At 74.4% G+C, this 57,671-nt stretch carries 24 protein-coding genes and 3 pseudogenes (1 of these 27 running past the window's edge); 14 read left to right on the top strand and 13 right to left on the bottom strand.

The genetic code is table 11. The annotated features are described in order from the left end of the window. The 4 genes and pseudogenes from ACZ4K2_RS34070 to ACZ4K2_RS34055 form a co-directional block, all read left to right on the top strand. The coding region annotated (locus ACZ4K2_RS34070; protein ID WP_467769997.1) for a type I polyketide synthase crosses the window boundary (this coding region is incomplete at its 5' end): on the top strand, positions 1-389 show 389 of its 12,696 nt. Its footprint begins 12,307 nt before the window's first position. Between the two features lie 102 nt (positions 390-491). Then, positions 492-7,067: pseudogene (locus ACZ4K2_RS34065) on the top strand (type I polyketide synthase); the annotation flags it as partial. Between the two features lie 41 nt (positions 7,068-7,108). Continuing rightward, entirely contained in the window at positions 7,109-17,149 is a 10,041-nt protein-coding gene (locus ACZ4K2_RS34060) for an SDR family NAD(P)-dependent oxidoreductase (protein WP_467769996.1), read from the top strand. A 58-nt stretch (positions 17,150-17,207) separates the two neighbouring features. Continuing rightward, positions 17,208-27,866: pseudogene (locus ACZ4K2_RS34055) on the top strand (SDR family NAD(P)-dependent oxidoreductase); the annotation flags it as partial. Between the two features lie 191 nt (positions 27,867-28,057). On the opposite strand, the gene ACZ4K2_RS34050 reads toward ACZ4K2_RS34055, so the two are convergent. The 4 genes from ACZ4K2_RS34050 to ACZ4K2_RS34035 all read right to left on the bottom strand — a co-directional run bounded on the left by ACZ4K2_RS34050 (position 28,058) and on the right by ACZ4K2_RS34035 (position 39,698). Continuing rightward, a complete protein-coding gene (locus ACZ4K2_RS34050) occupies positions 28,058-29,473 on the bottom strand; it encodes an NAD(P)/FAD-dependent oxidoreductase (protein ID WP_467479995.1) in 1,416 nt (471 codons plus the stop codon). After that, on the bottom strand, positions 29,470-29,973 hold the full coding sequence (locus ACZ4K2_RS34045) for a nuclear transport factor 2 family protein (protein ID WP_467479993.1): 504 nt from the start codon (positions 29,971-29,973) through the stop codon (positions 29,470-29,472). The genes ACZ4K2_RS34050 and ACZ4K2_RS34045 overlap by 4 nt, the downstream gene beginning before the upstream one ends. Positions 29,974-29,979: 6 nt before the next feature. After that, the gene (locus ACZ4K2_RS34040; RefSeq protein WP_467479991.1) at positions 29,980-37,908 is read right to left on the bottom strand and encodes an SDR family NAD(P)-dependent oxidoreductase; all 7,929 of its coding nucleotides are present in this window, start codon (positions 37,906-37,908) and stop codon (positions 29,980-29,982) included. 266 nt (positions 37,909-38,174) lie between these two features. After that, positions 38,175-39,698, bottom strand: a complete 1,524-nt coding sequence (locus tag ACZ4K2_RS34035) for a class I adenylate-forming enzyme family protein (RefSeq protein WP_467479989.1) — start codon at positions 39,696-39,698, stop codon at positions 38,175-38,177. 235 nt (positions 39,699-39,933) lie between these two features. Here ACZ4K2_RS34035 and ACZ4K2_RS34030 point away from each other — a divergent pair, with 235 nt between their 5' ends. Beyond that, a complete protein-coding gene (locus ACZ4K2_RS34030) occupies positions 39,934-40,176 on the top strand; it encodes a DUF6411 family protein (RefSeq protein ID WP_467479988.1) in 243 nt (80 codons plus the stop codon). Between the two features lie 233 nt (positions 40,177-40,409). On the opposite strand, the gene ACZ4K2_RS34025 is transcribed toward ACZ4K2_RS34030, so the two are convergent. Together ACZ4K2_RS34025 and ACZ4K2_RS34020 are read right to left on the bottom strand one after the other, a co-directional pair. Beyond that, positions 40,410-41,207, bottom strand: a complete 798-nt coding sequence (locus tag ACZ4K2_RS34025) for an SDR family NAD(P)-dependent oxidoreductase (RefSeq protein ID WP_467479987.1) — start codon at positions 41,205-41,207, stop codon at positions 40,410-40,412. Positions 41,208-41,249: 42 nt separating this feature from the next. Continuing rightward, entirely contained in the window at positions 41,250-42,725 is a 1,476-nt protein-coding gene (locus ACZ4K2_RS34020) for an MFS transporter (protein ID WP_467479985.1), read from the bottom strand. A gap of 214 nt (positions 42,726-42,939) precedes the next feature. Here ACZ4K2_RS34020 and ACZ4K2_RS34015 point away from each other — a divergent pair, with 214 nt between their 5' ends. Continuing rightward, a complete protein-coding gene (locus ACZ4K2_RS34015) occupies positions 42,940-43,434 on the top strand; it encodes a MarR family winged helix-turn-helix transcriptional regulator (RefSeq protein WP_467479983.1) in 495 nt (164 codons plus the stop codon). 119 nt (positions 43,435-43,553) lie between these two features. Here the strand turns inward: ACZ4K2_RS34015 and ACZ4K2_RS34010 are convergent, their stop codons facing one another. Beyond that, the gene (locus ACZ4K2_RS34010; protein ID WP_467480002.1) at positions 43,554-44,027 is read right to left on the bottom strand and encodes a rhodanese-like domain-containing protein; all 474 of its coding nucleotides are present in this window, start codon (positions 44,025-44,027) and stop codon (positions 43,554-43,556) included. A 103-nt stretch (positions 44,028-44,130) separates the two neighbouring features. On the opposite strand from ACZ4K2_RS34010, the pseudogene ACZ4K2_RS34005 reads away from it, so the two are divergent. Then, positions 44,131-44,603 (top strand): annotated as a pseudogene (locus ACZ4K2_RS34005) (Lrp/AsnC family transcriptional regulator). A gap of 60 nt (positions 44,604-44,663) precedes the next feature. Here the strand turns inward: ACZ4K2_RS34005 and ACZ4K2_RS34000 are convergent. The 3 genes from ACZ4K2_RS34000 to ACZ4K2_RS33990 form a co-directional block, all read right to left on the bottom strand. Further along, complete coding sequence (locus tag ACZ4K2_RS34000; RefSeq protein WP_467479981.1) at positions 44,664-45,713, bottom strand: FAD-binding oxidoreductase; 1,050 nt, start codon at positions 45,711-45,713, stop codon at positions 44,664-44,666. A 279-nt stretch (positions 45,714-45,992) separates the two neighbouring features. After that, positions 45,993-46,517, bottom strand: a complete 525-nt coding sequence (locus ACZ4K2_RS33995; protein WP_467479979.1) for a peptidoglycan DD-metalloendopeptidase family protein — start codon at positions 46,515-46,517, stop codon at positions 45,993-45,995. Between the two features lie 41 nt (positions 46,518-46,558). After that, positions 46,559-47,443, bottom strand: a complete 885-nt coding sequence (locus tag ACZ4K2_RS33990) for a peptidoglycan-binding protein (protein WP_467479977.1) — start codon at positions 47,441-47,443, stop codon at positions 46,559-46,561. 680 nt (positions 47,444-48,123) lie between these two features. Here ACZ4K2_RS33990 and ACZ4K2_RS33985 point away from each other — a divergent pair. Together ACZ4K2_RS33985 and ACZ4K2_RS33980 are read left to right on the top strand one after the other, a co-directional pair. Then, entirely contained in the window at positions 48,124-48,720 is a 597-nt protein-coding gene (locus ACZ4K2_RS33985) for a hypothetical protein (protein ID WP_467479975.1), read from the top strand. A 59-nt stretch (positions 48,721-48,779) separates the two neighbouring features. Beyond that, complete coding sequence (locus ACZ4K2_RS33980; protein WP_467479973.1) at positions 48,780-49,643, top strand: nuclease; 864 nt, start codon at positions 48,780-48,782, stop codon at positions 49,641-49,643. Positions 49,644-49,730: 87 nt separating this feature from the next. On the opposite strand, the gene ACZ4K2_RS33975 is transcribed toward ACZ4K2_RS33980, so the two are convergent. Beyond that, on the bottom strand, positions 49,731-50,294 hold the full coding sequence (locus tag ACZ4K2_RS33975; RefSeq protein WP_467479971.1) for a PASTA domain-containing protein: 564 nt from the start codon (positions 50,292-50,294) through the stop codon (positions 49,731-49,733). Between the two features lie 329 nt (positions 50,295-50,623). Between ACZ4K2_RS33975 and ACZ4K2_RS33970 the strand changes: the two genes are divergently transcribed. The 4 genes from ACZ4K2_RS33970 (at position 50,624) to ACZ4K2_RS33955 (ending at position 54,252) form a co-directional block, all read left to right on the top strand. After that, the gene (locus ACZ4K2_RS33970; protein ID WP_467479969.1) at positions 50,624-51,370 is read left to right on the top strand and encodes an AfsR/SARP family transcriptional regulator; all 747 of its coding nucleotides are present in this window, start codon (positions 50,624-50,626) and stop codon (positions 51,368-51,370) included. Between the two features lie 134 nt (positions 51,371-51,504). Next, on the top strand, positions 51,505-53,043 hold the full coding sequence (locus ACZ4K2_RS33965) for an esterase/lipase family protein (protein ID WP_467479967.1): 1,539 nt from the start codon (positions 51,505-51,507) through the stop codon (positions 53,041-53,043). Between the two features lie 230 nt (positions 53,044-53,273). Further along, complete coding sequence (locus tag ACZ4K2_RS33960) at positions 53,274-53,753, top strand: hypothetical protein (protein WP_467479966.1); 480 nt, start codon at positions 53,274-53,276, stop codon at positions 53,751-53,753. Positions 53,754-53,826: 73 nt separating this feature from the next. Beyond that, positions 53,827-54,252: a hypothetical protein gene (locus ACZ4K2_RS33955; protein ID WP_467479964.1), complete on the top strand. Its 426-nt coding sequence runs from the start codon at positions 53,827-53,829 to the stop codon at positions 54,250-54,252. Here the strand turns inward: ACZ4K2_RS33955 and ACZ4K2_RS33950 are convergent. Together ACZ4K2_RS33950 and ACZ4K2_RS33945 are read right to left on the bottom strand one after the other, a co-directional pair. Beyond that, positions 54,236-56,059: an asparagine synthase-related protein gene (locus tag ACZ4K2_RS33950; protein ID WP_467479963.1), complete on the bottom strand. Its 1,824-nt coding sequence runs from the start codon at positions 56,057-56,059 to the stop codon at positions 54,236-54,238. The two genes, ACZ4K2_RS33955 and ACZ4K2_RS33950, sit on opposite strands and share 17 nt — an antisense overlap. Before the next feature lies 1 nt (position 56,060). After that, the gene (locus ACZ4K2_RS33945; protein WP_467479961.1) at positions 56,061-56,684 is read right to left on the bottom strand and encodes a lasso peptide biosynthesis B2 protein; all 624 of its coding nucleotides are present in this window, start codon (positions 56,682-56,684) and stop codon (positions 56,061-56,063) included. Positions 56,685-57,014: 330 nt separating this feature from the next. Here ACZ4K2_RS33945 and ACZ4K2_RS33940 point away from each other — a divergent pair, with 330 nt between their 5' ends. After that, positions 57,015-57,581, top strand: a complete 567-nt coding sequence (locus ACZ4K2_RS33940; protein WP_467479959.1) for a GNAT family N-acetyltransferase — start codon at positions 57,015-57,017, stop codon at positions 57,579-57,581. Positions 57,582-57,671: the final 90 nt, after the last annotated feature.

The following is a 57,671-nucleotide window of genomic DNA, read 5'->3' as shown; positions in this document are numbered from 1 at the left end:
AGCTGGGCCTCGACTCGATGGCCGCCGTCGAACTGCGCGGCCGCCTCGGCACCGCTCTCGGGCTGCGCCTCCCGGTGACGCTCGTGTTCAGCCACCCCACCCCGACCGCGCTCGCCGCGCACCTGGCCACCGAACTCGCGCTGGACCGCACACCGGCGGCCGCCCCCGCCGAGGGCGCGTTCGGCCGCTTGGAGAACGCCCTGAACCGGCTCCCGTCCGACCAGGAGACGCAGGCCGCGGTCACCCGCCGCCTGGAGGCCCTGCTGTGGAAGTGGCGCGACCAGGCGGAGGCCGACGCACCGGCCCCCGCCCTGAGCGGAGAGGCGCTCGCCGCCTCCTCCGCCGACGAGATCTTCGACCTGCTCGATCGGGAACTGGGCACCACCTGACCCCGACGTGGACGTACTCCTACCGGCCTCGCTCCAGGCACCCGGCGAAAGAGGGCTCGCGTGTCGACCAACGAAGACAAACTCCTCGACTACCTCAAGAGGGCCACGGCCGACCTGGGCCGGACCCGGCAGCGGCTGCGCGAGATGGAAGCAGCCGCCACCGAGCCGGTCGCGGTGGTCGCCATGGCCTGCCGCTACCCCGGCGGCGTCCGCTCCCCGGACGACCTGTGGCGGATCGTCGCCGACGGCACCGACACGCTCGGCGACTTCCCCGGCGACCGGGGCTGGGACGTGGACGGCCTGTACGACCCGGACCCCGACCAGCCCGGCCGCAGCTACGTGCGGCGTGGCGGGTTCCTGGACGGCGCCGCCGACTTCGACGCCGAACTCTTCGGCATCAACGCGCGCGAGGCCCTCGCCATGGACCCGCAGCAGCGGCTCCTGCTGGAGACGGCCTGGGAGGCGTTCGAGAACGCGGGCGTCGACCCGTCCTCGCTGCGCGGCAGCCGGACCGGGGTGTTCGCCGGAGTCGTCTCCTCGGGCTACGCCGAGCGCCTCACCAGCGTCCCGGACGGCGTCGAGGGCTACCTCGGCACCGGCAGCATGACGAGCGTCGCCTCCGGACGGATCGCCTACACCCTCGGCCTGGAGGGGCCGGCCGTCACCCTCGACACCGCCTGCTCCTCCTCGCTGGTCGCGATCCACCTCGCCGCCCAGGCGCTGCGGCAGGGCGAGTGCACGATGGCGCTCGCCGCCGGCGTGACCGTGATGGTGACGCCGGGCATCTTCATCGAGTTCAGCCGTCAGCGCGGCCTCGCCCCCGACGGGCGCTGCAAGGCGTTCGCCGCGGCGGCCGACGGCACCGGCTGGGCCGAGGGCGCGGGCGTCCTGCTGCTGGAGCGGCTCAGCGACGCCCGCAGGCTCGGACACCCGGTGCTCGCCGTCGTCCGCGGCAGCGCCGTCAACCAGGACGGCGCCAGCAACGGGCTCACCGCGCCCAACGACAAGGCGCAGGAGCGGGTGATCCGCCAGGCGCTCGACTCCGCCCGGCTCACCCCCGAGGACGTCGACGCCGTCGAGGCGCACGGCACGGGGACGACACTCGGCGATCCCATCGAGGCCCAGGCCCTCCTGGCCACCTACGGCCGTGAACGTCCCGCCGGACGACCGCTGCGGCTCGGCGCCGTCAAATCCAACATCGGCCACACGGGCGCGGCGGCCGGTGTCGCCGGCGTGATCAAGATGATCGAGGCCATGCGGCACGAACTGCTGCCCCGGACCCTCCACGTGGACGCGCCCACCCCGCACGTCGACTGGTCGTCGGGCGGCGTCGAACTCCTCACCGACCCCACCCCCTGGCCCCGGACCGGCCGCCCGCGCCGCGCCGGCGTCTCCTCGTTCGGCGTGAGCGGCACCAACGCCCACGTGATCATCGAGGAACCTCCGGCCGCCCCCCAGGACACCGACGTCGCCGCCCCCGAGGCCGACCCGGCCGAGGACGCCGCCGCCCCCGGGACCGCCTCGCCCCGCCGCGCCCTCCCCTGGGTCCTGGGCGCCCGCACCGAGGACGCCCTGCGCGCCCAGGCCGCCCGGCTCGCCGCGCACCTGCGCGAGGAGCCGGGCCTGCGCCCCGCCCACGTCGGCTACACCCTGGCCACCGCGCGCGCCGCCCTCGACGCCCGCGCCGTCGTCGTCGGCAGCGACCCCGAGGAGTTCCTCGCGGGCCTCGACGCCCTCGCACGCGGCGAGGACACGCCGAACACCGCACACGGCAGGGCCCGCCCCGGTGGCCGCACGGCGTTCCTGTTCACCGGACAGGGCAGCCAGCGCCCGGGCATGGGCCGCCACCTGCACGCCGCGTGGCCCGCCTTCGCCGACGCCTTCGACGAGACCGCCGCAGCCCTCGACACCCACCTCGCCGCGCACGTCGACCGCCCGCTGGCCGAGGTCGTCCTCACTCCCGACGACCCCGCCACCGCCGACCTGCTCGGACGGACCGTCTACGCGCAGACCGGCCTGTTCGCCCTCCAGGTCGCCCTCTTCAGGCTGTACGAGTCGTGGGGCGTACGCCCCGACCTGCTGCTCGGCCACTCCCTCGGCGAACTCGCCGCCGCGCACCTCGCCGGGGTGTGGTCCCTGCCCGACGCGGCGCGCCTCATCGCGGCCCGCGCCACCCTGATGGAGAGCCTGCCCGCCGGGGGCGAGATGATCGCGATCGCCGCCGCCGAGGAGGAGATACGCGCCGCTCTCGCCGATCACGGCACCGGCGTCGACCTCGCCTCGGTCAACGGGCCCGCGGCCGTGGTGGTCTCCGGAGACACCGAAGCCGTGCGGGCCCTCGCCGAGCAGTTCGCCGTACAGGGCCGCAGGACCAAGCGCCTGCGCACCAGCCACGCCTTCCACAGCGCCCACATGGACGGGATGCTCGACCGCTTCCGCGAAATCGCGGCCGGCATCCCGTCCGCGCCCGCCCGGATCCCGGTGATCTCCAACGTCACCGGCCGTCCCGCCACCGACGACGAGCTGGCGAGCGCCGACCACTGGACCCGCCAGCTGCGCGGAACGGTCCGCTTCGCCGACGGCGTCGCGGCCCTCGCCGACGCGGGCGCCACCACCCTCGTCGAGCTGGGCCCCGACGGGGTGCTCACCGCGCTCGCCCAGGACTGCCTGGCCGCCGTCCGCCCGGCCCCCGTGTGCGTGGCCGCCCTGCGCGGCGCCGAGCCCGAGACGGACGCCGCCGTCCGCGCCCTGGGCGCGATCCACCTCGGCGGCGCCCGGATCGACGGCGAGCGGTTCTTCGCCGGCACCGGCGCCCGCCGCGTCACCCTGCCCACCTACGCCTTCCAGCGCAAGCGCTACTGGCTCGACGCCGGCCAGGCCGCACCCGACGCGGCCGGACTCGGCCTCGCCCCCACCGGTCACCCGCTCCTCGGCGCCGCGCTGAGCCTCGCGGACGACGGACGCCTGGTGCTCACCGGACGGCTGTCCGCCACCACCCACCCCTGGCTGACCGACCACGCCGTGCAGGGCGTCGCCCTCCTGCCGGGCACCGCGTTCGTGGAGCTGGCCGTCCAGGCCGGCGACCGGGCGGGCTGCCCGCACCTGGCCGAACTCATGCTGGAGGCCCCCCTGCCGGTGCCCGCCGACGCGGCGGTCCTCCTCCAGGTCACCGTCGGCCCGGCCGAGGACGGCTCCAGGCGCCGCGTGGAGATCCACGCCCGCCCGGCCGGCGACGCCACCGAAGAAACCCCCTGGACCCGGCACGCGAGCGGCACCCTCACGACCGCCGCCGACACGCCCACCGAGCCCGCCGGGCCCGCCTCCTGGCCGCCGCCCGGCGCCGAACCCGTCGACGTGAGCGACTTCTACACCGACCTCGCCGCCGGAGGCTTCGGCTACGGACCCGCCTTCCAGGGCCTGCGCGCCGCCTGGCTGCTCGACGGGGCCGTGTACGCGGACATCGCGCTGCCCGACGAGCACACCGCCGCCGCATCCGACTTCCTCCTGCACCCCGCGCTCTTCGACGCCGCCCTGCACGCCAGCGGACTCACCGGACTGGGCCAGGACACCGGAGAAGCCCGGCTGGTGTTCTCCTTCAGCGGCGTCACCGTGCACGCCGACGCGGCCACCACGCTCCGCGTCCGCCTGGCGGCCACCGGCCCCGACACCGTCGAACTGACCGCCACCGACGGCGCGGGACAACCGGTGGTGTCGGTCGCCGAACTCGTGATGCGCCCCGCCTCCGCCGCCCCGCCCGCCCGACCGGGCGGCGACGGCGTCCTGCTGCGCCCCGGCTGGACCCCGCGGACCCCCGCCGAGCAGCCGTACGAGGCCCCCACCTCGTGGGCGGTCCTCGGCCCCGACCCCTTCGGCCTGTGCGACGCGCTGGAAAGGGCCGGCCGCACGGCCCGCGAGTACCCCGACGTCGCCTCCCTCGCCGAAGAAGCCGTAGAAGCCGAAGAAGCCGCAGAACGGACGGCGCCCTCCGTCGTCCTCCTGCCCCTCGCCCCCGTGGCCGCCGCGGCCCTGCCGAGCGCCGCCGACCGGGCCGTCGACCGCATGCTGCACACCGTGCAGGGCTGGCTGTCGCTCGCGGCGGGGCAGAGCGCCCCGCTGGCCGTGGTGACCTCGGGCGCGGTCGCGGCCCGCCCCGGCGAGGACGTCACCGACCTCGCCCACGCCCCGGTGTGGGGCCTGCTGCGCTCCGTGCAGGCCGAGCACCCCGGCCGGATCCTCCTCGTCGACCTCGGACCCGGCCCCGCGTCCCTGGCCGCACTGCCCGACGCGATCGGGGCCGCGCTGGCCGACGGCGCCCCGCAGACCGCCGTCCGCGAAGGCACCGTCCTCACCCCGCAGATCGTCCCCGCCGAGCCCGGCATGGTCCTGCCCGACGAGCCCTGGCTCCTCGACACCACCTCGGCGGGCGACCTCGGCCGGCTCGCGCCGCTGCCCTACCCGCCCGCCGCCCGCCCGCTCGCCCCGCACGAGATACGCGTCGCGGTGCGCGCCTCCGGGCTCAACTTCCGTGACGTGCTCGTGGGCCTCGGCATGGTCCCCGGCCAGAGCGGCATGGGCACCGAGGGCGCGGGCGTGGTCACCGAGGTCGGCACGGACGCGGGGGAGTGGCGGCCCGGCGACCGCGTGATGGGCGTGGTGCCCGCCTCGCTCGGCCCGGTCGCCGTCGTCGACCACCGGGCCGTCGTCCGCATCCCGCGGACCTGGACCTTCGCCGAGGCCGCAGGGGTGCCGATCGCCTTCCTCACCGCCTACCGCGCCCTGTTCGACCTCGCCGGGCTCAAACCCGGCGAATCGGTGCTCGTCCACGCGGCGGCCGGCGGTGTCGGCATGGCCGCCGTCCAACTGGCCCGCCACTTCGGCGCGGAGGTCTACGGCACGGCGAGCCCCGGCAAGTGGGACACGCTAGGGGCGATGGGCGTCGACGACGAGCACCTCGCGACCTCCCGGTCGCTCGCCTTCGAGGAGACCTTCACCGAGGCGACCGGCGGACGCGGCGTGGACGTCGTCCTCAACTCCCTGGCCCGCGAGTACGTCGACGCCTCACTGAGGCTGCTCGCTCCCGGGGGCCGGCTGATCGAGATCGGCAAGACCGACCTGCGCGACCCCGCCGCCACGGCCGCCGCCCACCCCGGCACCACCTACCAGCCGTTCGTCGACGCCGACCCCGAGCGCATCGGCCGCATCCTCACCGACATCGTCGAACTGATCGAGTCCGGCGCCCTCGAGCGGCTGCCGGTGCGCACCTGGGACATCCGCGACGCCGCCCACGCCTACCGGTACATGAGCCAGGCCAAGCACACCGGCAAGATCGTGCTGACCGTGCCCGCCGCCCCCGACCCCGAGGGCACCTTCCTGATCACCGGCGGCACCGGAGCACTCGGCGTCCTGCTCGCCAGGCACCTGGTGACGCGGCACGGCGCCCGCCACCTCCTGCTCACCAGCCGCACCGGCGAGGACGCCCCCGGCGCCCGGCACCTGCGCGAGGAGCTGACCGCGCTCGGCGCCGCCCGCGTGGAGATCGCCGCCTGCGACGTCGCCGACCGCGCCCGCCTCGCCGGCCTGCTCGCGGGCATCCCCTCCGCCCACCCGCTGACCGCCGTCGTGCACGCGGCCGGCGTCGTCGAGGACGGCGTCGTCACCTCCCTGACATCGGAGCGGCTGCGCCGCGTCCTGCGCCCCAAGACGGACGGCGCGACGCACCTGCACCGGCTGACCGCCGACGCGGACCTCGCCCTGTTCGTCCTGTACTCCTCGGCGGCGGGCGTCCTCGGCGGCGCGGGACAAAGCGGCTACGCGGCCGCGAACACCTACCTCGACGCCCTCGCCCACCACCGCCGCGCCGCCGGCCTGCCCGCCGTCTCCCTCGCGTGGGGACTGTGGGACGAGGCCAGCGCGATCAGCGCCTCCGTCGACCGGGCCAAGGCCGCCCGCGCCGGCATGCCGGCGCTGACCGCGACCGAGGGCCTGGCTCTCTTCGACGCCGCCACCGCCCTCCCCGCCCCGGTCCTGATGCCCGTACGCGTCGACGCCACCACCACCGCACCCCCGGCCCCGCGCGGCCCGGCCCCCGCCCCCGGCCGCCGCAGCGCCCAGCCCGCCGCCACCCCGGAGCAACCCGCCGACGACCTCGTACGCCGGCTGTCCGCGCTGCCCGAGGACGACCAGCGGCGCCTGCTCACCGACCTCGTGCGCGCCCACGCCGCGACCGTCCTCGCCCTCGGCGGCCCGGACGCCGTCGACCCCCTGCGGGGCTTCACCGAGATGGGCTTCGACTCCCTCACCGCCGTCGAACTGCGCAACCGGCTCGACGCCGCCACCGACCTGCGGCTGCCCGCCACCCTCGTCTTCGACCACCCCACCCCGGCCGACCTCGCCGACCACCTCTTCGAGGAACTCGTCCCCGACGCCGCCGCGGCCGAGATCCCCGCCCTCCTCGACGCCCTCGACCGCTTGGAGGAGCGGCTCACCCGGCTGCGCGTCGACGCCTACGACCACTCCGCGATCGGCACCCGCATCGACCGGCTCCTCACGGCCTGGCGCGCCGGGCAAGAGCCCCGGGAACCGTCCGCGAACCCCGGTGAGACCGCCGCCGCACAGCTCCAGGAGGCGAGTACCGACGAGGTCCTCGACTTCATCGACCGCGAACTCGGCCTCGCGTGAGCGCCCCCGCCTCGCCCTCCCCAGGAAGGACAGACACCACGATGCCGGAGGACGAGAAGCTCGTCGGCTACCTCAAGCGGGTCGCCGCCGAACTCCACGACACGCGGGCCGAACTGCGCCGCGCCGAGCAGCGGGAGACGGAGCCGATCGCGATCGTCGCCATGGCCTGCCGCTACCCGGCCGCCATCACCTCGCCCGAGGACCTCTGGCGCCTGGTCGCCGAGGGCGGCGACGCCATCTCCCCGCTGCCCGACGACCGGGGCTGGGACCTCGAAGGGGTCTACGACCCCGACCCCGACGCCCCCGGCAAGAGCTACGCCCGCGAGGGCGGCTTCCTCGACGGCGCCGCCGACTTCGACCCCGAGTTCTTCGGCATCAGCCCCCGCGAGGCCCTCGCGATGGACCCCCAGCAGCGGGTCCTGCTGGAGGTCGGCTGGGAGCTGTTCGAGCGCGCCGGCATCGACCCGGGCACCCTGCGCGGCAGCGCCACCGGCGTGTTCGTCGGCGCCGGCTCCTCCGGCTACGGCACCGGCTTCCGCGAAGTGCCCGAGAGCGTAGGCGGCTACCTCGGAACCGGCACCATCATCAGCGTCCTGTCCGGCCGCCTCGCCTTCGTGTACGGACTCGAAGGCCCCGCCGTCACGGTCGACACGGCCTGCTCGTCCTCCCTGGTCGCCATCCACCTCGCCATGCAGTCCCTGCGCGGCGGCGAGTGCACCAGGGCGCTCGCGGGTGGTGTCACCGTCATGTCCAACACCGGCATGTTCACCGAGTTCAGCCGCCAGCGCGGCATGGCCCCCGACGGCCGCTGCAAGGCGTTCGCCGCCGCCGCCGACGGCACCGGCTGGTCCGAGGGCGCCGGGCTGCTCATGCTGCGCCGCCTGAGCGACGCCCAGCGCGACGGCGACCGGGTGCTCGCCGTGATCCGAGGCAGCGCCGTCAACCAGGACGGCGCCAGCAGCGGCCTGACCACCCCCAACGGCCCCTCCCAGCGCCGGGTGATCCGCCAGGCCCTCGCCGGCGCCCGGCTCACCACGCACGACATCGACGCGGTCGAGGCCCACGGCACCGGCACCTCCCTCGGCGACCCCGTCGAGGCCCAGGCCCTCATCGCCACCTACGGCCAGGGCCGCGACCCCGGGCGGCCCCTGCTGCTCGGCGCCGTGAAGTCCAACCTCGGCCACACCCAGGCCGCCGCGGGTGTCGCTGGGGTGATCAAGACGGTGATGGCGCTGCGGCACGCCACCCTGCCCAAGACCCTGCACGTCGACGCGCCCTCACCACACGTCGACTGGTCGGCGGGCACCGTACGCCTGCTCACCGAGACCCAGCCCTGGCCCGACACCGGGGAGCCCCGCCGCGCCGCCGTGTCCTCCTTCGGCATCAGCGGCACCAACGCCCACCTCGTCCTCGAACAAGCCCCCGAGGCCGAGGAACACCGGCGAACCGAGGCCGGGGCCCCGGTGTCCGACCTGCCGCCCGCGCCCTGGCTGCTGTCGGCCCGCGACGGCGAAGGACTGCGCGCCCAGGCGGACCGCCTCGCCGACTTCCTCACCGCACACCCTCACCTGGCCCCCGACGACGTCGCCCACGCCCTCGCCACCGCCCGGCCCGCCCTCACCCACCGCACGGCGCTGACCGCCCCGCACCTGGACGGATTCGCCGAACGACTGCGCGCCCTGGCACGCGGCGAAGGCGAGGGCACCGACGCGGTACAGGACCGCGGGCCCGTCTTCGTCTTCCCGGGACAGGGCTCCCAGTGGGCCGGCATGGCCCGTGAACTCCTCGACCGGTCGCCGGAGTTCACCACCACGTTCACCGACTGCGACCAGGCCCTCGCCCGGCACGTCGAGTGGTCCGCCACCGCCGTGCTGCGCTCCCCGGACGAGGACTGGCTGAACCGCGTCGACGTCGTCCAGCCCGTCCTGTGGGCCGTGATGGTCTCCCTCGCCGCCCTCTGGCGCGGCCACGGCGTGCACCCCGCCGCCGTCGTGGGCCACTCGCAGGGCGAGATCGCGGCGGCCTGCGTCGCGGGCGGCCTCAGCCTCGCCGACGGCGCGCAAGTGGTGGCCCTGCGCAGCCGCGCCCTCCTCGACCTCGCCGGCACCGGCGGCATGGCCTCCGTCGCCCTGTCCGAGGCCCGCGCCCACGCCATGATCGGCCCCCTGGACGGGGAGCTGACCGTCGCCGCCGTCAACGGCCCGAACTCGGTGACCGTCGCCGGCGACCAGGCCGCCCTCGACGAACTCCTCGCCGTGTGCGAAGGCCACGACGTGTGGGCCCGGCGCGTCCCCGTCGACTACGCCTCGCACTCCGCGCACGTCGAAGCCGTCCACGACCGGCTGGCCGAGGAACTCGCCGGGCTCTCCCCGGCGACGTCCACCGTGCCGTTCTACTCCGCGACCACCGGCGCCCGGCTCGACACCGCCGGACTCGGCACCGACTACTGGTACGACAACCTGCGCCGCCAGGTCCGGTTCGAGGCCGCGGTGCGCGCCCTGATCGCCGCGGGCCACACCGCGTTCGTCGAGGTCAGCGCCCACCCCGTGCTCACCGTCGCCCTGGAGGACACCGCCGCGGCGGCCGACGCGCCCGCGGTCGTGCTCGACACCCTGCGGCGCGGCGCGGGCGGCCCCGCCCGGTTCGCCGAGGCGCTGGCCGCCGCCCACAACCACGGCCTCACCGTCGACTGGCGGCACCTGTTCGCCGGGCGCGGTGCCCCGCCGCACCCCGTCGACCTGCCCACCTACCCCTTCCGCCGCCGCCGCTTCTGGCTGGCCGCGGACCAGGACACCGCCCAGGACGCCGCCGGACTCGGCCTGCACGCCGTCGGCCACCCGCTGCTCGGCGCCGCCGCCGCCCTCGCCGACGGCGGCGGCCTCCTGCTCACCGGTCTGCTGAGCGCCCGCACCCCGGCCTGGACGGCCCAGCACACCACGGACGGCACCGCCCGCCTGCCCGCCGCCGCCCTCGTCGAACTCGCGATCCGCGCCGCCGACGAAGCGGGCTGCGACCGCGTCGACGAACTCACCCTCGACACCCCCCCGGACCTCGGCCCCGACACGGTCCGCCTCCAGGTCGCCGTCGGCGCCCCCGCACAGGACGGCAGCCGCTCCCTGGCCCTCTACTCCCGCCCCGCCTCGGCCGGCACCGAAGCCCCCTGGACCCGGCACGCCCACGGCCTGCTGCGCCCGGGCCGCCCCGCCCCGCCCACCGACGAGGGCACCTGGCCGCCCCCCGGCAGCCACCCCCTGGACCTCGAAGCCCTCGACGAGCGGGCGGCGGACACCGGCCTCACCCTCGGACCGGCCTTCCGGGGCCTGCGCGCGCTGTGGCGGCACGGGGACGACCTCCTCGCCGAGATCACCCTCCCCGAGGAGCACACCGACGAAGCGGGCACCTACGGCCTGCACCCCGCCCTCCTCGACACCGCCCTGCGCCTGCGCCTGTACGACACCCCCACCGCACCCCTCGCCGCCCTCGGCGGCATCACCCTGTACGCGTCCGGCGCCACCACCCTGCGCGCCCGCCTCAGCCCCCGCACCCACGCCGACGGCACGCTCCGCCACGCCCTCGCGCTCACCGACCCCGACGGCGGCCCGGTCGCCCGCATCGACACCCTCACCACCGGCGACGCCACCGCGCCCACCGCGCCGGCCCCGGACCGCCCCGCCGACGCGCTGTACCGCCTCGACTGGGTGTCCGTCGCCTCCACCACCGGCACCACCGACGACACGGCCACCGGTAGCTGGGCCGTCCTCGGGACCGACCCGCACGGCGACGCGGACGCCCTGCGCGACACGGACGCCGACGTCCGCGCCTTCCCCGGCCTCACCGAACTGATCGCGGCCCTGGACGGCGGAGCCGCCGCCCCCGACACGGTCGTCCACGCCGTGGCAGGAACTCCGGACGGCGCCTCCCTCACCGAGGCCGCCCACCGCACCGCCGCCGGCCTGCTGGACGTCCTGCGCGCCTGGACCGCCGAGCCCCGCCTCGCCGCGTCCCGGCTGATCGTGACGACCGCCGGCGCGGTGGCCGCCGTCCCCGGCGAGGACGTCCCCGACCTGCCGGCCGCCACCGCCTGGGGTCTGCTGCGCTCCGCCCAGACCGAGTACCCCGACCAGTTCCTCCTGGCCGACCTCCCGGAGACCGACCCCGCCATCAGGGCCCGGGCCCTGGCCGCCGTCCCCGGCTGCGGCGAACCGGTCGTCGCCCTGCGCCACGGCGACCTCCTCGCCCCCCGCCTCGACACCCACCACGAGGCAACCGCCCCGGCGAGCGCACCGTGCGCCCCCGACCGCACCGTCCTGATCACCGGCGGCACCGGCACCCTCGGCCGCCTGATCGCCGTCCACCTCGCCGCCCGCCACGGCGTACGGCACCTGCTGCTCACCAGCCGCAGCGGCCCCGGCGCCGCAGGCTGCGCCGAGCTGCTCGACGACCTCGCCGCGCACGGGGCCGAGGCCGAGATCGCCGCCTGCGACACCGCCGACCGCGACGCGCTGGCCCACCTGCTCGCCTCGATCCCCGCCGACCGGCCGCTCGGCGCCGTCGTGCACGCGGCGGGTGTTTTGGACGACGGCGTCATCGACTCCCTCACCCCCGAGCGGCTCGCCGCCGTCCTGCGGCCCAAGACCGACACCGCCGTCCACCTGCACGAACTGACCCTTGACCTGCCCCTGACCGCGTTCGTGCTGTTCTCCTCCGCCGCGAGCGTTCTCGGCAGCGCGGGCCAGGGCAACTACGTCGCCGCCAACGCCTTCCTCAACGCCCTCGCCCAGCACCGCCGTGCCAAGGCCCTGCCCGCCGTGTCGCTCGCCTGGGGCTTCTGGGAACGGGCCAGCGGCATGACCGGCAACCTCGCCGAGGCCGACCTGCGGCGCATGGCCCGCTCCGGAGTCGTCCCCCTCTCCACCGACCTCGCCCTCGACCTGTTCGACCGGGCGAGCGCCTGCGACGAACCCCTCGCCGTGCCGCTGCGCCTCGACCCCGCCGCACTGCGCGCCCAGGCCGACGCCGGGGTCCTGCCCGGACTGCTGCGCCGCCAGGTCCGCGGACCCGTGCGCCGCACCGCCCGCCCCGGCGAGCGCGGCCGGGCCGCCGACACCTTCGTCCGCGACCTGCTCGCCCTCGAACCCGAGGAACAGCAGCGCCTCCTGACCGACCTCGTCCGCTCCCAGGTCGCCGCCGTCCTCGGCCACGAGAACCCCGCCGCCGTCGACGTCAGGACGGCCTTCAAGAGCCTCGGCTTCGACTCCCTCATCGCGGTCGACCTGCGCAACCGGCTGGCCACCCTCACCGGCCGCCGCCTCCCGGCCACCCTCGTCTTCGACCACCCCACCACCACCGCCCTCGCCACCCACCTGCGCACCGAACTCCTCGGCACCCGGGCCGCACCACCCGCCGCCGCGACGCCGACGAGCAGCGCCACCGACAGCGAACCCATCGCGATCGTCGCCATGGCCTGCCGCTTCGCCGGCGGCGTCACCTCCCCCGAGGACCTGTGGCGGATGCTCGCCGACGGCCGCGATGGGCTGAGCGGCTTCCCCCTCGACCGGGGCTGGGACGTCGAGCACCTCTACCACCCCGACCCCGACCACCCCGGCACCAGCTACGTCCGCGAGGGCGGCTTCATCGAGCACGCGGCCGACTTCGACGCCGCCTTCTTCGGGATCTCCCCCCGCGAGGCCCTCGCGATGGACCCCCAGCAGCGGCTGCTCCTGGAGACCTCCTGGGAGCTCTTCGAACGCGCGGGCCTCGACCCGGCCGCCCTGCGCGGCTCCTCCACCGGCGTGTTCGTCGGCGCCGCCAACATCGGCTACCTGAGCGGCATGGAGGTGCCCGACGAACTCGGCGGCTATCTCGGCACCGGCAACGCCGCGAGCGTCGCCTCCGGCCGCCTCGCCTACACCTTCGGCCTGGAGGGGCCGGCCGTCACCGTCGACACCGCCTGCTCCTCCTCCCTGGTCGCCCTCCACCTCGCCGTCCAGGCACTGCGCCACGGCGAGTGCACGATGGCACTGGCGGGCGGGGTCACCGTCATGGCCAACCCCGGCCTGTTCGTCGACTTCAGCCGGCAGCGCGTCCTGTCGGCCGACGGCCGCTGCAAGCCGTTCGCCGCCGCCGCCGACGGCACCGGCTGGGCCGAGGGCATCGGCCTCCTCCTCGTCGAACGCCTCGGCGACGCCCGCCGCAACGGCCACCGCGTCCTCGCCACCGTCCGCGGCTCGGCCGTCAACCAGGACGGCGCCAGCAACGGCCTCACCGCCCCCAACGGCCCCTCCCAGCAGCGCGTCATCCGCGCCGCCCTCGCCAACGCCCGCCTCGACGCCCGCGACGTCGACGCCGTCGAGGCGCACGGCACCGGGACCGCCCTCGGCGACCCCATCGAGGCCCAGGCCCTCATCGCCACCTACGGGCACGACCGGCCCGAGGGCGCCCCCCTGCTGCTCGGCGCCCTCAAGTCCAACATCGGCCACACCACCGCGGCCGCGGGCGTCGCCGGGGTGATCAAAACGGTCCTGGCGATGCGGCACGGCGTGCTGCCGAAGACCCTGCACGTGGACGAACCCACCCCGCACGTGGACTGGTCCGACGGCACGGTCGAGCTGCTGACCGAGGCCCGCCCCTGGCCGCGGACCGGCCGCCCCCGCCGCGCCGCCGTCTCGGCGTTCGGCATCAGCGGCACCAACGCCCACACCGTCCTGGAACACGTCCCCGACCCCGCACCCACCACCGCACAGGACGACACCCCCGCAGCCCGGCCCCACCTGCTCTCCGCCAAGACCCCCGAGGCCCTCGCCGACCAGGCACGCCGGCTGCACGCCCGCCTCGCCGCCGCCGGCACCGCCCCGGCCGGCCTCGCCGCGGCGCTCGCCACCACGCGCGCCACGTTCGACCACCGAGCCGTCGTGACGGCCACCGGCCATGCCGAACTCCTCACCGCCCTCGCCTCGCTCGCCGACGGCACACCCGGCCCCGAGGTCCGGACGGGCGCCGTGCGCGCCGACGCCCGAGTGGCGTTCCTGTTCAGCGGCCAGGGCAGCCAACGCGTCGGCATGGGACGCGAACTGCACGCCACCCGACCGGTGTTCGCGCAGGCCTTCGACGCGGCGGCCACCGCACTGGACCGGCACCTCGCCGGACACGTGGAACACGGAGTGCGGGACGTCGTGTGGGGGGAGCCGGGCACGGAGGGCCTCCTCGACGACACCGTGTACACCCAGGCGGGACTGTTCGCCGTCGAGGTCGCCCTGCTGCGGCTCGTGGAGTCCTTCGGCGTACGGCCCGACATCCTGCTGGGCCACTCCATCGGCGAGCTGGCCGCGGCGCACGCGGCGGGAGTGTGGTCCCTGGAGGACGCGGCGACCGTCGTCGCCGCCCGGGGCAGGCTGATGCAGGCGCTGCCCACCGGGGGCGCGATGGTGTCCGTACGCGCCTCCGAGGACGAGGTACGGGCCGTCCTGGAAGGCGTCGAAGGCGTGGAGATCGCCGCTGTCAACGGACCCGGCTCCGTGGTCGTCTCCGGCGAGGAGACCACCGTCCTCGCGACGGCCGCCCGCTTCACCAGACAACGCCGCGACGTCCGCAGGCTCACCGTCAGCCACGCCTTCCACTCGGCCCGCATGGAACCCATGCTGCAGGAGTTCCGCGCCGTGCTGGAGAGCGTGTCGTACACGGCCCCCCGCATCCCCGTCGTCTCCAACCTCACCGGAGTCCCCGCCGCACCCGGCGAACTGGAGGAACCGGACTACTGGGTACGCCAGGTACGCGGCGCCGTCCGATTCGCCGACGGCGTCACCGCCCTGGAGTCCGCGGGCGGCACCCCGCTGCTGCTGGAGATCGGCCCCGACGGCGTCCTCAGCGCGATGGCACGCCACAGCCTCGACCCGGCCTCCGGCATCCGCGCCGTACCGTCCCTGCGCCGCGACCGTCCCGAAACCGCCACCTTCGCCTCCGCACTGGGCGCGCTGCACGTCCACGGCGCCGAGGTGGACTGGTCCGCGTACTTCACGGCCCCCCGGGCCCACCTCGACCTCCCCACCTACCCCTTCCAGCGCGAACGCTACTGGCTGCGCCCCCTGGCCGCCCCCCGCCCCTCCACCGGCCGGCGCTACCGGATCGAGTGGACCCCCTGGACCGGCACCTCCGACGCCGGACTCGACGGCACGTGGGCCGTCGTGGGCCACCCGGAAAGTCCCCTCACCGCCGCCTGCGCGCAGGCCCTGGAGCGACACGGCGCACAGGTGCCCCGGCTCCTCGCCCGCCCCGACGCCTGCGACCGCGCCACCCTCGCCGCCCGACTGCGCGAACTCGGTCCCCTGGACGGCGTCGTCTCCCTCCTCGCCGACCAGCCGGACGACCCCGGGGTCCCGGCCGCGCCCGCCCTCACGGCCACCCTCGCGCTGATCCAGGCGCTCACCGACGTCCAGCCCGGCGGCAAGCTCTGGAGCGTGACCTCCGGCGCCGTCGCCCGCGAGGCGGGGGAGCCGGTCCCGCATCCACAGCAGGCCCAGATCTGGGGGCTCGGCCGCAGCGCCGCCCTCGAACTGCCCGGCCTGTGGGGCGGCCTGGTGGACGTGGCGGGAACGGACGCCACCCCCGCCACCGACCTCCTCGACCACCTCGCCGCCGTCCTCACCCACCCCACCGAGGACCAGGTCACGATCCGCCCCGACGGCCTCCACGCCCGGCGCCTGACCCACGCCCCGACCTGCGACGACGACACCACCTGGCAACCCACCGGCACCGTCCTGATCACCGGCGGCACCGGAGGACTCGGCGCCCACGTCGCCCGCTGGGCCGCCGCGGCGGGAGCCACCCGCCTGGTCCTCGCCGGCCGCCGGGGCATGCGGGCCCCGGGCGCCGCCGACCTCGCGGCCGAACTCACCGCCACCGGCACCGACGTCCTGATCGAGACCTGCGACACCGCCGACCGCGACGCCGTCGAGAACCTGATCACACGGATCGACGCCGGCGGACCGCCCCTGAGCGCCGTCGTGCACGCCGCCGGCATCACCCGATCCGCTCCGATCACCGACACCCTCCCCGCCGACACCGACGCGATCAGCGCGGGCAAGGCCCGGGGCGCGACCCACCTCGACGCCGTACTCGGCGACCGCCCGCTCGACGCGTTCGTCCTGTTCTCCTCGATCGCCGCAGCCTGGGGCAGCGGCGCCCAGGCCGTCTACGCCGCGGCCAACGCCCACCTCGACGCACTCGCCCAGAACCGCAGGGCCCGAGGCCTTGCCGCCACGTCCGTCGCCTGGGGCCCCTGGGCCGGTGGCGGCATGGCCGAGTCGGTCGAAGCCGACCAGCTCACCCGGCGCGGACTGCTCGCCATGGACCCGCGGACCGCACTCGCCGCCCTGGCACGCGCGGTGGGCCTGGGCGACGCCGACGTGATCGTCGCGGACGTCGACTGGGGCACCTTCGCCCCCCGCTTCACCGCCCTGCGCCCCAGCGCCCTGCTCACCACCCTCCCCGAGGCCGGCGCGGCCCTCGCCGCCAGGACCGGCCCGGACGAACCCGCCCCCGCCCTCGCCGGACGGCTGGCGGCGGCGTCGGGCGCCGAACGCGACACGCTGCTCATGGAACTGGTGCGCGGCGAGGTCGCCGCGGTCCTCGGCCACGCCTCCGCCGAACAGGTACGTGCCGACCAGGCCTTCAGCGAGCTCGGCTTCGACTCGCTGACCGCCGTGGAACTGCGCGACCGGCTCAGCCGCGCGGCCGGCGTCGACCTGCCCGCCACCGTCGTCTTCGACTTCCCCACCCCCGCCGAACTCGCCGCCCGGCTGCGCGCCGACCTGACCGGCGACGAGTCCGTCCTCACCCCCGTCCTCGCCGAACTCGACGGCCTGGAAGCGGCGTTCGCCCGCCTGGCCGACGAGGACCCGCAGACCCGGGCCCGCGTCACCCAGCGCATGCGGCGCTTCCTCGAACGCCTCGCCTCCCTGGAACGGGACGACACCGCACCACCGGACGCGACCGGCGTCGAGAGCGCCTCGGACGACGAACTCTTCGCCCTCCTCGACGACCACCTCGAAGCCCCAGGGCAGGCCCCGAAAGGTGACCAGGCATGAGCCTCCCGAACCGACCCCCATGCCTCGCACAGGCCCACCCCATGAGGACGGTCGAGCGATGAGCCAAGCGGACGACAAACTGCGGGACTACCTCAAGCGCGCCACCGTCGAACTCCAGCGCGCCCGCGCCCGCATCGCCGAACTCGAACGCCCCGAACCCGTCGCCGTCGTCGGCATGTCCTGCCGCTACCCCGGAGGTGTCCGCTCGCCGGAGGACCTGTGGCGGCTGGTCGACGACGGCGTCGACGCCATCGGAGGCTTCCCCGCCGACCGGGGCTGGCCCCTGGCCGACCTGTACCACCCCGACCCCGACCACCTGGGCACCAGCTACGCCCGCGAGGGCGGCTTCCTCGACGGCGCGGGCGACTTCGACGCCGGTTTCTTCGGGATCAGCCCGCGCGAGGCGCTCGCCATGGACCCGCAGCAGCGGCTCCTGCTGGAGACCGCCTGGGAAGCGTTCGAGCACGCCGGGGTCGACGGGCGCGCCCTCAGGGGCAGTCGCACCGGCGTCTTCGTCGGCGGCACCCCCACCGGCTACGGCGCCGGCGTCGAGCGCATGCCCGAGGGCGTCGAGGGGTACGCCCTCACCGGCAGCGTCGGCAGTGTGATGTCGGGCCGGGTCTCCTACGCCCTCGGCCTCGAAGGCCCCGCGGTCACCGTGGACACCGCGTGCTCGTCCTCCCTCGTCGCCCTGCATCTCGCCGTCCAGGCGCTGCGTCAGGGCGAATGCGGGCTGGCACTGGCCGGGGGAGTGACCGTGATGGCCACCCCCGCCGCCTTCATCGAGTTCAGCCGCCAGCGCGGCCTGTCCGCCGACGGCCGCTGCAAGCCGTTCGCCGCCGCCGCCGACGGCACGGGCTGGGCCGAGGGCGTCGGCCTCCTCCTGGTCGAGCGGCTCTCCGACGCCCGCCGCAACGGGCACCCCGTCCTCGCGGTCGTCCGCGGCACCGCCGTCAACCAGGACGGCGCGAGCAACGGCCTGACCGCCCCCAACGGGCCCTCGCAGCGCCGGGTCATCGAGCAGGCGCTCGCCGCCGCCGGGCTCTCCCCGGCCGACATCGACGCCGTCGAGGCCCACGGCACCGGCACCCGGCTCGGCGACCCCATCGAGGCGCAGGCACTCATCGCCACCTACGGACCGGGCCGCGCCCCCGGCCGACCGCTGCGGATCGGTGCGGTCAAGTCCAACATCGGACACACCCAGGCCGCCGCGGGCGTCGCCGGCGTCATCAAGATGATCATGGCGATGCGGCACGGCACCCTGCCCCGCACGCTCCACCTCGATGAACCGACCCCGCGCGTGGACTGGTCCGCGGGACCGGTCGAACTCCTCACCGACCCCGTAGCGTGGCAGCCGGCCGCGGCGGGCGAACCGCGCCGGGCGGGCATCTCCGCGTTCGGGGCCAGCGGCACCAACGCCCACGTGATCCTCGAAGAACCCACCCCGCCCACCACCCCGGCGGCCCCCCGCACCACCCCGCCCCCGCACGGCGCCCTGCCGTTCGTCGTCTCCGCCCGGGGAGAGGCCGCCCTGCGCGCCCAAGCCGCACGACTGGCCCGCTTCACCCGCACCGCGCCCGACACCAGCCTGCCGGACATCGCGCTCACCCTCGCCGCCCACCGCGCCGCCCTCGACGACCGCGCGGTCGTCCTGGCCGCCGACCGCGCCCGGCTCCTCGCGGGCCTGGAAGCCCTGGCCGCGGGGGAACCCGCGCCCGGCGTCGCCTGGAACACGGGACGCCGGATCACCCACCCCGTACTGGTCTTCCCCGGACCCGACGCGCCCCGGCCGCGGGCCGCCGCCGAACTGCTGGACAGCTCACCGGTGTTCGCCGCGCGGATCGCCGACTGCGAGGCGGCCCTCACCCCGTACGTCGACCGGTCCCTGACCTCCGTGCTGCGCTCGCCCGCCCCGGCACGCGCCGACCTGCGGCTGCCGGTGCAGTGGGCCGTCATGGTGTCCCTGGCCGCCGTGTGGAACTCCTTCGGCATACGGCCCGCCGCGGTCCTGGGCCACGCCCACGGCGAGATCGCCGCCGCCTGCGTGGCCGGCGCCCTCTCCCTGGAGGACGGCGCGCGGATCGCCGTCCACCACGGCCGGATCCTCGCCGGCCTGACCCCGAGCACCGGCCTCGGCGAGATCCGGCCGGCCGATCCCGCGGTGCCGTTCCACTCGGCCGCCGCAGCGGGGCCGCCGCAGCCCGGCACCCGCCTCGACGCGGCGTACTGGAGCACCGCCCTCGACGCCCCCGCCCGCTTCGAGGGGGCCGTGCGGCTCCTGCTGCGCCAGGGCCACGACGCGTTCGTCGGGGCGGGCACCGACCCCGCCCTCACGCAGACCCTCCACGCCACCGCGCGGGAGGCGGCCGTGCTGCCCGGCACGGACCTCCTCGGCACCCTCACCGAGGCGTTCACCAGCGGGTTCGACGTGGACTTGCGTCCCCTCCTCGCACCTCTCGGCGCAACCCGCGCCGACCTGCCCACCTACGCCTTCCACCGCGAGCGGTTCTGGCTGGAGAACACCCCGGCCCCGGACGCGGGACCCGCCCCGGTTGGCGCCCACCCCGACGAGGCCCGCTTCTGGGAGGCCGTCCAGGACCGGGACGTCGACGCCTTCACCGCGCTCCTCGACCCGTCCGGCGCCACGGGCCGCGACGCCCTGGCCACCGCACTGGGCCCCCTCGCCGCCTGGCGCGACAACCGCCTGCTCACCGCGGGCGTGGACGCCGCCCGCTACGGCATCGCCTGGCACCCCCTGACCGCCGCCCCCGAACCGACCCTCGCGGGAACCTGGCTCGTCGTCTCGGCGGAAGACGAGGCCGACGACGAGGCCGACGACGAGGCCGACGCCGAGGATCTCGCCGCCCGGTGCGCCGCCGCCCTGGCCGCGCACGGCGCCCACCCCCTCCGCCTGACCGTCACGGCCCGCACCGCCGACCGCGCGTCGCTCGCCGCACGCATCACAGAACTGCGCGAGGAACGACCCGACGGATTCGCCGGAGTGGTCAGCCTCCTCGGCCTGCGCGAGGACGCCCACCCGAGCCACCCCGCCCTCTCCCAGGGCACGGCCGCCACCCTCGCCCTCGCCCAGGCCCTCGCTGACACCGAACCGGGCGGCGCCGTGTGGTGCCTGACCCGCGGCGCCGTCCGCGCCACCGCCACCGACCCGGCCACCCGCCCCGCCCAGGCCGGAATCTGGGGCCTCGGCCGCGTCGTGGCCCTGGAACACCCCCGCCTGTGGGGCGGCCTCGTGGACCTGCCCGACCAGTGCGACACCCACGCCTGGACCCGCGTCGTCGCCGTCCTCTCCGGTATCGGCACCGGCTCCGGCACCGAGGACCAGGCCGCCGTCCGCGCCGACGGCATCCTCGTACGACGCCTGGTCCGCGCCCCCGCGGGCGACCGGACGCCCGTGCGCGCCGTCCGGCTCACCGGAACCGTTCTCGTCACCGGAGGCACCGGTGGCCTCGGCGCGCGCGTCGCGCTGTGGGCCGCCGAGAACGGCGCCGAACGCCTCGTCCTGACCAGCAGGTCGGGGCCCGACGCACCCGGCGCCCGCGACCTCGCCGACCACCTCGGCGCACTCGGCCCCCAGGTCACCGTCGCCGCCTGCGACATGGCCGACCGCGAGGCCGTGGCCCGGCTGATCGCCGGGATCGACGCCGAAGGACCCCCGCTGCGGAGCGTCGTCCACGCGGCCGGCGTCGGCCAGGCCGGCGCGCTCCTCGACATTGATCCGGCCGAGGCCGCCCGCGTGGCCTCGGGCAAGGCCGCCGGCGCCCGGAACCTGGACGCCGTGCTCGGCGACCGCCCGCTCGACGCGTTCGTGCTGTTCTCCTCGATCGCCGGCGTGTGGGGCAGCGGCCGGCAGGCCGTCTACGCCTACGCCAACGCCTGCCTCGACGCCCTCGCCGAACACCGCAGGTCCCGCGGACTGACGGCGACCGCCCTGGCCTGGGGCCCCTGGGCCGGCGCGGGCATGACCGACGACGACGGCGCCCGCGCCGCCCTGACCGGCCGCGGCCTCCGCCTCCTCGACCCGGACACCGCCGTCGCCGCACTCCGCCGAGCCCTGGAACTCGACGAGACGACCGTCACCGTCGCCGACATCGACTGGGAACGGTTCCTCACCGGCTTCACCGCCCTGCGCCCGAGCGCCCTCTTCGACGAACTCCCCGACGCGCGGCGCACCCCGGACACCCAGGCCCCCGACCCCGCCGCCCCCGCCACCAGCGCCCTCGCCCGCCGCCTCACCGCGGCCCCCCCGGCCCAGCGCGAGCGGATCGCCCTGGACGCCGTACGAGCCCGCATCGCCGAGGTCCTCGGCTACGCCGACCCGTCGGCCGTCCCCGCCGACCGCACCTTCCGCGACCTCGGCTTCGACTCCCTCACCGCCGTGGACCTGCGCAACCGGCTCAACGCCGAGACCGGCCTCGCCCTGCCCGCCACCCTCGTCTTCGACCACCCCACCGCCCAGGCCCTCGCCCGGCACATCCTCACCACGCTCGACGGACACCAGGAACCCACCACCCGCCCCACCGCACCGCCGGCCGTCCGCGAGGACGAACCCGTCGCGATCGTCTCCATGGCCTGCCGCTTCCCCGGCGGCGTCACCAGCCCCGAGGACCTCTGGAACCTGACGACCGCAGGCACCGACGCGATCGGCGGCTTCCCCGCCGACCGGGGCTGGGACGTCGGCGGCCTCTACGACCCCGACCCCGACCGCCCCGGCACCTTCTACACCACCGAAGCCGGATTCCTGGACGCGGCCGGCGACTTCGACGCCGACTTCTTCGGCGTCAGCCCCCGCGAGGCCCTCGCCATGGACCCGCAGCAGCGCCTCCTGCTGGAGACCGGCTGGGAGGTCTTCGAACGCGCGGGCATCGACCCGCAGACCCTGCGCGGCTCCTCCACCGGCGTCTTCGTCGGCGGCACCCCCACCGGCTACGGCTCCGACGTGGCCCGCATGCCCGAAGGCGTCGAGGGCTATGTCCTCACCGGCACGGCGGGCAGTGTCATCTCCGGCCGACTGGCCTACCTGTTCGGCCTCGAAGGGCCCGCCGTCACCGTCGACACCGCCTGCTCCTCCGCCCTCGTCGCCCTCCACCTCGCCGTCCAGGCCCTGCGCCGCGGCGAATGCTCCCTGGCTGTGGCAGGCGGGGTGTCGGTGGCCTCCACCCCCGGCGGATTCATCGAGTTCAGTCGCCAGCGCACCCTCGCCGGGGACGGCCGCTGCAAGGCGTTCGCGGCCGCCGCCGACGGCATGGGCTACGCCGAGGGCGTCGGCGTGCTGCTCGTGGAACGACTCGACGAGGCCCGCCGCAACGGCCACCCCGTCCTCGCCGTCATCCGGGGCAGCGCCGTCAACCAGGACGGCGCCAGCAACGGCCTCACCGCCCCCAACGGACCCTCCCAGCAGCGCGTCATCCGCGCCGCCCTCACCGACGCCCGGCTCACCGCCGACCAGGTCGACGCCGTCGAGGCCCACGGCACCGGCACCAGCCTCGGCGACCCCATCGAGGCCCAGGCCCTCATCGCCACCTACGGCCAAGGCCGCGACCCCGAGCAGCCCCTGTGGATCGGCTCGGTCAAATCCAACATCGGCCACACCATGGCCGCCGCGGGCGCCGCCGGAACCATCAAGACCGTCATGGCTCTGCGCCACGGCATCCTCCCCAAGACCCTCCACATCGACGAACCCACTCCGCACGTCGACTGGGGCGCGGGCGCCGTCGCCCTCCTGACCGAGGAACGCGACTGGCCCGGCACCGGGGAACACCCCCGCCGCGTCGGCGTGTCGTCCTTCGGCATCAGTGGCACCAACGCCCACCTGATCGTCGAACAGGCCCCCGAGGACACCGGCCCCGACGAGGAACCCGCACCCGGCGCCCTCACCCCGACCACCACCCTCCCCTTCCCGGTGTCCGCCGCCGTCCCCGAAGGACTCCGCTCCCAGGCCGCCCGCCTCGCCGCCCACCTGCGCACCGGCACCGGCCGCGACACCGCCCTCACCGATCTCGCCCACTCCCTGCACTCCACCCGCTGCGCCCTGCGCCACCGCGCCGTCGTCCGCGCGGGCGACCGCACCACCCTCCTGGACGCACTCGACCACCTCGCCGCGGGCACCCAGTCCGCCGACGTCGTCCAAGGCCAGACCCGCCACGGCGAACGCGTCGTCTGGGTCTTCCCCGGCCAGGGCTCGCAGTGGGAACGCATGGCGGTCGAACTCCTGGATCACGCCCCCGTGTTCGCCGCCCGCATCACCGCCTGCCAAGAGGCCCTCGCCCCTTACGTCGACTGGTCCCTGGAAGAGGTGCTGCGCGCCGAAGGCGACACCGCGCGGAAGTGGTTCGCCCGCGTCGACGTCCTCCAGCCCGTCCTGTGGGCCGTGATGATCGCCCTGGCCGAACTGTGGCGCTCCTGCGGCGTCGAACCCGCCGCCGTCGTCGGACACTCCCAGGGCGAGATCGCCGCCGCCCACATCGCCGGCGCCCTCAGCCTGGAGGACTCCGCCCAGATCGTCGCCCTGCGCAGCCGCGCCGTCACCGCCCTGTCCGGACGCGGCGGCATGCTCTCCGTCGGCGAACCCGCCGAGCAGGTCGCCGCCCGGCTCCAGCCGTGGCAGGGACGCCTGTCGGTCGCCGCCGTCAACGGCCCCACCTCCACCGTGGTCGCCGGAGACACGGACGCCCTCGGCGAACTCACCGCCCTGTGCGCGGCCGAGAACGTCCGCCATCGCCGCGTCCCCGTCGACTACGCCTCCCACAGCGCCCACGTCGAGGAGATCGAGGACCGCCTCGCCCTCCTCCTCGACGGGATCGAACCCCTCCCCGCGCGCATCCCCTTCCACTCCACGGTCACCGCCGCCGAACACGACACCACCGGCCTCGACGCCGGCTACTGGTACCGCAACCTCCGCCGGACCGTCCGCTTCGAGGAAACCGTCCGCGGCCTCCTCGACACCGGCCACACCGCGTTCGTCGAGATCAGCGCCCACCCCGTCCTCCTCGGCGGCATCGAGGAGACCCTCGACGACACCGACCGGCAGGCCGTGGCGCTCGGCACCCTGCGCCGCGACGAACCCGACGTCGACCGCTTCCTCGGCTCCCTCGCCGAAGCCCACACCCACGGACTGCCGGTCGACTGGAGCGCGGTCCTCGGCGCGGGCTTCGGCCACCGCGTCCCCCTGCCCACCTACGCCTTCCAGCACCGCCGCTACTGGCTGGAATCCGGCACCGGCCGCACCACCGCGGGCGACGCCCACGGGCTCGGCCTCACCCCTGTCGACCACCCTTTCCTGATGGCCGGCACGACCCTGCCCGAACCCGGCCACCTCGTCCTCACCGGCCTCGTCTCCTTACGCACCCACCCCTGGCTCGCCGACCACACCGTCGCCGGCACCACCCTGCTGCCCGGCACCGCCTTCGTGGACCTCGCGATCCGCGCCGCCGACGAGGCAGGCTGCGCCCGCATCGACGAACTCACCCTCGAAACCCCCCTGATCCTGCCCCCGGCCGCCACGACCCGCATCCAGCTCACCGTCGGCCCCCCCGACACCACAGGACAGCGCACCCTCACCATTCACTCACGCCCCACTCCCGACGACGACACCGACTGGCAGCGCCACGCGAGCGCCGTGCTCTCCCCGGCCGAGGAGCCCGCCGGCTTCATCCTCACCACCTGGCCTCCCGCCGACGCCACCCCCCTCGACACCACCACCTTCTACGAGCAGGCCGAAGCCTCCGGCTACGCCTACGGGCCCGCCTTCCGAGGACTGCGCCAGGCCTGGCGCTCGGGCGACGAGATCTACGCGGAGGTCGAACTCGCCGACCGCGAACGCGAGGACGCCGCCCACCACGGACTGCACCCCGCACTCCTCGACGCCGCCCTCCAGGCGTACGGCCTCACCGGCACCGGGCAGCGCGACGGCCGCATCCTGCTGCCCTTCTCCTGGAACGGCGTCACCCTGCACGCCTCGGGAGCCCAGCGACTGCGGGTGCAGCTGACCCCCGCCGGAGCCGACACCGTCACCGTCCTGGCCGCCGACCACGAAGGCAACCCCGTCCTGCGCGCCGACTCCCTCGTCCTGCGCCCCGTCTCCGCCGACCAGCTCACCGACCACCGCGACACCACCCGCGACGCGCTGTTCATCGTCGACTGGAAGACCGTGACCGCACCCCCCGGCGACGACACCGAGGACACCTGGGCGGTCCTCGGCGAGCCCGACCCCGACCTCGCCACGGCCACCGTGCACAAGGACCCGGCGGCCCTCGCCACCGCCCTCGAAGCGGGCGCGCCGACACCGGACTTCGCCCTCCTGACCATCGCGCCGGAACCCACCGAGGACGTACACGGCCTGACCGTGCGGGCCCTGGCCGTCCTCCAGGCGTGGATCACCGACCCGCGCCTGGCCGGCACCCGCCTCGTCGTCCTCACCCACGGCGCGCTCGCCACCTCCCACGGCGAACCCGTCCCCGAGCTCGCCGCCTCCGCGATCGTCGGCCTCGTCCGCACCTTCCAGAGCGAGCACCCCGGCCGGTGCATCCTCATCGACCGGGACACCACCCCCGCCTCCCGCGCCCTGACCCCGGTGGCCGGCCGCGTGTCCCTCGCCCTCGGCGAACCCCAACTCGCCCTGCGCGACGGACAGGTGCACATCCCGCGCCTGACCCGCGTGCACGAGTCCCGCGCCCTGACACCGCCTCCCGGAGCCTGGCGTCTCGACACCCACCGGGCCGGAACGCTCGACAACCTCGCCCTCCTGCCCGCGCCCCCGCTCCCGGAGGCCGACGAACTGGGACCGGGCCAGGTCCTGATCGGCGTCCGGGCGGCCGGCCTCAACTTCCGTGACGTGCTCGTCGCGCTGGGGATGTACCCGGACGCCGGTGCGACGATGGGCGGGGAAGGCGCGGGCGTCGTGACCGCAGTCGGCCCCGGTACGCCGGAACTCACGGTCGGTGACCGGGTCCTGGGCATGTTCCAGGGCGGCTTCGGCCCGCACGCCGTCGCCGACCACCGGATGCTCACCCGGATGCCCGAGAGCTGGTCGTTCGAGCAGGGCGGCTCCGTGCCGGTGGCCTTCGTGACCGCCTGGTACGGGCTCGTGGAGCTGGGTGGACTCCAGCCCGGCGAGCGGGTGTTGGTGCACGCCGGTGCGGGTGGAGTGGGCATGGCGGCGATCCAGGTCGCGCGTCATGTCGGTGCGGAGGTTCTCGCGACGGCGAGCGAGGGCAAGTGGGACACGCTGCGCGCGATGGGCCTGGACGACGCCCACATCGCGAGCTCCCGGACCCTCGACTTCGAGCAGAAGTTCGCCGGTGGCGTCGACGTGGTGCTCAACTCCCTCGCGGGCGAGTTCACCGATGCCTCGCTGCGGCTGCTGCGCGACGGCGGCCGGTTCGTGGAGATGGGCAAGACGGACCTCCGAGACCCCGACGAGGTGGCCGCCCGGTACACAGGCGTGACGTACCAGGCGTTCGATGTGATCCACGCGGCGGGCCCCGACGGGATCGCACGGATACTCGCCGTGCTGATGCCGCTGTTCGAAGCGGGCGAGCTGGCACCGCTCGCCGTGCGGTCGTTCGATGTGCGGCGGGCGCCGGAGGCGTTCCGGTTCATGTCGCAGGCCAGGCACACGGGCAAGCTGGTGCTGCGGATGCCCAGGCGGCTCGATCCGGACGGCACGGTCCTGATCACGGGCGGTACCGGCACGCTGGGGCGTCTGGTGGCGCGGCATCTGGTCGCCGAGCACGGGGTGCGCAACCTCGTGCTGCTGAGCCGTAGCGGCGGTGAGGTCCCTGAGGGGCTGGACGCCCAGGTCGTCGTCGAGGCGTGCGACGTGTCCGACCGGGAGGCGCTCGCCGCCGTCCTGGCCCGCATTCCGGCCCCGTTGACCGGCGTCGTCCACGCGGCGGGTGTACTGGACGACGGTCTGATCGAGTCGCTCACCCCCGAGCGCCTCGAACGCGTCCTGCGCGCCAAGGTCGACGGCGCGCTCAACCTGCACGAACTCACCGCGGGCCACGACCTTGCCGCCTTCGTCCTCTTCTCCTCCCTCGCCGGAATCCTCGGCAGCGCGGGGCAGGCCAACTACGCCGCCGCCAACTCCTTCCTCGACGCGCTCGCCCAGGACCGGCACGCGCGAGGGCTGAGCGCCACCTCGCTGGCGTGGGGGCTGTGGGCCGAGGCCAGCGGGCTTACGGGCGGACTCACCGAGGCGGACCGGGCCCGCATGGAGCGCGGTGGGACGGTGCCGCTCTCCACCGAACTGGCCCTGACCCTCTTCGACACCGGCCGTGCCACCGACGAGGCCCTGCTGGCCGCGGTGCGCATCGACACCGCCGCCCTGCGCGCCGACCTGACGGCGCCGATCCTGCGGGGGCTCACCCGGGGCAGGGCCCGGCGTGCCGCCTCCGCCTCCGCCGGCATGCCGCTCGAGGGGCCCGCAATCGGCGAGCGGCTCGCCGGGCTGACGTCGGCCGAGCAGGACGAGCTGCTGCTCGACCTGGTCCTCGGGAGCGTCGCCGCGGTCCTCGGGCACGGCTCGCCGGGCGCGCTGGACCCGGACCTGACCTTCCGGGACCTCGGCTTCGACTCGCTCACGGCGGTCGAGCTGCGCAACCGCCTCACGGCGGCGACCGGCCTGCGCCTGCCGGCCACCCTGATCTTCGACCACCCGAGCCCGGTCGACCTCGCCCGCAGGATCCGCGAGGAGATCGCCCCGCGGCCCGACCCGGCCGGCCTCGGCGCACGGGACGTCCCTGCCGCGGATGCCGGCGCCGACATCGCCTCCATGACCGCCGACGACCTCATCCGTATGGCGCTGGGAGGTGCCTCCGAGTCCTGACGGACGGGAGCACGGGGAAGGGGGCGGCCGGATCGGCCGCCCCCTTCCCCGTGCGCGTGCCGTCAGATCGTCAGCAACGCCGACTCGGCGGACCGCAGGGGTGGTTCGGCCGACGCCGGCGCGCCGGCGGGACGTGCGGCGAGGCGCTGCACGGCCGCGACCACCTCGGGAGACCGCAGCCGGGTCAGCGGCGCGGACAGCGTGGTCACCTCCATCGTCGCGGCGGCCACGGCGGGTTCGAAGAGCGCCGCGGTGGACACCAGGTCCGCGAACCGGCGGCCCGCGTCGGAGGGGTCGGCCAGCCGGGCGTCGGTGACCTCGGCACGGCAGCCCGGGTAGCCGAGGTCCTGGGTGGTGGCCAGGATCCACGGGTCGTCGACGACCGCGCTCACCGCACGCTGGACACGCTTGGCGAGCTGAGGGCGGAGGCCGCCGAGACGGCGCAGCTCGCCCTCCAGGGCCTGCGCGGCCTGCGCGGCACAGCTCATGCCGTGCCCGTACACCGGGTTGAAGGCCGCCAGCGCGTCACCCATGACGGCGAAGCCCTCCGGCCACCCGGCGACCTGCTCGTAGTGCAGCCGCCGGTTGTGCGTACTGCGGGAGCCCTGCACCTCCGTGACCGGCTCGGCGCCCGCGATGAGGCGGCCGACGATCGGATGCCGTACCGCCTGCGCGAACGCGGCGAACCCTGCCTCGCCGTTCGGAGGCTCGGCTCCCCGGGTCCCCGAGACGGTGACGATCCACCGGCCGTCCTCGATCGGGACGAGCACCGCGCTCTGCCCCGGCCGTCCCGAGCGGTGGTCCGGGTAGACGCTCACCACGGGAAAGTCCCGCTCGGCCCCGGCCGGGGCACGGAAGACGCGGCTGGAGTAGCGCAGCCCCGAGTCGACGGTCTCCTCCCGCACGGGCGGCAGTCCCAGCTCCGCCAGCCACTTCTTCGCCGGCGAGCCGCGTCCGGTGCAGTCCACGACGAAGTCCGCCGCCAGCTCCACCGGCCCTCCCGAGCCGTCGCGCGGCCGCACCACGACCCCGGTGACCCGGCCGCCCGCCGCCCGGGGCCCCACCACCTCGACGCCGTCGCGCACGGTGATGCGGCTGTCGCGCAGCACCGCGTCACGCACCGTCCAGTCGAGGAGCTCCCGACTGCACGTGATCATGAACTGGGCGCCCTGGAAGCGCTGCTGCCAGCCGTACGCCGTCAGCGACACCACGTCCGCCGGCAGCCCGATCCGGTGCCCGCCGGCGGCGAGGAGCCGGTCGGTGGTGCCAGGCAGCAGCGCGTCGATCGTCCGCGCGCCGCCGGACATCAGCAGATGGGCGTGGCGCGCCTGGGGCAGCCCCTTGCGCAGGTACGGCCCGTCGGGCATCGTGTCGCGGTCCACGACGGTCACGGAGTCCACGTGAGCGGCCAGGACACGGGCCGCCAGCATCCCGGCCAGCCCCGCCCCCATCACCACCGCATGCTTCGAGTCGGTCATCGGGAGACCAATTCCTCCTCTTCGGGCTCCTCGGGCTCCTCGGGCTCGGCGGGGCCCAGGTACACCACGTCGGACTTGCCCCAGTAGCCACGCATGTCGTTGATCAGCCCGTCCGCCCCGACCTTCACGGCCATCACGTAGTCGAACCGGATCCGCAGAGCGGAGCCGTCCTCCTCCTCGGGCGGTGCGGGGATGTAACCCAGGCGGACCAGATTCGGTCCCCAGGGCAGGTAGTTCATGGTGGTGACGACGGGGACGGCGGCACTGGCACCGTCCTGCGCCGCGACCGGCGCGCCGAAGTCCTCGAAGGCCTGGCACTCGATGGCCGCGCCCGCGTGCGCGCGCAGCGCCTCGATACCGGACCGGGGCCCGGTGCCGACCGGGTCCTCGTACGTCACCGCGGGCGAGTACAGGGCGAGCAGCCCTTCCAGGTCACCGGCGTTGATGCGGCGGCAGTGTTCCACCACCAGGTGCTTGCAGAGCGTCTCCGTCTCGGACACGGCCGCTCACATGCTCACGTCGGTCGCACCCCAGAAACTGCGGACTTCCTCGATCAGCCCCTCCTCGCCGACCGCGAACGTCATCACCGCCTCGACGGTGAGCCGTTTGCGCTCCGGGTCGGTGATGTTGACCAGGTCCGCGGTGAGCGACGCGGCGACATACCGGTCGTCCTGGGCGCAGACGATCGACCTGACGGTGTCCTTGATGTCGGCCTCGACCATGGTGACCTGGAAGAAGTGGCGCAGCGCCTCGTGGCCGCGCGCGACGGACACACCTATCGGGTCCTCGATGAAGCCGTCGGGGGCGAACATGGCGACCACCCCGTCCACGTCACCGGAGTTCAGCCTGCGGTAGTACTCCGTGATGATCTTCTTGCGGGTGGGCTCGTCGGTCATGGTGCTCCCTGAATCGGTGGTGCTCGGCCGGAACGCGCCGAGCCAGTAGGGCTCGCGCTGGAACGGGTACGTCGGCAGGTCGACCCTGAGGGCGGCCGCGTCTGCCAGCAGCGCGGTGAGGTCCAGGCTGGCCCCGGCCGCCCACAGCCGGGCGAGCTCCCGGTCCAGGCGCGCGGCGGGGGAGGAGTCCGGGTCCGCGTCGCGGGCCCCCAGGTGCAGCACGAGACCGGCGAGCCGCGGCGCGTCGCCGCTCGGGGCCGGGGCCGCGCCCGCGAGGAGGGCCTCGGCGTCGATCTTCTCGCCGCCGCCGTCCACCAGCGCCGCGATCAGCGGGGGAGCGGCCCTCGGGTCGTCCACGGCGTCCGCGCGGCCCGCCGCCACACAGGCGGCCTGACCGAGCGTGAGACTGCCGGCGAGGTGAGCGGCGGCGATCTGCCCGCTGCCACGGCCGAGGAGGACGTCCGGGCGCATGCCCCGGCTCTCCAGCAGCCGGTGGGCGGCGACCAGCGCCACGAAGGCGGCGGCGACGGTGTGCTCGTGCGCTTCGCCGGGCGCGGGCGGCGGACCGTCCAGGTGCGGGGCGAGTTCGCCGGCCGCCTCGTCCCAGGCGCGGGCATAGGCGGGGAAGGCGGCGTGCAGCGCGGCCTCGACGGACGGTTCGCGCCCGTCGGCGTCCGGCAGCAGGACGGCGAGCCGGACCTCCCCGTCCTCCGCCCGGCCGCGCACCACACAGGGGTGCGGGTCACCGGCGGCGAGCGCGTCCAGCGCGTCGAGCAGGTCCGTTCGCGTCTGCGCGAGGACGACCGCCCGCTCCTCGAACGCGGTCCGGGCGGCCAGGGACCGGGCCACCTCGTGCGGGCCGAGCGCGATGTCGCCGGCCACCCGTTCCCGCAGCCTGCGCGCCGCCGAGGCGAGAGCGGGCCCGGAGCGGGCCGACAGCAGGCACGGCACCGGCAGGTCGGTGGTGCGGGGAGCCGGGCCGGGCGACGGGGCGCCGTCCGGGTCGGGCGACTGTTCGAGGATCAGGTGCACCTTGGTGCCGTTGCCGCCGAACGACGACACCCCGGCCCGACGCGGACGTCCCGTCTCCGGCCACGCCACCGCCTGGAGGGGCAGCGTGACGCCCCCGCCCGCCCAGTCGACGTCCGCCAGCGGCTCGGCGGCGTGCAGCGCCTCGGGCACAATCCCGTGCCGCATCGCCAGGACCGCCTTGATGACCCCGACGACCCCCGACGCGGCATGAGGGTGACCGACGTTGGCCTTGACCGACCCCAGCAGCACCGGACGGTCCACACGATGCCGTCCGTACGCCTCGATGACGGCCTCCGCCTCCACCGCGTCCCCCAGCGGCGTGCCCGTCCCGTGCGCCTCGACGACGTCGACGTCCTGCGGACCGAGCCCGGCGTCCGCCAGCGCCAGCCGCATGACCTCGCTCTGCGACGGGCCGTGCGGCGCGGTGAGCCCGTTGCTGGCTCCGCTGTGGTTCAGCGCCGAACCGCGGATCACCGCGAGCACGGGATGCCCGCGCCGCCGCGCCTCGGACAGCCGCTCCACCACCAGGGCCCCGGCCCCCTCACCCCAGCCGACCCCGTCGGCGCCGGCGGAGAAGGACTTGCAGCGGCCATCCGAGGCGATCCCGCCGAGATTGTCGAACGCGACCGGGAACGCCATCACGGTCACCCCGCCGACCAGCGCCGAGGAGCACTCGTCCCGCAGCAGCGCCTGGCAGGCCAGATGCAGGGCGACACCGGAGGAAGAGCAGCCCGTGTCGACGGCGAGCGTCGGCCCCTGCAGCCCGAACGTGTAAGCCACCCGGGCACACGCGAACGGGGAACCGGCCCCCGACGACACGTACGGCACGCTGGCCTCGGGAACCTGCCGCATGTCCGAGACGTAGTTCTGGGTGAAGGTCCCCACGTAGACACCCGTACGCGACCCGCGCATCCGGCGCGGGTCCTCACCGGCCCGCTCCCACGCCTCCCAGGCCAGCTCCAGGAGCAGCCGCTGCTGGGGGTCCACCACCAGGGATTCCTCCGGACTCATGTCGAAGAACGCCGGGTCGAACCCGGAGGCCCCGGTGAGGAAACCGCCCTCGGTCAGCAGCCCGACGCCGCGCAGGGCACCGTTCCACGAGGCCATCCGCTCCAGGTCCCAGCCCCGGTCGTCCGGGACCGGCCCGATCGCGTCCCCGCCGGACAGCAGCAGCTCCCACAGCTCGTCCGGCGACCCGATGCCCCCCGGCAGCCGGCAGCTCATCCCGACGACCACCACCGGGTCGTCGGTGCGGTCGGCACCGGTCACGGCCTCGGGGACCGCCGCCTCGGGAGCGTCCCCCGCGATGCGGGCGCGCAGGTACGTGGCCATGGCCCGCGGAGTGGGGTGGTCGTACACCAGGCCGACCGGCAGCCGCAGACCGGTGACCGAGGAGAGCCGGTTGCGCAGTTCGACCGAGCTGAGCGAATCGAAACCCAGCTCACGGAAGAGACGCCCCGCCCCGACCGCGTCTCCGGCCGCATGACCCAGTACGGCAGCGGCCTGCTCCCGCACTAGCTCCAGCACGATCCGCGTCCCGTCGGCCACGGACTCCCCGGCCAGCCGGGCCGCCAGCCCCGTACGGTCCTCGGACCCCGCGCCCGAGCCCGCCTCGCGACGCTGCGGAGCACGGATCAGGCCGCGGTACAGCGGGGGCGACTGATGCCCGGCGAGCCGGCGCGCGAGCGTGCCGAGATCCGTCGGCACCGGCACGAACAGCGCCGTCTCGGTCCGCACGGCGGCGTCGAACACCGCCAGGCCGTCCGCCGTGGACAGCGTGCCGAACCCGGCGTCCGCCATCCGCCCGCCGCCGTCCACGGCCACACGCCGGGTCAGCTCGCTCAGTTCCTCCCACATGCCCCACGCGAGCGAGGTGGCGGGCAGACCGTGCGCCCGCCGGTGCGCGGCCAGCGCGTCGAGACAGGTGTTGGCGGCGGCGTAGTTGGCCTGCCCGGCCGTGCCGAGGACCCCCGCGGCCGAGGAGAACAGCACGAACGCGGCGAGCGGCAGGGAACGCGTCAGGTCGTCGAGGTGACGGGCGGCGTCCACCTTGGGGCGCATGACGCCCGTCATCCGCTCCGGCGTCAGATCGCCGAGGAGAGCGTCGTCGAGGACGCCCGCCGCGTGGATGACGGCGGTGAGGGGACGGTCGGCGGGCACGTTCGCCAGAACCGCGGCGAGCGCGTCCCGGTCCGCGGCGTCGCACGCGACGGCGCCGGCCTCGGCACCCAGGTCGGCGAGTTCCCCGACGAGTTCCCGGGCGCCGGGCGCGTCGGGACCGCGCCGGCTGAGCAGCAGGACCCGGCGCACGCCGTGCTCGCGCACCACATGCCGGGCCAGAATCCCCCCGAGCGTGCCGGTCCCGCCCGTGATGAGCACGGTCCCCTCCGGATCGAGGGGACGGTGCCCGGCAGCGGGAGCGGTCGAGGGCCGCCCGAGCCGGGGCGCCCGCACCGCTTCACCGCGCACCGCGAGCCGGGACTCCCCGGCGGCGAGCGCCTGCCCCAACAGGGCGGCGGACAGCGGGCCGTCGCAGTCGAGCAGCAGCAGCCGCCCGGGATGCTCGGCCTCCGCCGCACCGACCAGCCCCCACAGCGAGGCGGCCGCCACATCAGGAGCCTCACCGGCCTCCACGGCCACCGCACCCCGGCTGACCAGGACCAGCCGGCTGTCCGCCAAGCCCTCCTCGGCCAGGAACGCCTGCAGCGTCCCCAGCGCCCACACGGCGACAGCCTCCGGACCACCCCCCACCGGCACCGGCACGACCACGGCCTGCGGTGCGGGCAGCCCGCAGCCGGCGACCCCGGCGAGATCGGGGTGCACGACACAGCGGCCGCTCAGCCCGTCCACCTCACCACCGGCGAGCGACACCCAGGTCCCGTCGGCCGCGTCACCGGCAGGCACCACCGGCACCCACTCGACACCGAACACCGTGTCCTTGGGCAGGCTCACGGGCATCCCCGCAATCCGGTCGGCGGGCGGCCCGAACACCACCGGCCCCAGTTCCGCCAGCGGCTGCCCGCCCGCGTCGGCCAGCGTGACGACGACCGTGCCGTCGGCCTCCGGCGACACCCGCACCCGCGCACTGTGGGCGCCGGTGGAGTGCACGACGACACGGCCCAGCGAGACCGGCGCCCGGTACCGCGTGTCGCCGTCGTCCCGCCCCAGGTGCCAGGCCCGCAACGCGGCGTCCAGCAGGGCGGGATGCACCCGGTGGCCGCGCACCTCACGGGCCGCGTCGTCGAGCGCGACCTCCGCGAAGACCACACCCCCGTGCCGCGCCAGAAGACGGATCACCGCCGTCCCGGGCGAGCCGTCATCGTCCGGGAACGCCGGCGCGACCGCGTCGGACGGCGGCCACGTGCCGTCGAACCCGGCCGCAGCCCGAGGGAGCGAGGTGAGCGTGGCACCGGCGTACCGGACCCACCGCTCGTCCTCCACCGCGGGGTGGCAGGCGTGCACCGTGACCCCGGCGGCCGCGTCGGCCGTCACCTGGACCCGGGTGGTGCCCTCCGGCAGGACCAGCGGCCGTTCCAGGGACAGCGCGGCCACACTCGCCCCGACCTCGTCGGCGGCCCGCACGGCCAGCTCCGCGAGGACACCCGCACTCATGACGGCCGGGCCGTCGACCTCGACACTGCCGGTGAGGACGACCGCGTCACGGTCGGCCAGCCGCACCGCCGCTCCCAGCACCGGATGCCGGGCGTCGTCCAGGCCCAGCGCACGCGGATCCGCCCCCGACCCCGGAGACAGCCAGTAGCGGGCCCGCTGGAAGGGGTACGTGGGCAGGGCGACGTCCCGCGCGTCGACGCCGTCGAACAGGGCGGCGAGGCCGATCCGGGTGGACCGCACCGCCGCCTGAGCCAGCGAGGTCCGCAGCCGCAGCAGCGAACCGTCACCGCGCTGCAACGTGCCGACGGCCACGACGTCCGCCCCGGCCTCCTCCGCGCCCTCCTCCACGGCCGCCGTCAGCACCGGATGCGGACTGACCTCGACGAACACCCCGTGCCCCGACGCGAGCAGCGCCCGCACCCCCTCCTCCAGCAGCACGGGCCGACGCAGGTTGCGGTACCAGTACGCGCCGTCCAACTGCGACGTGTCGATCCAGTCTCCGGTCACGGTCGACCAGAACGGCACCTGGCACCGCCGAGGCACGATCTCCGCCAGCTCCGAGGCCAGCCGCTCCCGCAACGACTCGACCTGCGGCGAGTGCGAGGCGTAGTCGACCGGGACGCGACGCACCCGCACCCCGTCGGCCTCGCACGCCTCCACGAAGCGGGCGAGGTCGTCGGCGCCGCCGGAGACGACGGTGGAGCGCGGCCCGTTGCGGGCGGCGACCGACAGCGAGAGCCCGGCCCGCTCGACCCGCCCCTCCACCTCGCCGACCGCCAGCGCCACCGAGGCCATCCCGCCCCGCCCCGCCAGCTCCGCGGCGATGGCCTTGCTGCGCAGCGCGACGACCTTCGCCCCGTCCTCCAGCGACAGCGCGCCCGCCGCGCAGGCCGCGGCGATCTCCCCCTGGGAGTGCCCGAGGACCGCGGCCGGCCGCACCCCGTGCTCCTGCCACACATGAGCCAGCGAGACCAGCACCGCCCACAGCGCGGGCTGCACGACGTCGACCCGGCCGAGGGCCGCCTCGTCGTCCAGGACGTCGCTCAGCCGCCAGTCCGTCCAGGGCGCGAGAGCCTCCTCGCACGCGGCGAGCCGGGACGCGAACGCGGAGGACTCCTCCCGCAGCCGGGTCGCCATCCCGGTCCACTGGGACCCCTGCCCGGGAAACACGAACACCGTCTTGCCGCGCACGTTCGCCTGCCCCGCCACGACCAGCGGCGACGGCTCACCCCGGCTCAGCGCACCGAGCGCCTCCCGGGGAGCGCCGAAGCCGTCGGCGAGGACGACCGCCCGGTGCTCGAACACCGTGCGCCCCGTGGCCAGCGCGGCCCCCACGGAGACGAGGTCCGGCTCCTCGCCGCACCACCGGGCGAGGCGCCCGGCGCGGGCCCGCAACGCCCGCGCGGTGGCCGCCGACACCAGCCACGGCACAGGACCCTGCGCCAGAGGCCCGTCCGACGGCCGCCCCACGGGCTCGGCGGGCGGCGGATCGTCCCGCGCGTCGGCCTGCTCCAGCACGATGTGCGCGTTGGTGCCGCTGATCCCGAACGAGGACACCGCCGCACGCCGGGGCCGCCCGGTCGCCGGCCAGTCGAGGGCCTCCCGGGCGAGACGCACGTGCCCGGCGCTCCAGTCGATGTGAGGGGAGGGGGCGTCGATGTGCAGGGTGCGCGGGATGCGGCCGTGCCGCAGGGCCATGACGGCCTTGATGACGCCGGCGACACCGGAAGCCGCCTGGGCGTGCCCGATATTGGACTTGAGCGAACCGAGCCACAGAGGCGGCGCGCTCTGCGGCCGCCGGCCGTAGGTGGCCAGCAGGGCCTGCGCCTCGATGGGGTCGCCGAGGGTGGTGCCGGTGCCGTGGGCCTCGACCAGGTCGACCTCGTCGGGGGAGAGCCCGGCGTCGGCGAGGGCGGCGCGGATGACGCGCTGCTGGGACGGCCCGTTGGGCGCGGTCAGCCCGTTCGAGGCACCGTCCTGGTTGACGGCGCAGCCACGCAGCACCGCGAGAACCCGACGACCCGCGCGGCGGGCGTCCGACAGCCGCTCGACGAGCAGCAGCCCCACGCCCTCGGCCCAGGACGTGCCGTCGGCGGCTGCGGCGAACGGCTTGCTGCGGCTGTCCGGCGCCATCATCCCCTGGCTGCCGAACCCGTGGAAGATACTGGCGGTCGACATCACGGTCACCCCGCCCGCCAGAGCCAGCGAACACTCACCGGCCCGCAGCGCCCGCACCGCGAGGTGCAGGGCGACCAGCGAGGAGGAGCAGGCGGTGTCCACGGTGAGGGACGGCCCCTCCAGCCCGTAGACATAAGAGAGCCGTCCGGACAGCACACTGCTGGCCGTCCCGCTGACCAGGTAGTTCGCCACCCCGTCGGGCAACTCGGTGATGCCGGTCCCGTACCCGGTGTTCGCGGCTCCGACGAAGACCCCGGTCGGGCTCCCCTTCAGCGAGCCGGGCACGATGCCGGCCCGCTCCAGAACCTCCCACGACGTCTCCAGCAGCAGCCGCTGCTGAGGATCCATGGCCAGCGCCTCACGGGGCGCGATCCCGAACACGGCCGGGTCGAACAGGTCCGCCCCCTCGACGAACCCGCCCTGCGGGACCGTCCCGTCCATCGCGGCGAGCTCCAGCACCTGCTGCTTCCAGCCGCGCCCCGCCGGCAGATCCCCGATCGCGTCGGTCCCGTCGGCGACCAGACGCCACAGGTCCTCCGGGGAGGTGACATCGCCCGGATAGCGACACCCCATCCCCACGATGGCGATCGGCTCCCGGTCCGCCTCACCCGATTCCTCATGGCGCGCACTCAGCCGCTCGTTCTCGGCACGCAGCCTCTCGTTCTGGGTCAACGACGCCCGCAGGGCCTCGACGAGCTGATCGGCAGGGGCGGTCATCGCGAACTCCGCTCGTCGCAGGAGGAGTTGTTCCCGGATCGCCGACAGCCAAGGTGACGCGGCATGACGGGGCCGCCGCACAACCTATTGACCCCGCCGTTCCCACCCAACCCCTACTGCCGCTCCCCGCCCCCTGTTCCCGGAACTCCGCCCCCTGCGAGGCCCGGACACGGCCCTGCCCACGGCCGGGGACCGCGATCGCGGGGTCCAGGACCGGCCTCCTTCGAACGGCACGCCGACCCCGGCACCCGGTATGCCCGGCGGAGCTACCCGGTACCGCCTTCGGCCCGAACCTGTTCGCGCAGCACGTGCTTCTTCACCTTGCCGGAGGGCGTACGCGGCAGCGACGGGACCACCAACAGCTCCCGGGGGATCTTGTACTTCGCCAGCCTGGCGGAGAGAAACCCGCGCAGCTCCTCCAGCGTCACCGCCGCGTCGGCCTCCACCACGGCGACGACGGTCTCGCCCCAGTCCCGGTGCGGCCGCCCGACGACGGCCGCGTCCCGGATCGCCGGATGCTGCCTGACCGCCTCCTCCACCTCGGGCGAGTAGACGTTCTCCCCGCCGGTGATGACGACGTCCTTGATCCGGCCGACGATGAACAGGTAGCCGTCCTCGTCCACCCGCGCGAGATCCCCGGACCTGTACCAGTCGCCCTCGAAGGCACGCTCCGTCGCCTCCGGATCGTCGAGGTAGCCCAGCATGCGGGTCCCCGACCGCAGCCACAGCTCCCCGGTCTCGCCGGCCCCGGCGTCCCGGCCGTCGTCCCTGACCACGCGGATGTCGACGCCCGGCATACCGCCCGCACCGATCGACCCCGCCTTGGTGAGCTGCTCGTGCGGGTGGAGCACGGAACCCACCGGCCCCATCTCGCTCATCCCGTACACCTGGCAGAAGCGGTCCGGACCGTACACGGCCTCCAGCGTCCGCACCGTCTCGGCGCCGAGCGGCGCCCCGCCGTAGGCCCACAGCCGCACACTCGACAGACCGAAGCCGGACAGGTCGACTCCCGCCGCGGGCAGCGCCTTCAGCGGGGCGAGGTAGGCGATCGGCGCACCGAAGAACGCCGTGACCCGGTGCCTGCGCACGGCCTGGAGGAAGGCGAGGGGCTGGTACTCCTTCAGCAGGACGACGGTGCCGCCCAGGTAGATCATCGACAGGAACCAGTTGTTCAGGGGCGAGGCGTGCCAGATCGGCATGGCCAGCAGGAACCGGTCCTCGCGGCGCAGCCCCGCCGCGGCCGTGGTGTACGCGGGCACGGCGGACAGCCCGCGGTGCGAGTGCAGACAGCCCTTGGGCGTGCCGGTCGTCCCGGAGGTGTACAACACCTGCGCCACGGCGTCGGGTTCGACCTCCACGCCCTCCCATTCCGGCGCCTCGGCGACCAGCCGGTCGAACTCTCCGCCGCCGGTGTCGTCCGTGGTGAGCACATCGATCCCGGGAGCGCCCTCGCGCACGCGCCCGGACAGCTCCTCCGCGACGACGGCGACCCGCAGCTTCGCGTGTCCCGCCAGGTAGGCCAGTTCGGGCGCGGTCAGCTTGTGGTTGACCGGCACCAGCGCCGCCCCGGCCCGCCAGATCCCGAACGCCGCCACGGCGAAGGCGGGGGTGTTGTACGTCATCACCCCCACGCGGTCCCCCGGCCGCACCCCGCGCCCACGCAGCACGGCGGCCGCCCGCTTCGACGCCGCGAGCAGCTCGGCGTACGTCATCGACCCCAGATCGGACACGAGGGCCGGCTTCCCGCCGCGACCGCGGGCCGAGCCCTCCAGCATCCACGTCAGGTTCACCGCAGGATCCTCCGCATCCTCGTGGGGCTGCCGGGCCGGGGGCTCCCCGGCCCGGCAAGGATTGAATCATCGTTCAAATCTCTGGGGAAGCTTCAACTGCCCAGCAGCGGCCGGGGCGGTGGCGCGGGGCCGGTCCCCTTCTCCCGGAAGCACGGGCGGTGTGGTGACGGGAAGGCGGGGCAGTCGGGGAGCGAAAGCACGGAGGAGCCGCGCCCCCGAAGCCTGGAGGAACGAGATGGTCATCGGCATCGTCATAGCCGCCTGTGTGATTCTGGCCGTGCTGGCCTTCTTCCTGCCGCGACTGTCGCGGCACCCGCAGAACGGTGCGCAGCGGGGTCTCGGGGCCGGAGCGCGCGCCGGATCCAAGGCGCCCGGTGTCCTCGGCCGCCTGCTGAGCAAGCCGTTCAGCTCCAGCTCCCGGGCGATGGGCCGCAGCGGTGCCGCCGGACGGCAGGCGCGCGGCCGTATGCCCTTCTGACCCGGGGCACCGTGCCGGCGGCGCGCCGAACGCGTCCGCGCCCGGTACGGCGACGGCGGGCCCCTGCCGACCTGGCAGGGGCCCGCCGTGCGGAGGACCGAGGAGCACCGGGACCCGTCCTCGACGACCGGTATCCCGGCTGACCCGCTCACCGTCCACGGCCGGCCCGAGAACCTGCCCATACGTCAGGTGCCGGGCGGGGAACCGGTCGGCACCGTGGCCGCCGCGGCTGCTCAGCCCGGGAGCATGGCCCGGCGGCCGGGCGCGGCGGAGGACTGCATGGTCATGCCGCCGTCGACCACGAGGAGCTGGCCGGTGAGGTAGCGGGACTCGTCGGAGGCGAGGAAGACCATGGTGTGGCCGATGTCCTCGGGCGACCCGAGGTAGGGGAGGGCGTTGCCCTTCTTCAGGCTGTCGACCACTTCCTGGGGCAGGTTGTCCACCAGGGCCGGCGTCATCACGGCGCCGGGGGCGACGGCGTTGCAGCGGATGTTCTGCGGGCCGTACTGCGTGGCGACGGACTTGGTGATGCTGACCACCGCGGCCTTGACGGCGCCGTAGGAGGTCTGGAGGACGTCTCCGACGAGCGCCGCGACGGAGGCCGTGTTGATGATCGAGCCGCCGCCGGAGCGGATCATGTGGGGGATCGCGTACCGGGAGCCCAGGAGGGTGCTGCGCACGTTGAGGGAGACCGCCCGGTCGAACTCGGCCATGTCCATGCGGAGCAGGTCGAGGTCGGTGCGGGGATTGGTGCCGCCGACGTGGTTGCACAGGATGTGCAGCGCGCCGTACCGCTCGACGGCCGCGTCGATCATCCCGGCGATGGAGTCCTCCTCGAGGACGTTCACGGTGAGGGGCAGTGCCTGGCCGCCCGCCTCCGTGATGATGTCGGCGGTCTCCTGGGCGGCCTCGGTGTCGTAGTCGGCGACGACGACGCGGGCGCCCTGCCTGCTCATGAGTTCGGCGGCGGCGCGGCCGATGCCGCTCCCCGCTCCGGTGATGACGGCCACCTTCTCCGGCAGACGGTTCATGACGGTGCTCCTCGTGGTGTGCGGTGGGTCGGTTCGGTGGGTTCAGCGGCCGGTGCCGGCGGGTGCCCCGGCGGACGAGGGGGTTTCGTGCCGGGAGGCGTCGTGGGCGCTCTGCCCCGGGGCGGCGGCGCGGACGCGCGGGATGGCGAGGGTGAGCAGGAGGCCCGCGACCGTGGCGAGCATGGCGACCACGTACGTCATGCGGAACCCGTGCTCGGTCGGTACCTGGGCCGGGCCGAGTCGCATGGTCATGTTGGCCAGGATGGCCGCCATGACGGCGCTGGCTGTCGAGGTGCCCACGGAACGCATGAGCGCGTTGACCCCGTTGGCCGAAGCGGTCTCGGTGACGGGTACGGCGCCCATGATCAGGGCGGGCATGGCGGCGTAGGCGATGCCGACCCCGGCGCTGATGATCATCGAGGTGATGACGATCTCCCACACCTGGGACATGAGCAGCAGGCCCGCGCCGTAGCCGAGGCCGATGACCGCGGTGCCCGTGAGCAGGGAGGCGCGGGGGCCGTACCGGGCGGTGATGCGGGCGGAGACGGGGGAGAGGGCCATCATCACCAGGCCGCCCGGAGCCAGGGCGAGACCCGCGGCCAGCGTGGACTGCCCGAGCCCGTACCCGGTGGCCTCGGGGGACTGGAGCAGCTGGGGCAGGGTCAGCGACATGGCGTACATGGCGAAGCCGACCAGGACGGACGCCAGGTTGGTGAACAGCACGGGGCGGCGGACGGTGACCCGGAGGTCGACCAGGGGCTCGGACACCCGCGCCTGGTGCCAGGCCCACAGCGCCAGGACCAGGACGCCGGAGACGAAGAGGCCGAGCGTGGTACCGCTGGTCCAGCCCCAGTCGCCGCCCTTGGTGACCGGCAGCAGCAGGAGCACGAGGCCGCCCGCCAGCCCGGCCGCGCCCAGGGCGTCGAACCGGCCGGGGGAGAGGTTGGGGGACTCCGCCAGCAGCAGGGTCACCATCAGCAGGCAGACGGCACCGAGGGCGGCGGCGAGCCAGAACAGCACGTGCCAGCTCGTGTTCTGCACGATGGCGGCAGACACCGGCAGGCCGATCGCGCCACCGACGCCCAGCGTGGCACTGACCAGGGAGACCGCGCCGCCGATCCGTTCGGCCGGCAGTTCGTCGCGCAGGACGCTGATGCCGACCGGTATGACACCGGTGGCCAGGCCCTGCAGCGCCCGCCCCACGACCACGGGGACCAGGCTGTCCGAGAGGGCGCACACGACGGAGCCCGCGACGAGCACGGCCAGGCTGGCGATGAGGACCCGGCGCTTGCCGAACATGTCGCCGAGGCGCCCGGCGATGGGGGTGACCACGGCTGCCGCGAGGAGCGTGGCGGTGATCACCCAGGAGGCGCTGGACGCCGAGGCGTCCAGCAGGTCCGGCAGCCTGGGAATGATCGGTACGACGAGCGTCTGCATGAGCGACACGACGATGCCGCTCAGGGCGATCACGGCGGTGATGACGCCCGGACTCCGCGTGCGGGTGGTGCTGCTCGGCAAGTGGGTTCTCCTTGAACGTGTCCGCGAGTGCGGGAGCCCGTCCCGGGATCGGCGCGGGTGCCGGCGGGACGGTACCGGCCGGAATGTGCATCATGCACAGGCGATGCATAGTACACATCCAATGTGCATCATGCACAAACGGAGGCCGTCGCGGGGGGTGGCGGTGGGCGTGCGCGATGATGAGGTGACGTGTCGGCACGGGAGAGGACAGGGCATGGACGAGCAGGAGCGTCGGCTGGGCGAGCTGGAGAGGGAGCTGACCCTGCTGTCCCGCCATGTCGTCGCCTCGCGCGGCCCCCGCCTCGGCCGTCGCCTGGAGCGGTCCGCGTACGTCACGCTGACGCGACTGGAAGCGGGTGAGCCGCTCACGCTCAAGGAACTGGCCCACACGTTCCAGGTCGACGTCTCGACCATCAACCGTCAGGTGAGCGCCATGCTGAAGAACGGCCTGGTGGAACGCATCCCCGATCCCGACGGCGGCATCGCCCGCAAGTTCCGGCCCACCGGCTTGGGGCTCGAACGTCTCGAGGCGGACCGGGCCATCAGTATCGAGGGCACCGCGCGCGTGCTGGAGGTCACCGGCTGGACGCCCGAGACCGCCGAGTGCTTCCTGTCCCTGCTGGTCCAGTTCAACGAGGGCATCGCGCGGCTGGAGGGCCTGTCGTGGCCCGGCGCCGGACAGACCGGCGCCGAGGCCGCGGAGGGCTGACAGGCCGGCCCCGCCCGCCGGCGGTCAGGTCGAGGTGCCTGCCTTCCGGGTGCCCGTGCCCCGGTGCGGCGGCTCCCCCGCGGTCCGGCCGCGGATCGGGAGCCCGCACGGCGTCCTGCTCAGCAGCCGCACGCGCCCCCCGGAGCGGTCAGCGGATCGGCGTCCCGGCGTGCCGGGCCCCACCGGGTCTCGTAACCGAGGCCCTCGCGTGCCCAGTACTCGAAGCCGCCGATCATCTCCTTGACCCGGTAGCCGAGTTCGGCGAGGGCGAGCGCGGCGCGGGTCGCGCCGTCGCAGCCGGGTCCCCAGCAGTACGTCACCACCGGCACGGACTTCTCGAGGAGCAGTCCGGCCCGCTCGGGGATGTGCGCGGTCGGCAGGTGGACCGCGCCGGGAAGGTGGCCCTGGTCCCACGACTCGCTGGAACGGGAGTCCACGACGACGAAGCCGGGGTCGCCACCTGCCGACAGCGCGGCGGCCACGTCGGCGACGTCGGTGTGGAAGGCGAGGCGCGCCCGGAAGTAGGCGACCGCCTCGCCCGGAGCGGCGGAGGCGAAGCCCAGGACCGGGTTGCGGTGAGTCATCTCTGTCATGTCTGTCATGACGGAAAACCTATGGTCAGCGGCCCGGACAGGGAACGGACGATCCACGGGGCCGCGCTTGTCCCGCCGGGGTTTTCCCTGCTATCCATGCGGGATGACCGTGTATTCCCCGGACGCCACCGACTGGCGCATTCTGCACGTCCTCCAGCACGACGGGCGGGCCAGCTACGCCGAGCTGGCGCGCGCGGTGTCCATGTCGCCGAGCGCCGTCACCGAGCGGGTGCGGCGGCTGGAGGAGGCGGGCGTGATCCAGGGGTACGCGGCGGTGGTCGACCCCGAACGGCTGGGCCTGCCGGTCCTGGCGTTCGTGCGCCGCGGTACCCGAACGGCAACTACCGGCCGTTCCACGACCTGGTCGCGGTGACCCCCGAGATCCTGGAGGCGCACCACGTCACAGGTGACGACTGCTTCGTCATCAAGGTCTCCGCGCGCTCCATGTCCCACCTGGAGGCGATCACGGGGCGGATCGGAGCACTGGGTTCGGTGACCACCAGCGTGGTCTATTCCTCCCCCCTGCCCCGCCGTTCCCTGGGCTCGCCGACCACGGGGACCGATCCCCACGCTTGAGGGCCCGGGGCGACACCGCCGACCCGCCGCAGTGCCGCCACGATCCTGCCCAGCACCCGGTCAGAACCCGGCCGACTGTCCCGGGAGCGCCGCCCGCCTGGCCGGTCCGGCCCCTTCCGCGGTCCGCCGCCCGCCCCGGACCCCGGCCGGTGGCAGATCGTGGCGGAGGTGTTCGGCCGGTAGCCCGGCACGGACCAGCCGGGTCGTCACCGCGCCCACCGCGGCCGGCGGCCCGGCCACCAGGGTGGGGCCGGCCGCCGCAGGGAGGCACTCGGCCAGGGCCTGGACCAGCCGGTCACACATCTGCCCCTCCGGCACGGTGCCCCCGATCACCGGCACCACGGTGAGCCACGGGCGGTCGCGTCGGAACGCCGTCAGGTAGTCGGTGTCGTACAGCTCGGACAGCGATCCGGCGCCCAGGACGAGACGTACCGTACGGACCGGGTCGCCCGGGCCCGGGCGCAGGCGGGCGTCCAGCTCCTGAAGCAGTGCCTTCATCGGGGCCCAGCCGGTGTCCCAGGCCACCAGCCGCAGGTCTCCCGACGGCTCGTCGCCGAGTGCCAGGTTTCCCTTCGGCGGCCCGATCCGGACCTCGTCCCCGATCGAGGTGTGGCGCACCAGGGCGTCACTCACCCCGCCGGGCCCGGTGCGGCGGACGTGGAACTCCAGTTCCTCCCGGCCGGACGCGCCGGCCGGGTAGTACGGGCGCCAGGTGTGCGGCAGCCGCGCGGACTCCAGCGTGACGTACTGCCCGGCCCGGTACCGGAACGTCTCGTGCGGCCGCAGCCGCAGCACCGCGAGGTCCGGACCGTGCCGCCGGTGCGCCGTCACCGTGGCGCGCCAGCAGGGTGGTTCGCGCAGCGCCGCCTCCTCCGCGCCGCGCACCATGGCCGTCACACCGAGGCGCAGCATCCGCACCCACGCCTGCTCCAGCTCCGGGTGCCGGCGCTCGCCGGCCTGGACGCGCAGCGCCGTGCACAGCGCTGTCTCGAACACCGCGTACTGCGCCGGCAGCAGACCGAGCTTGCGGTGGTCGCGGCCCAGCGACGTGAAGGTCCGGGTGATGTCATCGGGCCGGTCCAGGGAAGCGGAAGCGAAGAGAGGGAACACGGCCGGAGACGCTCGACCACGAGGTACGACGCCCACAGAAACCGCAGATCAGTATGACACTACGGACATATGCCCCAACGTCCCTGGTGGGAGGGGCCGTTGGGCCCTTGTGCCGGCCATGCCGACGAGGACTGGTCAGCGGATCGTCGCCGAGGAGGGCGGGTCGGCCGGCCGGCACGGCGCCCGAGGAGGCGGGGCCCGGCGGTGCGCTTCCTCGCCGCGCACACCGAGCCCCGCGCCCCACTCTCCGTGTACGGTCTTCCGTCCCGGCGCCGGGTGTCAGCCGATCAGCGGGGGCGACCCGTCCTGCTGGAACGTCACCGTGGTGACGGTGTCCGTGTCGGCCGTGTCCAGGAAGAGCTTGTACAGGTCGACACCTTGGTAGGTGCCGTTCGGCGCGCCACCGATGATCTCCACCAGAGCCAGGTGGAGGTGCGGCGGGGTCGGGTCGAACTTGTACACGGTGCCCAGCAGGTCGCCCCTGCCGACCGTGGAATCGACGCCCAGCTCGGGCGGCACATCGGTGAGGTGGGTGTAGAAACCGCCCATCATGTCGTTCGGGGCTCGCATGAACAACTGGGCGCCGTAGACCTTCTGCGTGTCCGCGTCCGGGTCGTGCGGCGTCAGCTTGGTGATGTGCGCGTCGAAGGCGGCGAACACCTGTGTGCCCTCGTCCGCGCCCAGGTCCATGCCGAACTGGATGTACCAGTTCGGTGGCTGGTGGCCTCCCTGGTTGGGCCCTCCGAGACCCCCGGTGAAGCCGGACGGGAAGGGATTGGAAAGATCGATGTCGAACGGAGCCATCGTGGTCACCTCTCACGTTCTTCGCGGATCTCCGCCACGGATCACATGGACAGGACGTTGAAGCCCGCGTCGGCGAGCCGGGAACCCAGAGCGCTCACCGTGTCGGCGTCGTCGAAGCGCCCGTTCGCCGGGTCGATTCCGTTGGCGGTCTGGAACTCCCGGACCGCGGCCTGCGTGCCGGGGCCGTCCACGCCGTCCTGCCTGCCCGGCTTGAACCCGAGCGCCAGCAGGGCGCCCTGTACTCCGAACACGTCGGACAACTGCATCGCGATCCGCTCCACGGGCTGCCCCTGGTCCGCGACCGCCTGGGCCAGCCGGAAGTGCTCCCGGTCGAGCTTGTTCCGGACCGCGATGGTCCCCTCGTCCGGAGTGAAGTGGCACTCGTCCGCGGCACCGTTCCAGTCGTTCCCGGCGACATCCGCCCGGAACATGGGGAAGCCGTTCAGTGTCGGTCCCAGCGCCCAGCACATGCTCAGCGTCGCCAGTTGTGCGTTGGCAGGCCAGTCGGCGAAGCCGCTGAACTCCGTACGGGAGAGGAGGGTCGCCTCCATCTGGTCGAGCTTGGCGAAGACGCGTCGGTCTATCTCGTCGTCGTCCACGTGCAGGAGGGTCAGCGGCGGACTGAAGGCGTTGTGCCCCAGGAACGCCAGTTCCAGATGCCCCTTGACGGCGTCCCAGTCCGCGGCGACCTGGTCGGCGGAGGCCTCCGCACCGTCCACGTTGGCCAGCCAGCGGAACTCCCGCGCCTCGGCCAGCGACCGTTCCCGCTCCTCGGCGGACGGCGCCGAGTCGGGCTTCTCCGTCTCGTCTATCTTGTTGCCGATACCGGTGCTCACCCAGCCCTTCTGGTCCAGGTACATGAAGCCCACCCGGCCCTCGAGCGGATCGTTGAATCCGATCCAGTAGTCGCGCACGCTGTCGAACATGGTGCTGCCTCCGTCCCGGCCTGCCCCCCGCCCGACACCCGGTCAGTGGCGGCCGAACCCGCCGTGCCGACCGTGTCGGTCGTCATCGTCCCCGTCGTCCTCCGATCGTTCGTGTCCATCGTGATCGTCGTGTCCGCCGTGCCGGCAGGGTCCGTCATCGTCGTCACGCTCTCCCGGTACGGGCGGCACCCGCACGGCGTGGCAGTAGATCACCGGCCCCCGAGGCTGTGTGGACGGCGTGCCCGCCGGCCCGGGGGACGGCGGGTGACCGTCGGCCGGACTGCCCTCGGTCTCCATGACCAGCACCCGCAGCGTGGGCGGTGCTGCCTGACGCCCCCTTCGGGGGCCGGGCCATGGCCATCGTCTGACCGTGCAGCTCACGTGTCCGGCGGTTCGGGACCTGGCCGTGCGGGGGCGGTGCCGTGGCCGGGTCCCGCTCCGCGTAGACCGTCGCCACGTTCGCGTCGGGGCCGGGGAGGCCGTCCGGCACGAACATCAGGGGCATCGTGAAGCTGACCTTCCGGCGTTCTCAGTCCGTCCCGATCAAGGTGAACTCGTGGTCGGCTCCCGTGTCCCGGAGGGCCACCCAGAAGGCGGTGGAGTCCTTGAGCGGCCGGTCCGCGCCGTCCACCTCCCGCGACGGCGGGTCCGGGGGCTTGACGGGCGGAGTGGCGCGGTCCGTGATCCAGGGCGACGATGTCCACCAGGTCCTCGGGCTCGAGCGGACCGCCGGCCGGCAGGCCACCGCCGTTCCCGACTGCCGCGAAGGCCCGGGGCAGCGTTCCGCCGTCCTGCGAGCCGTGCAGCCGGGCGTGCCACCGGGCGGTGCGTCCGTCCATCTGCTCGGGGGCGGTCCGGCCCACCCGGTCGGCCGGCTCGTCGTAGGTGATCAGCAACCGGGTCGGGAACTCGATGACGCTTCTCGGCAGGCCCTGGAAGAGAGCCGTATCGAGCATGTCCGGCGGCCGTACCACGTGGAACGGGCCCTGCACGGGATCGTCGCCCTGCGGGCAAGGGCCCGGGGGGCCGCCGCGCCGGAGGCCGCCGCGCGGGCCGGGCGGCCGGCGCCGGCCGGGGCCTCCGCGTCCGCCGAAGTCACCATCGTGATCGTCACCGGGACCACCGAAGTGGCCGTCGCCGGGATGGTGTCGCAGATCTTCGCGACGTTCAGCACCTCCGATGAGGCGATTCCCATGTCGTTCGGCATCGCCCGCCGTGATTCTCCGGGGCTGTGGACAGCCCGAGCCGCCGTTGCACCCCGTCCGGGCCGGGGATAGCGTCGACCCTGTCTGGTTCCCCGCCTCCCCGTCATCCGTCCAAGTCGTCGGGAGCCGCCATGACCATGCTGCTCGTCAACGGAACCTTCCAGGTGGAGGGCACGCAGCCGGACGGCGACACCGTCCACTTCACGCCCGCCGCCCCGCACACATGGGAACTCCTCGGTACCCGCGGTCACCCCGTGAAGCACGACGCGCTCGGACGCGCCACGCTCCGCCTGGACGCGATCGACGCGCTGGAGACCCACTACGGCGCGGACCGCGTGCACCAGCCCCTGCGCCTCGCGCACGCGGCGCGCGACGAACTCCTCGGCTGGCTGGGGTTCGAGGAGGTCCGGCAAGGCCCGGACGAGACCGTCACCGCCACGACACCGGACACCGTCCCCGGCTTCGTCCTGACCGGCGGAGCCGACGTCCACGGACGGTGCGTCTCCCTGGTGGGCCGGGGTGGCCCCCAAGACCGGGACGGTGTGGCGGTGGACGTCGACGCCGACCTGCTCAGGACGACCGCCAACCACCACCTGCTCACCGCCGGACTGGTCTACCCCACCTTCTACCGCGGCCTGTTCCCGAGCCTGCGGGACGAGTTGACCGCCGCCGGCGGGCAGGCGCGGACGCCACCGGGCAGGGGCCTGTGGCCCAGCGACGCGACGACGTCCGGGGCGAAGGTGACGGCGCTCTCCTCGCTCACCGACGACATCGTCATCCTGCCCAAGCTCTTCCGCCGCCTCGTCGACTACCTGCGGCTCGGAGCCCCCTCACTGACCTGCTTCCCCGCCTACCTCGCCGGGGTGCGGGACCACTTCACCGTCCTGCCCACCGGCCGGCGTTGCACGGGCCTCCACGAGATCGTCGAGGTCACCGACGGCCGGACGGTACGGATGACGCAGCAGCCCGAGGACCTCGTCTTCGACGAGGCGTAGGGCGACAGCGGGGCTCTTCGGCAAGGCGCAGGGCGACAGCGGGGCGCGGATCCGGAGCGACCGCACCGGCCGCCACCGCCACCGGGGTCACCGAGGCGGGAACGTCACCCGCACCGCCGTTCCCCTGGGCACCGTCGTCCCCTTCGGCGGGTCCTGGCGGGAGACGGCGGCCGGCGCCGCCGACGGCCCGGAGTCCGGGGCCGGCTCCAGCCGGAGCGTGGTCGTGCCCAGCCTCGCGGCAGCCTCCTCCAGGGTGCAGCCGATCAGATCGGGGACCGCTTCCTGGCCGCCGAACGCGGCGCTGAGCACGTCCCTGCGGGCATCCGCGGCCACCTTGCCCGAGAAGTAGAAGGCGACCGTCGACCCGACAGCCGCGGCGAGCGCCCCGATCAGGGTGCTGCGCAGATTGGTGTCACGCACCGCGAAGGCGACCGCGCAGAATGCCACGAGGCCGGTGACGAGGGCCAGGGCGATCCAGCTCCGGACGATGCTGCCGTCCGACGACGAGGAACGGCCCGGCACGATTCGCCGGGCGGCGACCAGGACGACCCCGATGGCCACCACGGCACCGAGGAGGATCACCAGGAGCACCTGGACGTGCCCCCAGGAGATTTCCGCCGGGTCGTTCGGCTGTGGCTGGAGAAGTCCCATGGTGCGGGCTCCTGGCTGGTCACGACCCCCTGCCGCGTCCCGAGTGTCACGGGACCACGCGGGCGGGCCACCGGCCGGCGATGAGCCGGGCCCCACCGCCCCCCGCTTCCGAGTCTCGCCCCCGCTCCGTGCGAGACGCAAACGCAGCGCACCGGCTCCTACCGGCGCGCGGACACCGCGAGTTGAGGACCCCGCGAACGACGCGGCGACGGGCGCGGAGCACGGCTCCGCGGAGTTGCACGGCCCGGCGGCATCGACCGAGACTGGTGACGAGAGGCCGCGCCTTCCCGGGGCGCGCTCGACCGGACATGGTGAGCGGGACGATCACGGTGGTTTGCCCTGCCGAACTGCGGTTGCTCGGGCAGTTCCGACTGGAGCGCGACGCCGAGCCCGTCGAGGTGTGCCGCAACGGGCAGCGCCTGCTGGCCTTCGTCGCCCTGCGGCGGCGCGTGCCCCGTACGGTCCTCGCCGGGACGCTGTGGCCCGAGGCAACCGAGGACCGCGCCAGGGGCAGCCTGCGCACCACCCTGTGGAAGCTGCCGCGTGGCGGCCAGCCGCTGATCAGGTGCTCCGGCGACACGCTCGTGGCCGCCGCGGGACTCCACGTCGACGTGCACGTCCTCACCGAGACGGCGCTCAGTGTCGTACGCGGCGGCGGGCCGCCGCCCGGCACGGTCGAACAGCCCGACCGGCTCGCCCAAGGGCTGCTCGGCGGAGACGACCTGCTGCCGGGCTGGGACGAGGAGTGGGTGCGGTTGGAGCGCGAACGGCTGCGCCAGCTACGGCTGCACGCCCTCGAAGCACTGGCCGAGGTCCTCGTCCGCCAGGGCCGGCCGGCGCTCGCCCTGGAGGCGGCGTGGGAGAGCCTGCGCGCCAAGCCGCTGCGGGAGAGCGCGCACCGGATCGCCGTGTCCGCGCACCTGGCGGAGGGCAACGTCGGCGAGGCGGTCCGCCACTACCGCTCGTTCCGGCGGCTGCTGCGGGACGAACTGGGCATCGAGCCGTCCCCCGGTTCACCCGCCTGCTCGCCCGCTGCGGGGTGGCGGTCCGCCCGGGAGGAGGTGACACGGGATTGACGCCGGGCTGACGGTACACCCGTAGACTCGGCGTGCCGCAACGGGAAGACCGGGGACCCGTTCGGCCGGCATCGTCGCCGACCGTCCGGACGCCCGCTTCCGGAGGTCGCTGAACGGTGATCCGGGAGGACCGCATGGCACCGACCCAGAAGCTGCCGATCGTCTACGTCCGGGGGTACGCCGGTGGCACCGCCGGCATCGACAGGGCGGTGACGGACCCCTTCTACGGCTTCAACCTGGGTTCCACACACGTCCGCATCGGCCCGGACGACGAGCCGCGCTTCTACCAGTTCGAGAGCCCCCTGCTGCGTCTGCACCTGGACGAGGGCTACCGGATCCTGGTCGACGGCGGCCAGGAACTCTACCTCGCCACCCATGACACCATCCCGCCGGACAGCATCTGGATCCACCGCTTCTACGACACCTGCGCGACCACCTGGAGCGGTGCTCCGCACGAGTTCCAGGTGGAGACTGCCGCGCAGGACCTGCGGAAGCTGATCGAGACGATCAGGGACAAGTCCGGGGCACCCCGCGTCCACCTGGTGGCCCACTCCATGGGGGGCCTGGTGTGCCGCTGCCTCATCCAGAAGATCCTGCCGGACCTCGGGCTCGATCCGGCCGGCTACGTCGGCAAGCTCTTCACCTACGGCACACCGCACGGCGGCATCGCCTTCGACGTCGGCTTCGGCGTGCTGGAGAAGCTGCGCGACGTCACCGGCGTCGACGGCGCGGAGATCTTCGGCCCGGAGCGCATGTACGCGTACCTGACCCCGAAGACACTGACCGACCCGGACGGTCCTCCGGGGACGTGGGACAGCCGCGCGATGCCCGACGACGGGCCGTTCGCCTTCCCCCACGCCCGCGTCTTCTGCCTGGTCGGTACCGATCCGACCGACTATGACGCGGCACACGGACTCTCGGCCGCCACGGTCGGGCCGCGCAGCGACGGCCTGGTACAGATCGACAACGCGTACGTCCCCGGCGCCCACCAGGCGTACGTCCACCGCAGTCACAGCGGGAGCTACGGCCTCGTCAACTCCGAGGAGGGGTACCAGAACCTGCGCCGCTTCCTGTTCGGGGACCGCAGGGTGGAGGCGGAGCTCGTCGGCGTCGACCTGCCCGGGCCGGCCGACACGACCTGGCAGGCCGAGGTGCGGCTGTCGGTACGGGGCCTGCAGATCGTCACGCACGAACGCACCAGCGCCCACTGGTGTCCCATCCAGCTGGGCGACGCCGCGCGGGGCACCGCCGCCGCGGGCACCAGCGCGGCGGACGGCGCGACCGTCCCACTGGTGGACACCTTCCTGTGCAGCGGACTCAGGGCGGACGACTCCGGCGCCATGCGGTACGCACTGCACCTGCGGATCCTGTCGCTGCACCGCCGCGACGGCGTGCTGAGCTTCCGGGACCACCTGGAACAGTCCGCCGACTTCGACGACACCCTGGTCATCGATGTCGGCGCCGGTCCGGCCGACGGCGTGCCCGCGCTTGCTGCGACCTGGAACTCCGCCATCGACGGCCCGATCAGCGACTACCGGCCCGAAGAGCGCGCCCTCGTGGACGAGAACCCCGCCCCCGGCGTCTGGGTGCACCACGTCGAACTGCCCGCCACCGCCGCCCCGATCCTCGGGAAGGACGCGCGGGTCCGGCTCACCGTGACTCCCTGGGGCTGATCGGAGCAGCGTGTGTCCGCCTATGGTTCACCGCGGTCCCCGGTGACCCTCCTGGACGTCGGCGCAGGAGGGACGCCCCCGCACGGCCGCCCGCGACACACGGTCCGGAACACCGCGGACGACCGGCCGTCCCAGGAGGTGATCAAGTGAGGACAGCCCCCAGGTCTCCATCCCGCTCGCACCTGAAAGCGCGGCGTCCCCCACCGAGGACCCCGCGGTCCCGCACGGCGATGGCCGTGATCCTCCTGGTCCTCCTCATGACGACGGTGATGGCGGGGTGGCTCGGCCTCGAAGACTTCGTCAGCGCCCTGACCTTCCCCGGGCGGATCACGGGCGCCGCCCTCATCGTGGTCTCCCTCACCACGCTCATGGCCGCCGCCGCCGTGGTGGACCACTGGCTCTGGCGCAGTTTCCCCTACTCCGGCATGGTCGCGCTGGTCGGCGCGTTCGCGGCCCTGCTGACCAACGCCATGCTCGTGGTCGAGACGAGGGGCGGCGACTCGGCGTTCTACCTGGCGCTGTTCAGCGCCCTCACGGCGGGCTCGGTGTGGGCCGTCTACGCGGTGTGGCGGACGGCGGTCGTGATATCCCCGCACCGAAGCGGGTGGCCGCGGCGCTCATCGTCTCCTCGGCCATCGCGGTCGCCAACTTCGGCTACCAGAACCTCTTCCAGCCCTACCAGCGTGAGACCAGGCCCCTCGTCAAGCTGACCCTGGGAAACCCCATGCTGAGCCCTACGGACAGTGGATCGAGTCGAGCGACACGTTCGCGACCCGGGTGGTGGTGCAACTGCCCACCGACACCCCGTACGACCAGCTGGCGTTCTACGCCACCGCGAGCCTCGCACGCAAGGACCGGCTGGCTCTGGAGCCACCGCTCAACTTCAAGGCCTACTCCTGGAACGGGAAGAACATCCCCGGTTGGATCAAGGACCAGCAGAAGAAGGGACTCGACTCCGTCATCTACCGGGCCCGGGTGCACGAGAACAACGCGATCGACGAGCGCACGGGGGACCCCCGGTACGTGACCGTCTTCTGGCGGTTCGGCCCCCACGGAGCGAACGTGGCGACGGTCGTCGCGCGCAAGGGCGAGGAGGAGCACCAGCCCTCCGGAGCGGAGACGCGCGAACTGGTGGACCGTTACGGCCTCGTCGACATCCTGACGGGCCCGATCGAGCGGTCGCTGTGGGACGTCAAGAGCCGGCGGTGACGGGCCCGACCGCACCGCACGCGCCGGAGGGCCCGTTCAGTCGCTCCAGCCACGCCACCAGCGCCAGCGAACTGTTCAGCCGGTCCCAGGAGTACGCGTCCCCCAGGCCGAACCGGGCCTCCCGGACCGCCCGGCACAGCATCGGGACGTCGAACATCTCCGCGACCAGCGGATGCCGGGCGGACCGGCACAAGTCCACGAGTTCGTCACCGTGGACCCGCAGACCGCGGACGTAGAGCTCGTTGAAGGGGACCTTGACCGTCCTGCGCCCGATCCGCGGCGGCAGCAGGTCCGCCATGGCCGCACGCAGCACCGCCTTGGGACGGCCCGGATCGAACACGGCCGCGGCGGGGAGGCGGCGCATCGTGGCGATGACCTCCGGGTCGAGGAAGGGGTGCGAGAGGAAGAACCCGTCCTCCGGCGCGCGCTGCCAGGACAAGAGGTCCGGCGCGGAGTGGTAGTTGGCCGCTTCGTAGAGCGACCGCTCGGGCCTGCGCCCGTACACGAAGCGGCTCTCCGCGATGCGGGCCTCCCGGTAGCCGTGGGCCCGCGCGAACGCGGCCTTCAGCCATGGGGGACGGCTGAAGGTGCCCAGACCGCCGAGCACGGTTGTGCCGCGGCCGAGCGCTCCCATCCGTTCGGTCGCCCACGGAAGCGCCGGCCGTACGACATGGGCGTGGACGATCTCCCGCAGGCCCCGCTCGTCGCCCTCGGCCCAGGCGCGCGCCTGCCTGGTCAGTTCCCGGAGCCGGCCCGTGCGGGCCAGCCGGTGCAGGTGGTACGGGTTGGCGTCCACGACCGGGTCGGCCCCGCAGCCGGTCAGCACGGTGTCGCAGCCCAGTTCCGCGGCGGCGGCGTGCAGCCTCGACCAGAAGGGGGCGCGGAAGGCGTGCGCATGCGGCTCGTCCGCGTCCCCCGCGTGGTGCGCGAAGTCGTCGAAATCGGCGAGGTCGTCGGCGTCGACGACCACCGGGCGGGCCGCGGGGGCGAGGCGGCGGATCCCCTCCACCGCCGCGTCCAGGTACGGCTGTTCCGCGGCCAGCTCTCCCCGGGTGAAACGCCCGGCGAGCAGGAAGAGTTCCCCGGCGCCGTCCCGTTCCCCGGCTGCCAGCGACCTGGCCGCGAGCAGCGCGACGCTGGTGGAGTCCAGGCCGCCGGAGACGTGGCACGCCGTCGTCGTGCCGATACGGCGCCGGACGGCCTCCTCCAGTGCCAGACGCAGCTCCTTCGCGGCCCCCCGGCGGTCGGCGCCGTCCGCCGTCCACCCGGGCGAGGAGTGGGCCCGACGCACGTCCCGCGGCACCCGGCGGCGCAAATGCCCGGTGGACGACGACAACTCCAGCACCTCACCGCCGAGGACGCGGTGCACCCCGGCGAAGGGAGTGAGGTCCGAGTGCGGTTGCGCGGTGTTCCCGGCGAGGTACCGGCAGAAGTAACGAGGTTCGAGTCCCGCGCCGCTGCCCAGGCAGCGGACCGAGGTGCTCACGGCACTCACACGGCCAGCGGACTCCCGGAAGAACAGCGGAACACGGGCCTGCTCGTCCCGAACCAGGAGAACGCGGTCGCGATACACCAGAACCGCCGCGTAGTCGCCGGCCGGAAGCGGCGCGGCGGCTCCCCGCCGGCCGAGGAGGTCCAGGAGGGCGTGGGCGCCCGCCACGCGGTCACGGGCCGGCCCGACCGAGCCGACGACGGCGGCGGTACCGGCCTGCGAGGAGACCGTCGTCACGAGTCCCTGACGCTCCATCGCCCCGGCGGTCCGGAGCCTCACCGCACCCTCGGCCCAGTCGAGGCGGAGCGCTTCCATGTCACCGCTCTCCGGGGCCGACCGACAGCACGGGGGTGAACGCGTGCCCGCGCGGATCGGCGTCCGGGATGCACAGGCCGGCCGAAGCCGCCCATGCGTGCAGCGCGAAGGGATGCTCGCGCACACCGACGTGGAGTACGGCTTCCAGACCGCGTCGCCGCAGCAGGAGGAAGGCCGTCACAGCCTCGGACTTGCAGTCGCCGTTGACGAGGAGGCTCCTGCGGCTCTGCGACTGCACAGCTCGTTTCAGCCGTCCGACCTGCTCCGCCGGGGGACGGTCAGCGCGGACGTAATCCGGGGCGGCGACGGACAGCAGCCGGAGCACCCTGCCGAATCCCAAGGTCCGGATCAGCAGGTGCGTGCCGTGCAGCCAGAGCCCGATGCCGGCCTCCGGGTGCTTGCGCCGGGGATCCGCCGCGCAGCCGGCCCGGACGAGCCCGGTGACGACGTCGGCACGCTCCTCGGCATCCCCGTCGGCCAGCGCGCGGACGTCCCTCGACGTCATCCCGAGGAACCGTGTCCGCTTCCAGTCCGTGATCAGGGCCCCGCCGGACAGCCGCGTGACACGGCAGTGCGGTGCCAGAATCTCCGCCAGGGCTGCCAGGCCATCGGCATCGTCGGCCACCGCGCATCCTCCCGCGTCCGGTCCCGAACGGTGTCAGGACTGGTATCCGTGACCGTCGTAGAGTCCGCCGCTGAAGCCCCGGATCAGACGGCCGGTGCCGAGCAGGACGAGTCGATGCGGCGTACGGAACCGCAGGAATCGGAGAAACATGATCAACCTCCGAAATCGGGCACGATCTGCCAACTCCAGGCTACCTGGCGTCGGATGCTCCGCAACCGGGCCGCGGGTCCCGCGTCACGCCCTCCGGGTCGACGACGGGGGCGAGCCCGGCCGTAGCGCTTCGGTTACGCTGCCGGAGCAGGCCGGGTGCCGCGAACGGGGGAGTGTTCGATGACGGCTGCGACACCGCACGTTCCGGTGTCCCTGGCGACGGAACGGCTCTTGCTGCGCGAGTTCGTGGCCGGTGACGTGGAGGACCGGTACGCCTATCAGCACTTGGCGGACGTCGCTCGCTTCCTCTACCGCCCGCCGTTGACGCGGGAGCAGTGTGCCCGGTCGATCGCCGACCGGGCCGGAAAGCGTGCCTGGCAGGCCGACGGCGACGGGCTGCTGTGGGCGGTGTGCCGGGCCGATGAGCCCGGGGTCATCGGAGAAGTCGTCGTCACCCTCACCCACGCACGCGCCCGACAGGCCGAGATCGGCTGGGTGTTCAGCCCGCGTCATGCGGGTGCGGGGTACGCCACCGAAGCGGCCCGCGCGGTGGCGTCGCTGGCGTTCGGTTCACTGGGCGTGCACCGTCTTTTCGCCCGTCTGGACATCCACAACACCGCCTCCGCGCGGCTGTGTGAGCGGTTGGGCATGCGCCGCGAGGCTCATCTGGTCGAAAACGACCTCGACGGTGAGCGCTGGGGCAGTGAGTACATCTATGCCGTCCTCGACCGCGAGTGGGGCGACTGACTGGCTGTGTGGTGGGTTTTTGGGTTGTTGTTTTTGGTGGGTGGGGGTTGGTGTGTGGGGTTGGTTTTGTGTGGGGTGGGGTGGTTGTGG

Source organism: Streptomyces sp. NPDC025833 (assembly GCF_055558055.1).
Note: the sequence above shows the minus strand (reverse complement) of the source record. Positions and strands in the feature narration are given on the sequence as shown.

Bases quoted from the DNA above. Each gene is read 5' to 3' on its own strand.
- ACZ4K2_RS34060 (WP_467769996.1), top strand. From the start codon at position 7,109: ATGCCGGAGGACGAGAAGCTCGTCGGCTACCTCAAGCGGGTCGCCGCC.
- ACZ4K2_RS33950 (WP_467479963.1), bottom strand. From the start codon at position 56,059: ATGGAAGCGCTCCGCCTCGACTGGGCCGAGGGTGCGGTGAGGCTCCGG.
- ACZ4K2_RS33965 (WP_467479967.1), top strand. From the start codon at position 51,505: ATGGCACCGACCCAGAAGCTGCCGATCGTCTACGTCCGGGGGTACGCC.
- ACZ4K2_RS34025 (WP_467479987.1), bottom strand. From the start codon at position 41,207: ATGAACCGTCTGCCGGAGAAGGTGGCCGTCATCACCGGAGCGGGGAGC.
- ACZ4K2_RS34030 (WP_467479988.1), top strand. From the start codon at position 39,934: ATGGTCATCGGCATCGTCATAGCCGCCTGTGTGATTCTGGCCGTGCTG.
- ACZ4K2_RS34040 (WP_467479991.1), bottom strand. From the start codon at position 37,908: ATGACCGCCCCTGCCGATCAGCTCGTCGAGGCCCTGCGGGCGTCGTTG.
- ACZ4K2_RS33990 (WP_467479977.1), bottom strand. From the start codon at position 47,443: ATGTTCGACAGCGTGCGCGACTACTGGATCGGATTCAACGATCCGCTC.
- ACZ4K2_RS34015 (WP_467479983.1), top strand. From the start codon at position 42,940: ATGGACGAGCAGGAGCGTCGGCTGGGCGAGCTGGAGAGGGAGCTGACC.
- ACZ4K2_RS33940 (WP_467479959.1), top strand. From the start codon at position 57,015: ATGACGGCTGCGACACCGCACGTTCCGGTGTCCCTGGCGACGGAACGG.
- ACZ4K2_RS33980 (WP_467479973.1), top strand. From the start codon at position 48,780: ATGACCATGCTGCTCGTCAACGGAACCTTCCAGGTGGAGGGCACGCAG.
- ACZ4K2_RS33995 (WP_467479979.1), bottom strand. From the start codon at position 46,517: ATGGCTCCGTTCGACATCGATCTTTCCAATCCCTTCCCGTCCGGCTTC.
- ACZ4K2_RS33975 (WP_467479971.1), bottom strand. From the start codon at position 50,294: ATGGGACTTCTCCAGCCACAGCCGAACGACCCGGCGGAAATCTCCTGG.
- ACZ4K2_RS34050 (WP_467479995.1), bottom strand. From the start codon at position 29,473: ATGACCGACTCGAAGCATGCGGTGGTGATGGGGGCGGGGCTGGCCGGG.
- ACZ4K2_RS33960 (WP_467479966.1), top strand. From the start codon at position 53,274: ATGGCCGTGATCCTCCTGGTCCTCCTCATGACGACGGTGATGGCGGGG.
- ACZ4K2_RS34010 (WP_467480002.1), bottom strand. From the start codon at position 44,027: ATGACAGAGATGACTCACCGCAACCCGGTCCTGGGCTTCGCCTCCGCC.